50 protein-coding genes and 1 tRNA gene (2 of these 51 running past the window's edge) are annotated in these 57,671 nt (G+C 45.1%); 11 read left to right on the forward strand and 40 right to left on the reverse strand.

What is annotated here, in order from left to right:
* Positions 1–250 carry the 3' end of a MerR family transcriptional regulator gene (locus H171_RS12215; protein WP_100305403.1) on the forward strand. 545 nt of this gene lie to the left of the window's left edge, so only the last 250 of its 795 coding nucleotides appear in the window; its start codon lies off the left edge, out of view; it ends in the stop codon at positions 248–250.
* A 33-nt stretch (positions 251–283) separates the two neighbouring features.
* Here the strand turns inward: H171_RS12215 and H171_RS12220 are convergent, their stop codons facing one another.
* Positions 284–2,194 (reverse strand): APC family permease, encoded by a 1,911-nt coding sequence (locus H171_RS12220; RefSeq protein ID WP_100305404.1) that lies wholly within the window; start codon positions 2,192–2,194, stop codon positions 284–286.
* 265 nt (positions 2,195–2,459) lie between these two features.
* Positions 2,460–6,209 (reverse strand): phosphoribosylformylglycinamidine synthase, encoded by a 3,750-nt coding sequence (locus H171_RS12225; RefSeq protein WP_100305405.1) that lies wholly within the window; start codon positions 6,207–6,209, stop codon positions 2,460–2,462.
* 309 nt (positions 6,210–6,518) lie between these two features.
* Here H171_RS12225 and H171_RS12230 point away from each other — a divergent pair, with 309 nt between their 5' ends.
* A complete protein-coding gene (locus H171_RS12230; RefSeq protein WP_100305406.1) occupies positions 6,519–6,836 on the forward strand; it encodes a hypothetical protein in 318 nt (105 codons plus the stop codon).
* 79 nt (positions 6,837–6,915) lie between these two features.
* On the opposite strand, the gene H171_RS12235 is transcribed toward H171_RS12230, so the two are convergent.
* The gene (locus H171_RS12235; RefSeq protein ID WP_100305407.1) at positions 6,916–7,527 is read right to left on the reverse strand and encodes a histidine phosphatase family protein; all 612 of its coding nucleotides are present in this window, start codon (positions 7,525–7,527) and stop codon (positions 6,916–6,918) included.
* 18 nt (positions 7,528–7,545) lie between these two features.
* Positions 7,546–8,154: a sigma-70 domain-containing protein gene (locus tag H171_RS12240; RefSeq protein ID WP_100305408.1), complete on the reverse strand. Its 609-nt coding sequence runs from the start codon at positions 8,152–8,154 to the stop codon at positions 7,546–7,548.
* A 139-nt stretch (positions 8,155–8,293) separates the two neighbouring features.
* Here H171_RS12240 and H171_RS12245 point away from each other — a divergent pair, with 139 nt between their 5' ends.
* Positions 8,294–9,169, forward strand: a complete 876-nt coding sequence (locus tag H171_RS12245) for a LysR family transcriptional regulator (protein ID WP_100305409.1) — start codon at positions 8,294–8,296, stop codon at positions 9,167–9,169.
* 47 nt (positions 9,170–9,216) lie between these two features.
* On the opposite strand, the gene H171_RS12250 is transcribed toward H171_RS12245, so the two are convergent.
* Positions 9,217–11,583, reverse strand: a complete 2,367-nt coding sequence (locus H171_RS12250; RefSeq protein ID WP_242976947.1) for an ATP-dependent DNA helicase — start codon at positions 11,581–11,583, stop codon at positions 9,217–9,219.
* A gap of 152 nt (positions 11,584–11,735) precedes the next feature.
* Positions 11,736–11,978, reverse strand: a complete 243-nt coding sequence (locus H171_RS12255) for an HPr family phosphocarrier protein (RefSeq protein WP_025232174.1) — start codon at positions 11,976–11,978, stop codon at positions 11,736–11,738.
* A gap of 436 nt (positions 11,979–12,414) precedes the next feature.
* On the opposite strand from H171_RS12255, the gene H171_RS12260 reads away from it, so the two are divergent.
* Together H171_RS12260 and H171_RS12265 are read left to right on the forward strand one after the other, a co-directional pair.
* Positions 12,415–12,485 (forward strand) — tRNA-Trp (locus H171_RS12260).
* Positions 12,486–12,655: 170 nt separating this feature from the next.
* Positions 12,656–12,940 (forward strand): hypothetical protein, encoded by a 285-nt coding sequence (locus H171_RS12265; protein ID WP_100305411.1) that lies wholly within the window; start codon positions 12,656–12,658, stop codon positions 12,938–12,940.
* Between the two features lie 255 nt (positions 12,941–13,195).
* Here the strand turns inward: H171_RS12265 and H171_RS12270 are convergent, their stop codons facing one another.
* Positions 13,196–13,768 carry a vWA domain-containing protein gene (locus H171_RS12270; RefSeq protein ID WP_100305412.1) on the reverse strand — a complete coding sequence of 191 codons (573 nt, stop codon included), beginning with the start codon at positions 13,766–13,768 and terminating at the stop codon, positions 13,196–13,198.
* Positions 13,769–13,898: 130 nt separating this feature from the next.
* A complete protein-coding gene (locus tag H171_RS12275; RefSeq protein WP_100305413.1) occupies positions 13,899–14,204 on the reverse strand; it encodes a hypothetical protein in 306 nt (101 codons plus the stop codon).
* A gap of 360 nt (positions 14,205–14,564) precedes the next feature.
* Between H171_RS12275 and H171_RS12280 the strand changes: the two genes are divergently transcribed.
* Together H171_RS12280 and H171_RS12285 are read left to right on the forward strand one after the other, a co-directional pair.
* Complete coding sequence (locus H171_RS12280; protein WP_100305414.1) at positions 14,565–14,927, forward strand: BlaI/MecI/CopY family transcriptional regulator; 363 nt, start codon at positions 14,565–14,567, stop codon at positions 14,925–14,927.
* A 3-nt stretch (positions 14,928–14,930) separates the two neighbouring features.
* Positions 14,931–17,102 (forward strand): M56 family metallopeptidase, encoded by a 2,172-nt coding sequence (locus H171_RS12285; RefSeq protein ID WP_100305415.1) that lies wholly within the window; start codon positions 14,931–14,933, stop codon positions 17,100–17,102.
* A gap of 161 nt (positions 17,103–17,263) precedes the next feature.
* On the opposite strand, the gene H171_RS12290 is transcribed toward H171_RS12285, so the two are convergent.
* The 19 genes from H171_RS12290 to H171_RS12380 form a co-directional block, all read right to left on the reverse strand.
* Positions 17,264–17,509 (reverse strand): hypothetical protein, encoded by a 246-nt coding sequence (locus tag H171_RS12290; RefSeq protein WP_100305416.1) that lies wholly within the window; start codon positions 17,507–17,509, stop codon positions 17,264–17,266.
* A gap of 92 nt (positions 17,510–17,601) precedes the next feature.
* Positions 17,602–19,275 carry a S8 family peptidase gene (locus H171_RS12295; protein ID WP_100305417.1) on the reverse strand — a complete coding sequence of 558 codons (1,674 nt, stop codon included), beginning with the start codon at positions 19,273–19,275 and terminating at the stop codon, positions 17,602–17,604.
* Positions 19,276–19,336: 61 nt separating this feature from the next.
* A complete protein-coding gene (locus H171_RS12300; RefSeq protein WP_100305418.1) occupies positions 19,337–20,095 on the reverse strand; it encodes a MurR/RpiR family transcriptional regulator in 759 nt (252 codons plus the stop codon).
* 154 nt (positions 20,096–20,249) lie between these two features.
* The gene (locus H171_RS12305) at positions 20,250–21,599 is read right to left on the reverse strand and encodes a 6-phospho-alpha-glucosidase (RefSeq protein WP_100305419.1); all 1,350 of its coding nucleotides are present in this window, start codon (positions 21,597–21,599) and stop codon (positions 20,250–20,252) included.
* Between the two features lie 22 nt (positions 21,600–21,621).
* The gene (locus H171_RS12310) at positions 21,622–23,169 is read right to left on the reverse strand and encodes an alpha-glucoside-specific PTS transporter subunit IIBC (RefSeq protein WP_100305420.1); all 1,548 of its coding nucleotides are present in this window, start codon (positions 23,167–23,169) and stop codon (positions 21,622–21,624) included.
* Positions 23,170–23,383: 214 nt separating this feature from the next.
* The gene (gene radA, locus H171_RS12315; RefSeq protein WP_100305421.1) at positions 23,384–24,781 is read right to left on the reverse strand and encodes a DNA repair protein RadA; all 1,398 of its coding nucleotides are present in this window, start codon (positions 24,779–24,781) and stop codon (positions 23,384–23,386) included.
* 117 nt (positions 24,782–24,898) lie between these two features.
* Positions 24,899–25,312 carry a hypothetical protein gene (locus tag H171_RS12320; protein ID WP_025232136.1) on the reverse strand — a complete coding sequence of 138 codons (414 nt, stop codon included), beginning with the start codon at positions 25,310–25,312 and terminating at the stop codon, positions 24,899–24,901.
* Between the two features lie 102 nt (positions 25,313–25,414).
* On the reverse strand, positions 25,415–27,865 hold the full coding sequence (locus tag H171_RS12325) for an ATP-dependent Clp protease ATP-binding subunit (RefSeq protein WP_100305422.1): 2,451 nt from the start codon (positions 27,863–27,865) through the stop codon (positions 25,415–25,417).
* 16 nt (positions 27,866–27,881) lie between these two features.
* Positions 27,882–28,913: an ATP--guanido phosphotransferase gene (locus H171_RS12330; protein ID WP_100305423.1), complete on the reverse strand. Its 1,032-nt coding sequence runs from the start codon at positions 28,911–28,913 to the stop codon at positions 27,882–27,884.
* Positions 28,906–29,490 (reverse strand): UvrB/UvrC motif-containing protein, encoded by a 585-nt coding sequence (locus H171_RS12335; protein ID WP_100305424.1) that lies wholly within the window; start codon positions 29,488–29,490, stop codon positions 28,906–28,908. The genes H171_RS12330 and H171_RS12335 overlap by 8 nt, the downstream gene beginning before the upstream one ends.
* A 22-nt stretch (positions 29,491–29,512) precedes the next feature.
* Positions 29,513–29,899 (reverse strand): GntR family transcriptional regulator, encoded by a 387-nt coding sequence (locus tag H171_RS12340; RefSeq protein ID WP_100307505.1) that lies wholly within the window; start codon positions 29,897–29,899, stop codon positions 29,513–29,515.
* 217 nt (positions 29,900–30,116) lie between these two features.
* Positions 30,117–31,949 (reverse strand): cadherin-like beta sandwich domain-containing protein, encoded by a 1,833-nt coding sequence (locus tag H171_RS12345; protein ID WP_100305425.1) that lies wholly within the window; start codon positions 31,947–31,949, stop codon positions 30,117–30,119.
* A gap of 24 nt (positions 31,950–31,973) precedes the next feature.
* Positions 31,974–34,295, reverse strand: coding sequence for a dockerin type I domain-containing protein (locus tag H171_RS12350; protein ID WP_100305426.1), 2,322 nt, complete (start codon positions 34,293–34,295; stop codon positions 31,974–31,976).
* A gap of 311 nt (positions 34,296–34,606) precedes the next feature.
* On the reverse strand, positions 34,607–34,963 hold the full coding sequence (locus H171_RS25040; protein ID WP_100305427.1) for a cation diffusion facilitator family transporter: 357 nt from the start codon (positions 34,961–34,963) through the stop codon (positions 34,607–34,609).
* 87 nt (positions 34,964–35,050) lie between these two features.
* Positions 35,051–36,463 carry an oxaloacetate decarboxylase subunit alpha gene (locus H171_RS12360; RefSeq protein ID WP_100305428.1) on the reverse strand — a complete coding sequence of 471 codons (1,413 nt, stop codon included), beginning with the start codon at positions 36,461–36,463 and terminating at the stop codon, positions 35,051–35,053.
* A 67-nt stretch (positions 36,464–36,530) separates the two neighbouring features.
* Entirely contained in the window at positions 36,531–37,679 is a 1,149-nt protein-coding gene (locus H171_RS12365; RefSeq protein WP_100305429.1) for a sodium ion-translocating decarboxylase subunit beta, read from the reverse strand.
* Between the two features lie 56 nt (positions 37,680–37,735).
* Positions 37,736–38,149, reverse strand: a complete 414-nt coding sequence (locus H171_RS12370) for a biotin/lipoyl-containing protein (protein WP_100305430.1) — start codon at positions 38,147–38,149, stop codon at positions 37,736–37,738.
* Positions 38,150–38,170: 21 nt separating this feature from the next.
* A complete protein-coding gene (locus H171_RS12375; RefSeq protein ID WP_100305431.1) occupies positions 38,171–38,941 on the reverse strand; it encodes an OadG family protein in 771 nt (256 codons plus the stop codon).
* A gap of 17 nt (positions 38,942–38,958) precedes the next feature.
* Complete coding sequence (locus H171_RS12380; protein WP_100305432.1) at positions 38,959–40,413, reverse strand: acyl-CoA carboxylase subunit beta; 1,455 nt, start codon at positions 40,411–40,413, stop codon at positions 38,959–38,961.
* A gap of 300 nt (positions 40,414–40,713) precedes the next feature.
* On the opposite strand from H171_RS12380, the gene H171_RS12385 reads away from it, so the two are divergent.
* Positions 40,714–41,256, forward strand: a complete 543-nt coding sequence (locus H171_RS12385) for a beta-class carbonic anhydrase (RefSeq protein WP_100305433.1) — start codon at positions 40,714–40,716, stop codon at positions 41,254–41,256.
* Positions 41,257–41,353: 97 nt separating this feature from the next.
* Here H171_RS12385 and H171_RS12390 read toward each other — a convergent pair whose 3' ends face one another.
* Both H171_RS12390 and H171_RS12395 read right to left on the reverse strand, forming a co-directional pair.
* Positions 41,354–42,691, reverse strand: a complete 1,338-nt coding sequence (locus H171_RS12390; RefSeq protein ID WP_100305434.1) for a CitMHS family transporter — start codon at positions 42,689–42,691, stop codon at positions 41,354–41,356.
* A 128-nt stretch (positions 42,692–42,819) separates the two neighbouring features.
* Positions 42,820–44,997: an ATP-binding protein gene (locus H171_RS12395; protein ID WP_242976948.1), complete on the reverse strand. Its 2,178-nt coding sequence runs from the start codon at positions 44,995–44,997 to the stop codon at positions 42,820–42,822.
* 97 nt (positions 44,998–45,094) lie between these two features.
* On the opposite strand from H171_RS12395, the gene H171_RS12400 reads away from it, so the two are divergent.
* Complete coding sequence (locus H171_RS12400; RefSeq protein WP_025232121.1) at positions 45,095–45,781, forward strand: response regulator transcription factor; 687 nt, start codon at positions 45,095–45,097, stop codon at positions 45,779–45,781.
* On the opposite strand, the gene citC is transcribed toward H171_RS12400, so the two are convergent.
* The 9 genes from citC to H171_RS12445 form a co-directional block, all read right to left on the reverse strand.
* On the reverse strand, positions 45,778–46,800 hold the full coding sequence (citC, locus tag H171_RS12405) for a [citrate (pro-3S)-lyase] ligase (RefSeq protein ID WP_100305435.1): 1,023 nt from the start codon (positions 46,798–46,800) through the stop codon (positions 45,778–45,780). The two genes, H171_RS12400 and citC, sit on opposite strands and share 4 nt — an antisense overlap.
* Positions 46,788–47,699 carry a triphosphoribosyl-dephospho-CoA synthase CitG gene (gene citG, locus H171_RS12410; RefSeq protein ID WP_100305436.1) on the reverse strand — a complete coding sequence of 304 codons (912 nt, stop codon included), beginning with the start codon at positions 47,697–47,699 and terminating at the stop codon, positions 46,788–46,790. Before citG ends, citC begins: the two co-directional genes overlap by 13 nt.
* Before the next feature lie 3 nt (positions 47,700–47,702).
* Positions 47,703–49,265, reverse strand: coding sequence for a citrate lyase subunit alpha (citF, locus tag H171_RS12415; RefSeq protein WP_100305437.1), 1,563 nt, complete (start codon positions 49,263–49,265; stop codon positions 47,703–47,705).
* A gap of 1 nt (position 49,266) precedes the next feature.
* Complete coding sequence (locus tag H171_RS12420; protein WP_100305438.1) at positions 49,267–50,166, reverse strand: aldolase/citrate lyase family protein; 900 nt, start codon at positions 50,164–50,166, stop codon at positions 49,267–49,269.
* Positions 50,163–50,465, reverse strand: a complete 303-nt coding sequence (gene citD / locus H171_RS12425; protein ID WP_100305439.1) for a citrate lyase acyl carrier protein — start codon at positions 50,463–50,465, stop codon at positions 50,163–50,165. The genes H171_RS12420 and citD overlap by 4 nt, the downstream gene beginning before the upstream one ends.
* Before the next feature lie 104 nt (positions 50,466–50,569).
* Entirely contained in the window at positions 50,570–51,103 is a 534-nt protein-coding gene (gene citX, locus H171_RS12430) for a citrate lyase holo-[acyl-carrier protein] synthase (RefSeq protein WP_100305440.1), read from the reverse strand.
* Between the two features lie 39 nt (positions 51,104–51,142).
* The gene (locus H171_RS12435; RefSeq protein ID WP_100305441.1) at positions 51,143–51,718 is read right to left on the reverse strand and encodes a hypothetical protein; all 576 of its coding nucleotides are present in this window, start codon (positions 51,716–51,718) and stop codon (positions 51,143–51,145) included.
* A gap of 134 nt (positions 51,719–51,852) precedes the next feature.
* Positions 51,853–52,698, reverse strand: a complete 846-nt coding sequence (locus tag H171_RS12440; RefSeq protein WP_100305442.1) for a YitT family protein — start codon at positions 52,696–52,698, stop codon at positions 51,853–51,855.
* 221 nt (positions 52,699–52,919) lie between these two features.
* Positions 52,920–54,236, reverse strand: coding sequence for a D-alanyl-D-alanine carboxypeptidase family protein (locus H171_RS12445; protein ID WP_100305443.1), 1,317 nt, complete (start codon positions 54,234–54,236; stop codon positions 52,920–52,922).
* Positions 54,237–54,373: 137 nt separating this feature from the next.
* Between H171_RS12445 and H171_RS12450 the strand changes: the two genes are divergently transcribed.
* Positions 54,374–55,618 (forward strand): DNA polymerase Y family protein, encoded by a 1,245-nt coding sequence (locus H171_RS12450; RefSeq protein WP_100305444.1) that lies wholly within the window; start codon positions 54,374–54,376, stop codon positions 55,616–55,618.
* 8 nt (positions 55,619–55,626) lie between these two features.
* On the opposite strand, the gene H171_RS12455 is transcribed toward H171_RS12450, so the two are convergent.
* Together H171_RS12455 and H171_RS12460 are read right to left on the reverse strand one after the other, a co-directional pair.
* The gene (locus H171_RS12455; RefSeq protein WP_100305445.1) at positions 55,627–56,505 is read right to left on the reverse strand and encodes a YitT family protein; all 879 of its coding nucleotides are present in this window, start codon (positions 56,503–56,505) and stop codon (positions 55,627–55,629) included.
* A gap of 38 nt (positions 56,506–56,543) precedes the next feature.
* A complete protein-coding gene (locus tag H171_RS12460) occupies positions 56,544–56,813 on the reverse strand; it encodes a U-box domain-containing protein 56 (RefSeq protein WP_100305446.1) in 270 nt (89 codons plus the stop codon).
* 89 nt (positions 56,814–56,902) lie between these two features.
* On the opposite strand from H171_RS12460, the gene H171_RS12465 reads away from it, so the two are divergent.
* Positions 56,903–57,671 carry the 5' portion of an RluA family pseudouridine synthase gene (locus H171_RS12465; protein ID WP_100305447.1) on the forward strand. 155 nt of this gene lie beyond the right edge of the window, so the window shows 769 of its 924 coding nt (coding positions 1–769); its start codon is at positions 56,903–56,905; its stop codon lies off the right edge, out of view.

The raw sequence follows: 57,671 nt of genomic DNA on the forward strand, positions 1-57,671 counted from the left end.
CGGCTATCCCTTACTAAAGCAGGAACGCTGTGTATATACCGTAGTTGCATCAGACAGCCCTTTGATAGAATCACAGGCTGTTTTAGACGCAGCTGACTGGGCAGGACAAAAAGGATATTCTCTCCTCGGAGTTGCCTACAGCGGGCACTTATTAAGCTGCGCTTTCAAGGATACCGTAAAAGAAAATCAGGAAAAAAAAGCAGATACACCCATCAATTACATCGAAGTGTATCTGCCGATTCAGGCATAGAGGCTTTACTGCCTGTTTTTTATTCCCTGTTTTTTATGCTCTGACTTTATCCATATTTTCGTCTTTCTGCTTTGGAGCTGGCTTAAATGCCGCACTGTAAATATAGGGAACAAGGACCATAGAAACATTTCTGTGCTTTCTCAGCCTCTGCATTATGAAATAAGTGGTCTGGTTATGAAGAATATTGGCAAACCAGGTCTCTTCCATAAAGCGTGCCATAACGACCGTGATCATTTCTCCCGGAAGCAGATCGTCTTCTTTTTTGCTGATATACTCTTCCACCGGTTCAATAAGCTCCCGGTAAGGTGAGATGATGATCTCAAGAGGAATATCAATTCCTGTTTCCTTCCATTTTTTCTGAAGCTGATGACTTTGTTTCTCATCTGTAGCAATGTGGAGAGCTACCACATTGGAAGTGATTAAATTTGCATAATTTAACGCTTTCAGCACGGACCGGTTAATTCCTCCGGTCAGTACAATGCAAAGATTGGTGTCATGACTGGTGCTTTTGTGATAATGGGACATAAAGTCGTTGACCGCCAACTGACGGCCGACAAACTGATAGTGAGTTTCAATACGGTGCATAATATAAACAAGAACCGGTATGAGGATGGCAAGCGCCCAGGCGCCTTGTGAAAATTTAGTCACAAATACAATGACTGTTCCAGTAGCCGTCATAATTGCACCAAGGCCGTTAATACACATTTTATACCAATAACCGTTTCCTTTTACCCGGATCCATCTGGCCAGCATTCCATACTGGGACAAGGTAAATGACAAGAAAACTCCGATGGCATAAAAGGGGATCAGATAATGGGTTTCTGCCTTAAATACAATCAGCAAAAATGCTACTGCAAAAAAGATGAACATAATTCCATTGGAAAAGCTGAGCCTGGTCCCGCGGTGCATGAACTGACGGGGCACAAATCCATCCTCCGCCAGAATCGCCAGCAGCGTAGGCAGACCGTTATATGCAGTATTTGCAGCCAATAACAAAATAAGGGAGGTTGCAAACTGCAGAATATAAAACATTGGCCCTTGTCCAAACACTGCCATGCCAAGCTGGGAGATCACCGTCTTTCCCTCTAAAGGTATGATATTTAAGGAAGTAACCAGCAGCACCGAACCTCCGAGAATGGTGATAATGATCCCTACCAGAATAAAAAGTACACGTTTGGCGTTCCGCTGTGACGGCTCACGAAAGCTTGGAACCGCATTGCTCACGGCTTCCACTCCAGTAAGGGCCGAACATCCGGAAGAAAAGGCCCTGAGCAGGAGGAACATGGAGATCGTTCCGGCTCCGCCTGCAACAGGCTGAATTGTTTCAGAATAATGGACCGGCGGTAAATTCCCCGTTATAAGCCTTACAAATCCGGTTGTAATAAGTACCAGCATGATAATGATAAATACATAAGTAGGAGCTCCGAAAAGCTTGGAAGACTCCTTCATTCCCCTTAAATTAAGGAGTGTGATGATACATAGAAAAAGCAGGGCAAACAACAGGCGGTAATCAGCTAATTCCGGAAAAGCGGAAATAAGGGCTGCCGTTGCCGCAGAAAGGCTGACTGCCACCGTCATCACGTAATCAATGATCAGGGCAGAGGCAGCTACCATGGAAGAGCCCCTTCCAATATTTTCAGAAGATACGATATAGGCGCCTCCTCCGTTTGGGTAGTTTGCAATAATCTGTGAATAGGAAAAAGCTAAAACTAAAAACAGCAGTATGATCGGCAATGTAATATATCCAAGGTAATGAACTGCCGACAGTCCCAGGACCGGAGCCAGAACAAGAAGCATTTCTTCAATTGCGTACGCCACTGAGGAGACCGCATCACTTGACATAATGGGCACTCCCCAAAGGATCCCCATCTTTTCTCCTTCCAGATCATTGTTTTTCAATGTATTTCCCAACAATATATTTTTTATCTTTCTCTTTGAATGCATATCCTAATTTCCTCTCTGATACGTATTAATTTTAGTATAGTCAATAATCTCAATACTATATGAAAATATACCTGATGAATCATAGGCTTAAATTTATGGATTGTCAAGTGAGAATACACCTTTCGGCCGTTAAAAAGCGTTACGATTTTAATCAGCTTAAAACAAAAGCGTTTCTTCCGTGGATGGCATCCACAGAAGAAACGCTTTTTGCTTTAAATTGTTGTAATTTTCATGAATATTTCTACATACAAGGAACTGCCTGGGCTCACTGGAAATATTTCACACCGGATTCAAAAATCTTCATATCCTGCTCACCGTAAATGTTCATGGCCACCGATTTGCCGCGGCGTTCGGAGTGAGCCATCTTGCCCAGGATACGCCCGTCAGGGCTTGTTATGCCCTCAACCGCCATGAAAGAACCGTTAGGATTCCAGCACTCATCCATGGTAGGGCATCCCTTGTCATCCACATATTGAGTTGCCACCTGTCCATTGTCAAACAGTCGTTTCATCCATTCCTCTCCTGCAACGAACCGTCCTTCTCCATGAGAAGCCGGATTGCAGTAAACGCCTCCTAATTCTGCCCCTGAAAGCCATGGCGACTTATTCGACACCACCTTTGTATAAACCATCTTCGAAACATGGCGGCCAATGGTATTCATCGCAAGCGTGGGGGAATCCTCCCGTTGCTCTGTGATCATTCCTTCCGGCACAAGCCCCAGCTTGATTAAAGCCTGGAAGCCATTGCAGATTCCTAACATCAGGCCATCTCTTTCATTTAACAGCTTTCCGATTTCCTCCTTGATCACCTGATTCCGGAATAGGTTGGCAAAAAACTTGGCAGAGCCATCGGGTTCGTCGCCTGCGGAAAATCCTCCGGGAAACATGACGATCTGGGCTTTGGATATTTCCCTGCGGTAAACTTCCACCGATTCCCTGATGTCCTGGGCCGTTAAATTCCGAAAGACCTTTGGCACCACATTGGCACCTGCTCTATGAAAAGCCCTTTCGCTGTCATACTCACAGTTTGTACCAGGGAACACCGGAATAAATACATTAGGCTTTGCAACCTTATTCCTGCAGATGTATATATCCTTTGTATCATAAAACTGCTCTGTAACAGGAGTCTTTCCTACCCCTGATACCGTTGGGAACACATTTTCAAGTGGTTTTGTCCATGCGTTCAGCGCCTCATCTATGGCAATGGCAGTACCGCCGTATTCAAACACGCCCTTATCAGTGACTTCACCAATGACGGTATAGGAGACAGTCAGTTCCTCAAGCCTTCCTTCCGGAACTTCACATACCACATCTCCCCAGCCGGCCTTAAAGAAATCTTTTGGATCTACGTTGTTACTGATCCTTATGCCCAACCGGTTTCCAAAGGCCATCTTGCTGACCGCCTCACAGATCCCATGGCTCTCTGCGGCATAGGCAGAAAGTATGCGTCCTGCGCAGATATCTTCAAACAATGCTTCATAGCCTTTCATGACCTGGCTGTATACAGGAAGATCATAGGAATCCTTTTCAATCCGGAATACTACAATCTTATTTCCCGCCTTCTTAAATTCCGGCGTTATAACATGCTTCCCTTCTGCAACATCCACAGCAAAGGAAACAAGGGTTGGCGGCACATCAACGTCACGAAAGGTGCCTGACATGCTGTCCTTTCCTCCGATGGAAGGAAGCCCAAATCCAATCTGGGCGCTGTATGCTCCAAGGAGGGCGGAAAAGGGCTGGCTCCACCGCGCCGGATCATCAGTCATCCTGCGGAAATATTCCTGGAAGGTAAAGCGGATTTTTTTGTAATCGCCGCCTGATGCCACGATTTTGGCAACAGAAGACAATACTGCATATACTGCGCCGTGATAAGGGCTCCAGCTTGACAAATAAGGATCAAAGCCGCAGCTCATCATAGTAACGGTATCCGTCGTTCCACGCAGCACCGGAAGCTTTGCCACCATGGTCTGAGTCTCTGTCAGCTGGTACCTGCCTCCATAAGGCATGAACACACTTCCAGCCCCAATGGAACCGTCAAACATTTCCACAAGCCCTTTCTGAGAGCAGACATTTAAGTCAGAAAGCAGCTTCAGCCAGGCTTCCCTGACATCTGCAATATCCTGTCTCATAAATGCGCCTGGTTCTCTGTCCGGGATTTCCACAACAACCGAGGCTTCCTGATGGGCTCCGTTGGTATCCAGGAAAGCCCGGCTGATGTCAACAATGGTTTTTCCTCTCCAATTCATCACAAGCCTAGGCTCTGACCTTACCTCTGCCACTACTACTGCTTCTAAGTTCTCCTCTGCCGCATAGGCCAGGAACCGGTCTGCATCTTTTGGATCAACCACAACAGCCATGCGTTCCTGAGACTCAGAGATGGCAATTTCCGTACCATCCAGTCCTGCGTATTTCTTCGGAACCTTATCTAAGTCGATCAGCAGGCCGTCTGCCAGTTCTCCTATGGCAACCGACACACCTCCTGCACCAAAGTCATTGCATTTCTTAATGAGCCTGCTCACTTCTTCCCTGCGGAACAAACGCTGTATCTTTCGTTCCGTGGGCGCGTTCCCCTTCTGGACCTCTGCTCCGCAAGTTTCAATGGAGGCTTCCGTATGGACCTTGGAGGAGCCGGTGGCCCCGCCGCAGCCGTCCCGTCCGGTACGCCCCCCAAGGAGAATGATTCGGTCTCCCGGATCCGAAGTCTCCCGGATGACATTTTTTCTTGGGGCAGCACCTATGACAGCGCCTATTTCCATTCTCTTTGCCACATAATCCGGATGGTAAATCTCCTTTACATAACCGGTTGCCAGTCCGATCTGGTTTCCGTAGGAGCTGTAGCCGTCTGCTGCTCCTGTCACGATCTTTCTCTGAGGAAGTTTTCCTTTTAATGTTTCGCTCAAAGGCCTTGTAGGGTCTGCTGCTCCTGTTACCCGCATGGCCTGATATACGTAAGTGCGGCCGGAAAGAGGGTCGCGGATCGCTCCTCCAAGGCAGGTGGCCGCACCGCCAAAGGGCTCAATCTCCGTAGGATGATTGTGGGTTTCATTTTTGAAATTCACCAGCCATTCCTCTTCTACACCGTCAATCAGAACCGGGACCACTATGCTGCAGGCGTTGATCTCATCGGATACTTCCAGATCCTCCACTTTTCCCTCCATACGAAGCTTTTTCATCGCCAGGAGAGCCAGATCCATAAGGCACACAAACTTACCGTCTTTTCCCTTTAAGACTACCTCCCGGTCTGCCAGATACTGTCTGTAAGTATCCTCAATGGGTATACGATAATCTCCCGAATGAAATGTCACATCCCTTAATTCCGTCTGGAAGGTAGTGTGGCGGCAGTGATCCGACCAATAGGTATCAAGGACCCTTATCTCTGTCATTGACGGGTCTCTTTGTTCTTCCTCTTTATAGTAATTCCGGATATGAAGAAAATCCTTAAACGTCATTGCCAGATTTAAGGACTCATATAATTCCATTAATGCATCTTCTGAAAGATCAGTAAAACCAGCAAAAATAATCACATCTTCAGGAGTCTCAAACATTGCAGCAAGAGTCTCCGGCTTTCTTTCCTCTGCTTCTCTGGAATCCACAGGGTTGATGCAAAAGGATTTGATGTCGGCAATCTGGGCTTCTGTAAGAACGCCGGAAATCACATAGGTGGTTGCGGACCGGATCACAGGCTCTTCATCTTCTTTTAACAGCCTGACGCACTGCACCGCGGAATCAGCCCGCTGGTCAAACTGGCCCGGCAAGTACTCTACGGTAAAAACCACATCCCCTTCCTCTTTTGGGAAATCCTCTTCATAAACCTCATCAACGGGAGGCTCAGAAAATACAGCAGTAAGAGCCAATCCATAGACTTCGTCGGACAGAGCCTCCACATCATAGCGGATCAGCACCCTCACACCGGTCACCGTATTGATACCAAGATAGCCTGCGATTTCTTCTCTTAATTCCATCGCCTTAACGGCATAGGCCGTTTTTTTCTCAACATATACTCTTCTTACACTCATATTTTCCTCCTTGCTAAAACTCCCCATGGTTTATCAGGACAGGAATTACCTGTTATTCTCTTGTATTAATCATACCACAAGTTATATAGATTAGAGAAATTAATATATCTTATGTTATTAATCAGTACAGTTAATATTATAGATGCCATCGACAGAGGAAAATCATAGCCAGCCATATATTTTATCTGGTCTCCTTCTCCTTCGACGTAATTTGACAAAATTCGACATTTTTTATAAAAATACTTGAAAATTTAAATAATTTGAACTATAGTAATAAAAGATTTTTTTTAATAAAGGAGTGCTAGATTTATGGATCTTCATCAGCAATTAAAGGACTTATCCCAAAAATATTCATTTGAAAACGCCCGCTTAAAGAAAGAGGAACAAAGTCCCTATCTGGAGGTATGCCTGCAGCTTCAAGAAGAACACATTGAAAAGTTCATTGAAAAGGCCGGGCAGCTTAACTCCATTGTGGAATCATGTGCCAACATGGTCAGCATCTTTGACGATTCCGCTCCAATGAAGGTTCTTATGCAGACCTCCCTGCGCTGTGCTGGAAGGGATATGCTTTATATCCGCACCACCCCTTCCATGGTGAAAATCCTCATAGAAACAATATTTGATTAAGTACTTGTCCAAGAGAAGCAAGGATGCCAAAAGGCTTCCTTGCTTCTTTTATACTTCCCCTCTTTAAAAGGGGCTTTTTTTATTCCTCCATATGGGAAGTATCGTTCATCTCCAACAGCATGAAATCTTCCGTCAGCGGACTGTAATTAACCGTTGTAATGCTTGCATTCTCCACAATAATGCTTTCTACCTCCGGATGATTGCGCATCATATAGGAGACAAGATAGGCGATGGTGGCGCCGTGGGATACAATGGCAACATCCTCTCTGCCCCCGGTGATCCTCAATATTTCCCTGACTGCCCATACACAGCGGCTTAAAACCTGGTCCTGGTTTTCCCCGCCTGGAGGGGACGCTTCATCAGGACATAACGCCCACCGTTTGTATTCCTCTGGATACGCTTCCATGATCTCATCCCACGTCATGCCTTCCCATTTGCCAAATTCCACTTCAATTAGCTGGGGCATGGAACAGATTTCCACCTTTTGCCTGCTTCTGACCCTTTCGGCTGTTTCCATAGCACGGGTTAAGGTGCTGGAAAAAATCCTGGAAACCGGGCGGGAATCCATGCCCTTTGCCAGCAGCTCCGCCTGCCTCCTGCCCGTTTCATTAAGGGGAATATCGTGGCTCCCCTGGATTTTTCCCTGGATGTTCCAGTCTGTCTGTCCGTGGCGTATCAGATATATCTTCATCTCATCTCTCCCAGTCTCTTATTCTTCATAATCGTAATCATCAGCCTCTTCATCCCCAGTGATTTCGATGCCCTCCACTCCTGCAAGGTCTTCTAAATCCATGGTTTCAGCATTCATGCTCATGGCATCCATTGCAATCTTCATAATTCCCTTTATTTCTTCCACGGTCATCTTCATCTTGTCAGCCAGTTCTTCTACTGTAGCCTCCCGTCCCAGTTCCTTTGCAAGAAGCTGGGATATCTGCTGAAGCACATTCACCCGGGCAGCCAGCTCTTCTCCTGTCTGTTTTGCAGACTGCTGTTCCTCCACAGCTGCATCAAGGGCTTCCTTGATTCTCAGGTTTTTAAAGCTCTCGAACTCCGGTTTGTCTTCCAACTGGACATACTCCTCCACTGCCATCATGAGAGCCATATTGGCTTCCTGAACCAGATCTGTTACAAGAACGCCCCTGCCGTCATATTCCCTTGCATATTCCAGGGCAGCCCGTAAATTTCCTTCAACAAGTCTTTTTTTCGCTTCTTTCCTGCCCTGTGCTGCTTCCTTTAAAAGGTCTTCCTGCTCCCCCCTGGTACAGGGAGGGATATGTCCCATCTCTTCCAGATACATCTGGTAAAAATCATCATGCATGCTCTTATATCACTCCTTTTTTTTCATATCCTGGCTTCTGTGCCCGTACTATACCGCACCCCAGGAAATTTGTCAAACGCCTTTACAAACCAATCAGATCCATGATAGAATATCCATATGTTTATAAGGAGGACTAATAATGGATATTAATTATGAACTTTATAAAGTCTTTTACCACGTTGCCACCACCTTAAGCTTCTCGGAGGCATCCAAACAGCTTTTTATCTCCCAGTCGGCGGTCAGCCAGTCCATCAAGGTGCTGGAGAAGAAGCTGAACCAGACCCTTTTCGTCCGGAGCACGAAAAAGGTGCAGCTTACTCCGGAAGGAGACATCCTCCTAAAGCACATAGAACCAGCCATAAATCTGATTCAAAAGGGAGAAAACCAGCTGCTGGAGGCCAATACCTTAAACGGCGGCCAGCTGCGGATCGGTGCAAGTGACACTATTTGCCGCTACTACCTTGTTCCATATTTAAATAAATTTCATAAAACCTACCCCAATGTACACATCAAGGTTACCAACCAGACTTCCATAGAATGCGCTCATCTTCTGGAAAGCGGACAGGTGGATTTTATCATCACCAATTTTCCCAACTCAGGGCTCTCAAGTTCCCAGAATACCCGGGTCATTAACGAATTCTCCGATGTATTTGTCGCCAATCAGGAATATTTTCCTTTGAAGGGACAGACCGTAAGCCTTGGGACTCTCCAGACCTATCCCATTCTGATGCTGGAAAGAAAAAGTACGACCAGTGAGTTCCTTCATCATATGTTTCAAAAGGAACAGCTTGATCTGGTCCCTGAAATCGAACTGAGCAGCAACGATCTTCTGATCGACTTAGCCCGCATCGGCCTTGGGATCGCATTTGTTCCGGATTTCTGCATCCCTGAGAATGACAGGGACTTATTCCAGGTCAAGCTTTCGGAAAAGCTTCCTACCCGTCAGATGGTCGTAGCTTATAATGAAAACTTACCCGTTTCCCAGGCTTCCAAACAGTTTATGGACATGCTTTAACCGGTAATGGCTGAATTTTTCTGCCGCCCCCTTTGGGGCGGCAGCTTTTACTTTCGCCCGGCCCAAAAGTTCTGGACCACTTCATCCACATTTTTTAGCTTCACTTCATAGTACCCGTCCCATTCCCTTGGAAACAGGGCCTGATAGTCTGGTTTTAAAAAACGCTCATCAAGCAATGCGATGACTCCCTCATCCCGGACCGTACGGATTACCCTTCCTGCTGCCTGCATGACCTTATTCATCCCCGGATACTGGTAAGCATAATCAAATCCGTTCTGCTCCCTGGAATCGAAATACCCCTTTAAGATCTCCTGTTCCGTACAGACCATGGGAAGTCCGGTACCAACGATGATAGCTCCGATCAGACGTCCTTCCTTTAAATCAATTCCTTCTGAAAATACGCCGCCCATGACGCAAAGAGCCACAAAAGAATCCTTCCGGTCCTCTGAAAATTCCTTTAAAAACTCCTCCCTCTCCTGCTCGCTCATGTGAGATGCCTGGGACATGTAAGTAAATTCCTGCTTCAGTTCTTCTGTTTCCTCAAGAATCCCCTCTACTGCCTTTAAATACTGGTATGACGGCAGAAACACCATATAGTTTCCTTTACGGGCTGAAACGATTCTTCGCATATAATACACTACCTTCTGGTATTCCCGGCGGTTTCTTCTGGTATAGCGGCTGCTGACATCAGAAGCGACAAGGAGAAGACGTTTCTCCTGATCAAAGGGAGACTGGGCATATACTGCATATTCTTCCTGGTCACCGCTTAGAAGCTCCTTATAATACCGCACCGGAAGCAATGTGGCAGAAAAGAACACGGTACTGTTCCCCTTGTCCAAACACTCTTTTAAGTTCTTCGCAGGATTTACGCAAAACAGCCTGAGCATAAAGCGTCCGTCTGACAAAAGCTCTGTATAGATCCGGTAATTCTCATCCAGACGGTCATAGATATTTAAAAGATCCCGCAGATTAAAATAGAAATCCAGAACCAGATCCCGGTCTTTAAATTCCTCACCGGTTTCCATAAACTTTTCCATTTCCCCGAAAAGGGTCATGACACCGGTCATAAAAAACCGGATGTCTTCCAGGATCTGAAACTCCTCACATTCCCGTTTCATTTCCAGAAGCTCTTTGTTGCACCTTTCCAGCATTCGGACAAGCTTTGGGCTCATGGATTTCAAAATCTTTTTAATAAGAAGAAAGTCCTCCTTATAGACAGTTGCGCTGTACATTTCCCTGGCTCTCGGAACAAGGTTATGGGCCTCATCCGTCAAAAACAGGTAATCTCCTGCGATGCCTTCGGAAAAATACCGTTTCAAACGGACATTAGGGTCAAATACGTAATTATAATCACAGATGATAGAATCCACCCAATTGCTGATATCCAGGCAGAATTCAAATGGGCATACCTGGTATTCCTCTGCATAGCGAAGGATCGTTTCTCTGGTGATTCCGGCCTCCTTGTGGATAATATTATAAACCGCATCCCCTACCCGGTCAAAATGGCCTTTGGCATAAGGACAGGCATCCGGGTTGCATTCCGGTTTTTCAAGGAAGCACAGTTTTTCCTTTGCCGTAATGGTCACTGAGTTTAAATAAAGCCCATGCTCCCGCAAAATATCAAAAGCTTCTTCCGCCACGCCTCTGGTTATGGTTTTTGCAGTCAGATAGAACAATTTATCTCCAAGCCCTTCCCCAATGGCCTTTATGGCCGGATAAACGGTGGAAAGAGTCTTTCCAATTCCAGTAGGTGCCTGGATAAAAAGATTCTTCTTTCTGGCAATACTCCGGTATACTGCTACCACAAGCTCCTTCTGCCCCTTCCGGTAGGGATAGGGAAAGGAAAGCTCCTTTATGGACTCATCTCTTCTTATTCCATGGTTATATAAATATCTTGCCCATTTAATGTACTCGTGAATCAGGCCCTGAAACCAGCGTTCCAGTTCCTCAAAGGATTTTTCCACTTTAAAACGACGTATCTCCTCTGTTTCAATGTTGCAGTAGGTCATCTGCATGACAGCCCCATTCAGCTCATGGTCATAACAATAAAAATACCCATAGCACATAGCCTGGGCTAAATGTACTTCAATAGGCTCAGATAAATAGGACAAATCCATATACATGCCTTTGATCTCATCGATGGTCACCCCTTCCGGTTTATCAATGATGCCATCGGCCCGCCCCTCTACCAGAATTTGAAACTGATCCACTTCTATCTCATGCTTTAACACCACTTCCGCCCGGTAGTCCGCTCCCATGCGTCGCTGGATCTTCCTGTGTATCCGGCTCCCTTCCTGCATGGCGGTCTTTTCAGCCCCGCCGGTCCGCCGGTTATCTAGGTCGCCGGAGCGCAGAACAAGCTCAACTAAATTCCTGACAGATATTTTCAGGACTTTTATCTCTGTCTCCTCCACTCCAGCTTCCCCTCCTTCCATTTCTTTCCCATTCTTTTCTTTTTTCAGTTATATGCAAAGAGTGTAAATCTATCTCAGAGCATTTTCCCATGAATTAAAAAAGGGAACTGCAGGCCATACGGCATACAATTCCCTCTTTCCGTTGCATCTGTTTATGCTGCTGAACATTTACCCGGAGCTTTCGCTGCCAGAAATGCCTCAAACTCTGCATCTTCCCCGTTAAATTCAACGGTCAAAACCTGTGTCAAATCTAAACTCAATACTCCTAATATAGACTTTGCGTCAATGGTTACTCTATTGTAATACACGTCTATGTCAAAATCACATTTAGCAGCAGCAGCAACAAAATTCTTCGCCTCGGCAACATTCGGCAACATAATCTTTAACTGTTTCATAATCACAACTCCTTTTTATAGTGAAGAAAAAGTTATAGATTATATATATCATGTTTGACATGATTTGTCAAATTATGTTTCATATACGATTATATAGCCCTTTTTTGTGCATATCCTGTAATTATCTCTGAGGGAAAGCTTTGTAGATAAGCATATTTTTGATGAGACAAGTTTTATTTTGGGAATGATTATCAATGTTACTTTTCATTCTAATTCAATTTCACGGTTTTATCTAATGATTTTCATATAAAACGCCAAACCAAGCCCATGAAATATGACTTTTGTCCATGGACTTCCTTTTCTATAATATTTTACCACAAACAGGGATTCAATAACAGCAGAATTAATTTTTTAATTTTCTAAAAAACTGTTGCAATTTAAAAACTTCTATGCTATACTCTCTAAGTGCTCAGGCAGAGATGTAACGCCAGCCCAAAGGGGAATAGTTCAATGGTAGAGCAACGGTCTCCAAAACCGTAAATGGGGGTTCGAGCCCCTCTTCCCCTGCTTTTGTTAAGCCTTAAATTCCTTTGTATCTATAAGGAGTTTGGGGTTTTTCCTTTTTTATCCGTTGAATACACTTGACTACACCTATATTTTAGAATGACATTTGAATCATATTATCCAGTTTCATTTTCAAGATTTGATAATTCATCATTTCTATATAAGGAGGCACTATGACACACTATATCATTGTAAAGTTTCTAGATACTGTTTCTAATAAAGAAGAATTAATCAACCAAATTAATGATCTTTTTTCACATGCAACTGAGATACCTGGAATCCAACAGGTTCAGACGTTTTCATCTTGTATTGACAGGGCAAACCGACATGATTTAATGATAAAAATGATTTTTGAACCGGACACTCTGAGCGTATGGGATTCATCAGAAATCCACAATAAATGGAAGGATGATTTCGGGAAATATCTTGCAGCCAAGACTATATTTGATTGCAATTAAAAAGTGTTACAATGACGCATTTCATTTCACCTAATTAAAATGAAATGCGTCTTTTCGTCTTTAAACTACAGTCATTATCAACAAATCAAGTGCATCTATTGCTTTGATATTTTCAAAATCTTGTGCTTCCCTAAATTTAGCACCAAAGAGCGGAACAATAGCTTTTCCAAAAGCGCAAAATTCATGCATCGCATTGAGTGCCATTGTATTCGCAGATCACTATGACCAAGCTTAGACATGTATTTCTTTCGATTTCTAAAAGTCATATTTATAATACCTTTTTACAAAGTTGGCCATCGGACTTTCACTATCATCTTGTATATAATCTAAATCATAATCATAGAAATATAAATATGCTATACTCCTTTTTTTATCAGATATGCCGATCATACCAAACGATTTTGGATATTCTGCTTGATAATTGTCATTTCCGTCTACAACTTTAAGATCGTAATTGTTTATTGAAAATTGATGCTCAGGGATATAATATTTATTTTCATCATAATCCGAAACCACTTTATGGTCTAGAAACTTATACTTTACTGTTAATTTTTCTTTTTCTTTTTGATATGTTTCTTCGTCATAGCTAACAACAAGCATAATTGTATCTGTCTCAAATAATATTATTGAAACGTGATTGTATTTGTATGATATATCTTGATATTTGGGTAATTCCTCAATTAGAGGCATAAAGCCTTTCGCATGTATATCAATTTTAGATCCGCTATTAAGATATTCCTTTTTTTCTGTTTTATTTGAATTACTAAAACCAATAAAACTTAATATTAATATAATCACAAGTGTTATGATAAATAAATATTTTTTCATATGTAATCATTACTCCTAACAATAAACCGGCTTATATTCACCAGGATAAATAGCTTCTGCTGTTTTGCGTTTAATTTCATTAAGCACTCTTCTGATACAGATCTAATTTTTTCTTTTCGTTTGTTTTTATCTAATTCTCTTCTATTCTTTTTGCCTCAAAAAACACCCCTTCATAATATACAAGCAAGGTAGTTTCATCTAATACATATAAGCAGGTTCCTATAAATTTACCTTCTGTCAAAGCAGTTACATGTGAAATTTCTTTTTCTTCAATTCCTAGTTTAGATGCCTGGATGCCGAAATCATCAGACATCTGGTCTACAGAGTAGGTTTCCTCCTGATAGTTTGTCTCTATGATATTCCCATTCCACGCATAAGTAGACTCCTGATAGCTTAACTTATTTCCAAGAGTAGCGTCTATTTCTTCCTGAGACATAGCGTAGACTGCGGCAGTTCCTTTGGTAATCTCCGTAAAAACCAGATTCTCCTATGATATCATCCTGATGTTTTGCCAGCCCTGAATTGTCAGTCTTTTTCTCCTTAACCTTCCTATATCCTTCTGGCAACTGATTCATATATGTCATTTTCTTTTAACTCCGCCAACTTAATTATAAAGCACCAGCTTAATAATACAACCAAATTTAATTTTTCTTTTTTATATTCATGCCAGCCAACGTTCATGCCAGATATCCCAAGTCTGGACACATCACTCCAAAATTCCTCTTGACAATCAGGTTTACTTAAAGTAAACTTCTCCTAAGGTTTACTAATAGTAGAGCAATGGGAGGATTGACATATGATTGATTATCGATTAGCGGAATCGGAATCGAGATTCGCCGACTTGATTTGGGAAAATGAGCCGATTAATTCAACAGAGCTTGTCCGGCTGTCAGAGGAAGTTATGAAATGGAAAAAATCTACCACATACACCATCCTGAAGAGGTTGTGCGACAGGGGAATTTTCAAAAACGAGTGTGCAGTCGTTACATCGGCGATAAGCCGGGATGAGTTTTTTGCGGGTCAGAGCCGCCGCTATATCGAGGATACGTTCGGCGGTAGTCTGCCACGTTTTCTCACGTCGTTCATAGGCGGAAAAAGATTATCCAGCAAGCAGGCGGAAGAACTTGTGCACCTAATTAACGAGCACAAGGGGGATTAAGATATGGATAGAATTTTTCTGTCAGTCCTCAATATGAGCATGACGGCAAGTTTTGTAATCGCCGCAATTATCTTAGCACGGATACCACTTAAAAAAGCACCGAAGATAATCTCCTATTCGCTGTGGGCAGTGGCTGGGTTCCGGCTCGTGTTCCCTTTTACTTTGGAGAGCGCGTTCAGTTTGCTGCCATTCAACTCCACACCTATCCCCCAGGACATCGCAATGCAAGCCGTTCCGCGCATTAACAGCGGGATAACCGTAATCGACAAAGCCGTAAGCGCAGCGTTGCCTGCCCCCACGCCCGTCACAAGCATAAACCCATTGCAGATATGGATTTTTATCGGTACTTGCATTTGGCTTTTAGGCATTGCAGTTCTGCTTATTTACAGTTTTATATCAATCGTTGTGTTAAAACGCAGACTTCGCGGCGCAACGCTTATCGAAGGTAATCTTTATGAAGCCGACAACCTCAAAACACCGCTTGTAATCGGGCTCTTCAAACCTAAAATCTACATTCCGGCAGGACTGACCGACGAGGAACATTGCTATATCGTCCTGCATGAACGGACGCACATCAGGCGTCACGACCACGCTGTTAAAATGTTCGCGTACCTAGTGCTTTGCCTGCATTGGTTCAATCCGCTGGCGTGGATGGCGTTTGTGCTGATGGGAGCGGATATGGAAATGTCCTGCGACGAATGCGTGATACGCAAACTTGGCGGGGAGATTAAAAGCGCTTATTCGTTGTCACTCGTCCGCGTGGCGTCAGGGCGTAAAATCTTAAATGGAAGTCCCCTTGCGTTCGGGGAGGGCGGTATGAAAGAGAGGATAAAGAACGTGCTGAATTTCAAAAAGCCATCAAGGGTGATTATTACACTTGCCATTTTGCTTGTGACGGTGATGAGCGCAGGGTTCGCGGTGAATCGCGCTACGGATAGAAGCATTTTAGATCTGATATTACCAATGTCTATGCACAACGTCGCGAAAGAGCCACATTTTAGAGGAACGGTAACCGAAGTGTACGATAATACCATCCTTGTGACCGTCGACGAGGGCGAGGAGGAGCGCAGGAGCAGCGACTTGATGAGTGTTTCTCTCAATGTGAAATTAAAAGATAGCATGACCCATTTTAATGTCGGTGATAAAGTTATTGTCTATTATAACGGTGAAATCGCGGAGTCCTATCCGGCGCAGATAAACACCGTTTACGCGATTGTTTTGACAAGCCCTGATATGAGTATCAATATGGATGGCATCTATGCGCTTTCCACAATGCGGACACCTTATGCAGGCGATAACAGCGCGGTCGGAAAAATTATAGGTGAGATGCCAAGAATTGACAGAGATTATACACAGCAGTTTTTTTCAATTGGTGACGATTACGGAACTGGCCGTGCGCCGAATACACTCACTATTTACTATGAACCTAACGATGCAGAAACGACCGCTATAGGGAATATAACGGTTACGCCTAAGAACTCCGCACTATTATTCCTGCTAATTGATAACCTTGAGGAAGTGAATATTGCTTTTCGTGAAACGCCGAGCGGCGGCAAACTCCACAAGGAGGATTACATTTCACGAGCAACGTACAGCAGGGATGATATATCTGGATATTTTGATACAATCGGACTTGGTTGGGAGGATTTTCAGAACAACTGGAACCGTTCCATTGAAAAGATGTTCTCATCGGTTGATGATGATGCACAACTTCATTCGTTGGTTAAAGAAACCGCACAAACACCTCCTCCTGCTTTTACCGACAGTGATTCTGCGTCTGGAAGCGCCTCAAATTTTACTGAACCAGGTACTAAACCGGGCATGGTAACGGAACCGGATATTGTTGACGGGAGTGTTATCAGAATTGTGGATTTCGAAATCGGAGATAGCTGCTCTTTGTATATCGAAGTTCTTGCTCCCAAAGGTAATTTTGCCGAAAATAGCGGCGAGACAAAATATGAAGTGGTCGGAAACACAAAATTGTTGCTCCCTGCTGACGTTCTGGTGAGCTACATTGATTATGAAAGCAGCACCGGTACAAACGGTAAAAAGCTTATCAGTTATTTGAATCAAGGTGGCAGTTCCTTTAAAGAACCGACAATTGCAAAGTTAATTGTCCATACTGATGAAAGCGGCAATAATATAACAGAACTGACAGAGGTTTATGAACCGTAATACAACTGTAATTTGAAAGCAAATTGATTATGTGGAGAATGCTGTACAAGAAGTTTCCATGGGGAGAGATCATTTTTACGGTCTTTCCCCTTGGTTTGTATTATTATACAGATAAAAAAATATGCCGAAAACCTTCATTATGAAGTTTCCCGGCATAAGATTCAGCTGCCCTGCTCAATTTCTGCTTTTGATATAAGTAATTCCTTTAATTCCCATAAGGACATGTTCTGCTCTTCAAGAATTGCTGAAACTTCTTTAAATTCTTCTAATTTAATTTCATCTTGTATTTGCTTCTCTTTTTCCTGAAGTTTTTTAATTGCAGCTTTATATTGTTCTATCGAATCCTGTGTATCTTTTAGTTCATCTCTAAGTTTTACGAGTGGTGATTTGCGAACTCCACGGGGCATAGTATCCCTCCTTTATATATGGAATAATAATAAATAAATTATACCACATATTACCATATCTAAAAGTGGATAATAATGGTAGTTCTTTCTCCTTAAGTCCTCGTAAGCCGTTCAAACAGAGTATTAATATCAATCTGACCATATCCCCATACAATATTAGGATAGGTGGTTGTACTAGGGCGCCGCGCTCCGCGAATAAGCAGACGGTTCACATCGATTCCCGTAATATTTGTATAATTTCCTCTAGAAACTGCCCATTCAAAGACCATAGCGATAATACCCGCCGCATGGGCTGCGGCTGTTCCGCTTCCTGTGATACTTCCGTACTGGTTTCCCGGAACTGCACAGGTAAGCTGGTATCCCGGAGCCGCGATATCTGGCTTCATAAACCCTGTCCTTGTATAGCCTCTTCCTGACTCCGGCAGTATGCTGTTATTGAATTGATTGTAAGCGGTGACGGTAAGAGGGCTGGTTGCATTTCCTGGAGAAGTTATGGTTGTATTCGGGTCAGAATATAAAAAAAAGGTCTCTTCTGAGATCAGATCTGCCGATGGCAGCCATGCATGAAAAGAAAATGGCCCATTGTCAAGATTTTTTACCCGAATCGTCCAGTTTCCCGGAATGGGATCCTGAAAACGCAACAATATGAGCTGGTCTCCGGTCTCTTCTTCAAAAATATAATTATTGATCCATACGACGCTTGGGATAAATATTCCTGGAAATCTTCTGCATACCCCCAGTGAAGGGTGCACCTCCATTGTACTCTCCCTATTTGGAGCGATTATTTCAATAGACAGCCTTGCCGGAATAAGAGGCCATAGCTCAATGGCAAAAAGCTTGTCATTTCCTCCGACTCTTAATTCAAAATCATTTTGAAATGGTACCGCAGTCGTACTGTTATAATAGTGCCTGTGCTTGTTGGCTTCGTTGCCAGCAGAAATCGTTATCCCGATGTTAGGCTGCTGAACCAGATAATTGGTAATAAAGCTGGTGGCCCCCCGTCCGTCATGGCTTGACTGACTCGTGCCCATTGCAATGCATATGACAATCGGACGGTTCAGCCTCTGGGCTATTGAAGTCACATAAGCAATCCCAATAATTAAATCTGTTTCCTGATAGCATTCAATGTCTTCAGGAACAAAAAAGATCTTCTTCAAACTGTTTTTTGCCTGCTTTAGCTTTACAATCACCAGATCAGATTCCGGAACAACGCCGCTGAATGAGTACTCCGGGCTGGATTTCCCTGCTATAATACTTGCAATTGCGGTCCCATGACCATTGGTATCCACAGAAGGTACTATGGATAAAGGATCATCCGATTTTAATGCAACATTAATATGCTCCCTGGTATATTCCGTACCATATGTAAATCCATCCGGAGGCGAGCCTTCCTGTATGGTTTGATCCCATAGGGAAAGAATCCGGGTCGTCCCGTCATGATACGTAAATGCCTGATGCTGGTAATCTATTCCGGTATCTAAGACTGCCACAATAATTCCCCGCCCAAATAGGGCCATATGGGGATTTCTCTGAACCGTTCCGACACCAGATCTTTCAAGGCTTACCGTAGAACTTAAGGTAGCGATGGAAGGAAATGCATTATAAGGATGAATTCCTAAATCACAAGGATCCTTAGGATTATTGGGAACATGGGCTAAAGAATTTCTTATATTCATATGCGTAATATTATCTCCGGTATCATAGTACGGAATCATGATGTTACTAATTATTAGGTCGTAATAATTATCGTCTAATATTTTATTCATGATCGGTTCTCCTCACTACTGCAATGGCGCATATGATATAATTTATGCAGTGAGAGTTCTGTTAAGAATTGACATTTATCACCTCAATGTAACTTAAAAACACATACTCAATTACAGTTAAAAAATTAACAAAAGAATTGTGATATAGATGTTCCCCAATCTTAACAGGACTGCTGACAGCATACAAGCTATAATCACTCATGCCCGCCAACAAATTACTTTGAAGATTTGTAATAGAAACTATCTTCACTTTCTTCAAATGAAGCAATTGCAAAGTATCCTTTATTTTCTGCACATTCCCGGACAAAGAAATCACAATTACTAAATCATCAGGCCCCAGATTCTTTGACAGCATACAAAGCTCATCACTTGCGCCTGCATGATAGATATATTTATTCATCTGCATAAACAATCGCTGCATTTCCATTGCACAATGGCGCTGGGCCTGTCCCGTTCCATAAACAACAACATTTTGGGACTTATGAATTTCCTTTGCGATGACGGTCAGATTCGCAGAGGATTCTATCTGCTGGCACGTATTTAAGAAATCGCCTCTTATGTCTGATTTGATATCCTTATCAATCCCTTTTACGTGTTCTTTCTTTTCCCATTTCAGATAGCTCTTAAATTCACTGTATCCGGAAAACCCTAATTTCTGGGTTAATCTTAAAATCGTGCTTTTCGATGTATTGCATTCGGTTGCCAGGTCTTCAATACTCATTTCAGAAATTTTATATACAATCGACAGGATAATAGAAAGGCTTTGAATGTCTGATTCATTTAATTTATCATAATTTTTATTAATTGCTTCAATCAGCATGATGCCACCTCAATTTCTTATTTCTTTCATAGTATCATATCCCGGGCAAAAAATATACCATCGATATCCGGCTCTGACATAAGAAAAATGACAGATAAGATTCTGTCATTTTCCAATAAACGATATAAACTAATCCCTCTTTTACAATTTCGACTTACTTCAGTTCCGGCCAATATTCCTTATTTGCTTTATATAAATCATCTAAAATTTGTTTTGCAACCGTAACACTTGGAACCGTTTTGGACAGCGCAATCGCCTGCCATAATTTCTGATAAGAACCTTCCATCCATGCATCTACCACCAGCTTTTCAACTGCTGCCTGCTCTTCCATCAGACCTTTCTGGAAGGTAGGTATGGTACCAACGGACAAAGGCTGAGGTCCTGAAGAGGTCACCAGACATGGAACTTCTACCATTGCTGATTTGTCAAAGTTTTCAATAACTCCATTGTTTTCAACAATCAGAAGCATTCTGGCATAAGTATTGAACTTTAATGCCGTTGCCAGATCCACAATATAGGAAGCATGTTCATCCAAAGATAATTCATCGCCTTCAAACGCATTATTCTTAACAATCTCGCGGCACGCGGTGAAAACCTCTTTTTCCCTTGTATCCATGACCTGGTTTGCTCTAGTATAATTTTTATCTGAATGTTTTACAACAGTATCCGGTAAAAGATAATACTTCAAATACGTATTTGGCAGAGTATCCGGATCAATCGCATAAATATCTTTTGCCATACGGTAGGTTTCATTCCAGCTGGAATCTCCATGCTGCTTTGCCTCATCTGCATCTGAAGGAATAAAATATCCCATTTCTTTCACATGTTTTTTCAACTCCGGCATCAGGTCTTTTCCATCCTTGCTTCTTACGCCATACCACCAGCCAAAATGATTGAGTCCATAGTATTGAGTTATAATATCACTTCGTTTTTCATAGCCTAAAATCTTTAGCATATTATTTTCAATGCTGATGGGCATATCACAAATATTAAGTATCTTTGATTTCGGCCTCAGTCTTCTGGTGGCTTCTGCTACAATAGCAGCCGGATTGGAATAGTTTAGCAGCCATGCATCCGGCGAATACTTTTCCATGTAATCAACCAATTCTAAAACACCCTGAATGGAGCGCATTCCATATGCAATTCCGCCGGGACCGCATGTTTCCTGGCCGACAACCCCGTATTTCAGAGGAATTTTTTCATCAAGCTCCCGCATTTTGTATTTACCAACACGAATGTGTGCCATAACAAAGTCAACATCCGTGAATGCTTCCTCAGGATCACAGGTTGCCAGAAACTCAATTTCCGGATGCTTCTTATGAATCATGATCTCACATGCATCTGCAATTACCTTCTGCCTTTGTGGGTCATTATCATAAAACTTAATCTTTCTTAAGGGAAAGCGGTCTAAATGTTCCAATAACATGAGTATAATTCCCGGGGTGTAGGTACTTCCTCCGCCGGCAATAACAACTGAACTTTTTTCTAAATCTGTATTTAACATATTATCCACCTCTTATATTCATTTATAACAGTTTTTCAAATTCATTTTTTACATTTTCTACATCAAAACCAATGATGACCTGTATTGCTTTCCCTTTACGGACAACGCCTTTTGCATTATATTTCTTAAAATCCTCATCTGCTGCAACAAGGCTTTCCTCTTTTACACTGAGACGCAATCTTGTCATACAATTTGTAACGCTTTCGATATTTTCCTTACCTCCCAAAGCCTGTAAAAAGCCTACAGCTTCGTCATGAAAAACACTGGATGCAGATCCGGTCTGTTTACCTAATTCTACTTCACTGCCCATATCCTTTTCTCTGCCGGGAGTCATAATATTGAATTTCTTTATCGCCCAATAAAATACCACAAAATAGATAACGGAGAAGATCAGGCCGATCACAATATGAGTAATGACTTCTCCCATATGATTCTTCATCATCGGCATCCAGTTATAGGTAATGTAATCCATGAGTCCGCCGCCCTGATAACCAACGACCCCAAACATGTACAAAACAGTCGAGAGCAAAGCTGCAAGAACTGCACCTACTGCAAACAGCATGGGTGATATAAATAAGAATGTAAATTCAATAGGCTCAGTGATCCCACATAATACTGCAGGGATCGTAGCAGAAATCAGCATCGCAGCAACTTTCTTTCTATTTTCCGGACGGGCCGTTTTATACATGGCAAACGCTATGGCAGGCATTCCCCAGACGGCACAGTTTCCATATAATGCAAATCCGCCGGTAGGAAATAATTCCTTTAAGGGGGCTGTAGAAGCTGCGTATTCATTTACATTGGCCATCCAGTGTGTCCAGTTTCCATCTGCAACGACCGCAGGACCTAAATCAAACGGTGTCCATAAGAAATGATGCAAGCCGGTAGGAAGTGTAATACGTTCTAAAAAGGTAAATAGGAATACGCCTAAATTACCAGACTTAGATAAGAATACCTGTAATCCTAAAATAGCGGATTGAACGCCAGGCCATACGACGCACACGGCAAAAGCCATTGGTATCATGATAACAAATCCAATAATGACAATTAAAGCGGATCCTTGAAAAGAGCTTATTAAACTGGGAAGCTTCTTATCATACCAGCGGTTGTGGATCCATACGGCAATTGCAGCAATCATAATGGCTCCAATCACGCTCATATCCATGGTTTTGATTCCAGCAACCATTGTAAGTCCGCTTGTGCCTCCTATTTCCTGGGCGAAATCCACATGGAACATGATATCGCCAAAGAATGTAAGCAGAGATTGAATAAAGTAGTTAAAAATAATATAGATTACAAAAGATTCCATCGCCGCACGCCCTGCTGCCTTTTTAGCCAGGCCAATGGGCAATGAAATTACAAATAATAATGGAAGCTGATTAAAAATTGCATATCCCCCATCGTACATCATAGACCAAAATTTATACCAGAGCGTAGTGTCTGCTGCTAATGCCCCCATAATATCTGCATTCATGAAAATGGTCGAGAATCCGATGATAATACCGGCAAATGGCATAAGCATTACAGGTGCCATCATCGCTCCTCCAAACCTCTGCAGTTTCTCCATCATAATAATATCCTCCTATAGGTAAATGTGATTTTTCGCGAAAATCTTCATCCGTAAATAACATATCATACAGGCATATAAAAAAATAGCCTTGTAAGCACTTTCGGCACAAGGTAAGAACATCTGTTATTTTTCCCACTTTCGCGGGAAATTTCTCAATTGCTTACTAAGAACGTAATATCCCAAAATATAATAAGGGGTGAAGCCTTAAATGGCTTCACCCCATAACCCGAACAATCGCCTCTCTTACATTCCCTACACCAATCAGCCGCATTCCTTCCACCTTCCCCATCTTTCCCAGGGAAATCTCCGGCAGCACGCAGGTGTTAAATCCCAGCTTCTTTGCCTCATTCACTCTCTGCTGTGCCATGGACACTGCACGCACCTCTCCTGCCAGTCCCACTTCTCCAAAAATAATGGTCTTCGGGTCCACGGCCTTGTCCTTCATACTGGACACAATTGCCATCATGATCGCTAAGTCCAGGGCCGGCTCATTCATACGCAGACCGCCCGTAATATTTACATAAGCATCAAAATGGGACAGATCATAATGGCATCGTTTTTCCAAAACAGCCATCAAAAGATTCACCCGGTTATAATCCGTACCAGCCGCAGTACGCCTTGGCATACCGAAAGCCGTTGGGGTAACCAGGGCCTGAACCTCCAATAGCATGGGTCTGGTACCTTCCATGGAACAGGCTACCACAGCACCTGAGGCATCCTCCGGCCTTCCGCTGAGCATATATTCCGAAGGATTTTTCACCTCGGAAAGCCCGCTTTCAACCATTTCAAAAACGCCGATCTCATTGGTTGAGCCAAAACGGTTCTTCACTCCCCGGATGATCCGGTAAGAAGCGCTTCGGTCTCCTTCAAAATACAAAACCGTATCAACCATATGCTCTAAGACTCTGGGACCGGCCACCACGCCTTCTTTTGTCACATGACCAACGATAAATATGGCGATTCCCGCCCCCTTGGCAATCTGCATCAGAATATTGGTGGATTCCCTCACCTGGCTGACACTTCCCGGGGCGGAAGAGATTTCTTCCCGGAACATGGTCTGTATGGAATCAATGATCACCACATCTGGCTTTTCCTCTTCTATTGCTCGTTCAATCAACTCCAGGCTGGTTTCACAAAGGAATAATAAATCTCCCTTTACTTCCCCTATTCTGTTTGCCCTCAGCTTAATCTGTTTTAAGGATTCTTCTCCTGATATGTAAAGCACCTTCCTGCTGTCGGCCGCCAGATTGCGGCATACCTGTAAAAGCAGGGTGGATTTTCCAATGCCTGGATCACCGCCAACCAGAACGAGTGAGCCTTTGACAACACCTCCTCCTAAAACCCGGTCCAGTTCCTCATATCCGGTCTTCATCCGGTCCTGCTCGTCTAACTGGATATCAGACAAACGGGAGGGCTTGGCATTCAGAAAATGATTTCCGGCGGTCCCGTCCCCTTTTCCACTGATTCCCCGCTTAGAAGCCGGCTCCTTTTTCCCGGAAGGCTCCTCCACAAACGTATTCCATTCCTTACAGGCCGGACACTGTCCCAGCCACTTTGCCGATTCAAATCCGCATTCTTTGCAGAAAAATGCGGTTGTCTTTCCCTTTGCCATGGGAATTTCCTCCTATTTGCCAAAGGAATATGCGGCCATATTCATCCGGCTCATTGCTCATGCAAAAAATCTGGGCCCGGCTCTTTGTAAAAGGGCCGAACCCAGCTTCTCATCCTGTTATCTTCGTTTGATCTTCACTGCTACAGGTGTTCCTTCATTCAGTTCCACGCTGATGGACAGCTTTCCGCTCATGTTGGTTCTCATGCCACCCACGGCAGCATCATCCACATAAACCTCGTATTCGGTATCCTCTGCCAGCTGAACAGTCAGCTGGGCATCCTTGTCACCTTCTACTAAAAACCCCACCCCATCATCGGATACGGTGAAATTCATGGCAGCGGTTCCCGGTACGGATTCGTATACGAACATGCCGTTTCTTTCCAGCTTGGTTATCTCGTAAAAAGTCTTTACTTTATATAAATCACCGTCGTGTTCAAAATCCTGTAATTTTGACTTTGTCTTTAATTTGTAATTACCAAAACTGATCGTCCCGTCTTGCTCTGAGCGGATTAAATCTTCAATTACCGGCATTGGTTTGCCCTCCTAGTATTTTGTTTACTTATCCTTTTTTAAGGCGATGAACTAATGATCTCGCTTGTAGCTATTATACACGAATTGATATAAAATGGCTAGTTATTTTACCAGCTCCCTGACAGAAAATTTTAGTCCGTCCTCACCTGCGGTCACAACTACATCATCCCCTGTTTTTACCGTTCCATTTAAGATCTCTTCTGCCAGCTTATCCTCCAGGCAGTTCTGAATGGTACGCCTTAACGGTCTTGCACCGTATTTCTCATCATACCCTTTATTGATCAGGTATTCCTTGGCATCCTCTTCGACCGACAGGGTGATGCTCATCTGTTCTGATGTCCGCTTCATGATATCTTTCATCATGATCGTCACAATATCCTTCATATGAGTTTTATTTAACGTATGGAATACGATGATCTCATCGATCCTGTTAATGAATTCCGGCTTGAACAGACGCTTTACTTCTTCCATGACCCGGTCCTTCATGATCTTATAATCAGCCTTTTCATCCCCAACTGCACCAAAGCCCAGACGTTTTGGAGATATGATGTTTTCCGCACCTGCATTGGAAGTCATGATGATAATGGTATTCTTAAAATCAATCTTCCGGCCCTGGGCATCTGTAATATGTCCGTCGTCCAGTACCTGAAGCAGAATATTGAACACATCGGGGTGTGCCTTTTCGATCTCATCGAACAAGATGACGGAATAGGGATTCCTGCGGACCTTTTCACTGAGCTGTCCGCCTTCATCATAGCCTACGTATCCTGGCGGTGAGCCGATCATCTTGGAAACGCTGTGCTTCTCCATATACTCAGACATATCTACCCGGATCAAAGCATTGTCCGTTCCGAACATGGCTTCGGAGAGGGCCTTTGATATCTCAGTTTTTCCCACGCCCGTAGGTCCTAAAAACAGGAAGGAGCCAATGGGGCGCCTGGGGTCCTTAAGTCCCACTCTCCCCCGGCGTATGGCCTTTGAAACAGCGGTAACTGCTTCCTCCTGGCCGATCACCCTCTCATGGAGGATGGCTTCCAGATTGCGGAGGCGTTCACTCTCTCCCTCTTCCAGCTTTCTGACGGGAATCTTGGTCCAGCTGGATACCACATCAGCGATCTCTCCCTCATCAACTATAAGGTTCTTTGATGTTTTCTCCTTTTGCCAGCGTTCCCGGATCTTCTCTATCTTTTCCCGCTTCTTTTCCTGCTTCTTCTTAATGGCTCCTGCCTTTTCGTAAGCTTCGGCTTTAATGGCGGCTTCCTTCTGGTCCTCCAGCAGCTCGATCTCAGCTTCCAGTTCCTTAATTTCAACCGGCTCTACAAATGTGGTCAGGCGTACCTTGGAAGAAGCTTCGTCAATAACATCGATGGCCTTATCAGGAAGGAAACGGTCATTGATATACCTGGAAGACAGCTTTACGGCGGCCTTTAAGGCATCGTCTGTAATGGTCACCCTATGATGGTCCTCATACCGTCCTTTCAGTCCCCTTAATATGCCGACAGCAGCCTCTTCCGATGGCTCCTCCACCGTAACCGGCTGGAAACGCCGTTCCAGGGCAGAGTCCTTTTCGATATATTTGCGGTACTCTTCAATGGTGGTAGCGCCGATCAGCTGCAATTCTCCTCTTGCCAGAGAGGGCTTTAAGATATTGGAGGCGTCAATGGCTCCCTCCGCACCTCCTGCACCGATAATCGTATGGATCTCATCGATAAAGAGAAGAACATCCCCATCCTCGATCACTTCGGCAATCACCTTTTTAATTCTTTCTTCAAATTCTCCCCTGTATTTGGAACCGGCCACCATGCCGGATAAATCCAGGGTCAGAAGCCTCTTGCCTTCAATGGTTTCAGGCACGTCACCTTCTGCTATCATCTGGGCAAGGCCTTCCACAACTGCGGTTTTCCCCACTCCAGGCTCTCCGATGAGACATGGATTATTCTTGGTTCTGCGGCTCAGTATCTGGATCAGACGCTTGATCTCCGACTCTCTTCCGATGACCGGATCAAGCTTTCCCTGTACTGCAAGCTCCGTTAAATCTCTGCTGTAACTGTCAAGAGTGGGTGTACTGCCTTTTGACTTTGGTGATTTCATAAGCTCTTCCTTATTGGCAGGAGCATCCTCTCCCATCGCTGACAGTACATCAATGTATAGCTTTTGAATGCTGATTCCAATGGTATTTAAAAGCCTGGAAGCGACGCAGTCATTGTCACGGATTATGGAAATGAGCAAATGCTCCGTACCGATTAAGTTTGCCTTAAACCGCACAGCTTCCCGGTAGCTGTTCTCTAAAACCCTTCTGGCCCCCGGAGTATACCCGCTGTCTTCTTTTAACCGGACTGCCTGATCAGGAGCGATCAGCTGGCTGATCAAGTTTAAAACCTTCTCTTCTTTTACACCATTCTCTTCCAGAACTCTGGAAGCTACTCCGCTGCCCTCTTCTAAAAGCCCGATTAATAAGTGTTCCGTTCCCACATAGCTGTGGCCGAGACGTTCCGCTGCCTGAACGGCCAGATTAATGGCTGTCCTGGCCTTTGTTGTAAATCTGTCTATCATAAATGCAATCCTCCTGTCATAGTTCCGGCAATTCTCTCCGGATAAATTCCGCCCTGGCTCCATCCAGTTCTTCCTTGCTTAATGGGCGGTCTGAAAGCTTCTGCAGATTCGCCGGCTGGATTCCAAGCATCAAGCGGTAGACGGAAAAATCTTCCTCCGTATGGATCAGGCCGTCTGCCAGCCCTGCCATGATCTGTGATAGGAATATCATGGCATCCCTGGAAGTCAGCCGTCTGGAGTATTTTAATACCCCGTAGGATTTGTAAACTTCATCCTCTCTCTCATCCCTGTGCCTCTGGAGAGAAAGCTTTCTCACCTGAAACTCCTGATTGGTCAGCTGGATCGCTGCCTTTGTAACTGTATCAATAATTTCCCGCTCCGTCTGGCCCAGGGTTTTCTGGTTTGATATCTCATAAAGAGAACCGAAATTCTCGTCTCTTTCCCCATGGACGCCCCGGACAGAAGCTCCAAAGCGGCCCATATCGCTGATAAGGCCCTGGAATTTTTTCCCCTGGGACAGCATGGGAAGATGGACCACCACCGATGCCCTTAAGCCGGTCCCCATATTCGTAGGAAACGAGGTGAGATAACCGTAACGGTCATCAAATGCATAGGCAAACCGTTCATTGATATAATCATCAATCTTATCTGCCCGTTCCCAAAGCTCCTCTAAGTGAAGGCCCATCTGCAGAAGCTGGATCCGGATGTGATCATCACAGTTAAGCACGATGCCGGTGTCTTCATTCTCTGAGATAAAAATTCCGGCAGGTTTTTTATTTAAAACAGCTGCGGAATTAAGGGCTCTCCGCTCTTTTAGGGCCACCCGGTCCAGCTCTTCCAGGTCCGAAAGTATGGCAAACTCAAAATTCCTGCCTTCTTCCTTACCTAAATCTTTTAAGCCGAACTCCAGCCTGCGGACCATCTCATCGCCTTCTTTTTCACTAAGTGCAGAAGGAAAACGGTAATCCTGCCAGTTTCTTACCAGACGGATCCGGCTGCTTATCACTCCAGGCCGACCAGTGTCCTTCTGTTCAAACCATCTAAGCATCTGTCTCATTTCCTTTCTTCAGCTCTCTTATCTTATCGCGGCAAACGGCTGCCGTTTCATAATCCTCAAATCGCAGGGCTTCCTTTAATTTGGCATCCCACTGAAAAATTTCCTCATAATTGGCAGCGCTTTCCGGGTCTAATGGTACCCCCGCAGTGCGGTCGTTCCCCCGGCCTGCCGGATCCATACTGACCTGCCTCTGGTAAACCGGTGTTTTTCCCGTGTGGACAAGATTTCCATGAAGCTGCTTTAAACTATCCTCCATAAGGGGGCCGAATACACTGTAGCAATCTGCACAGCCAAATCTGCTGTCCCTTACAAATTCATCGTAACCGGTCCCGCAGTTCGGGCACAGGATCTGATGGAGCTTATCTGGCTCCTGATCCTTATCTTCTATTCCCAAAAGGCCGGAAAGCAGCTTTCCTAAAGGAAATTCCCCGTCAAAAATAGCTGCATACACGCCAAAATCCATCTCTTTCGCACACTGGGCACAAAAATGGTGCTCTTTCTTCGTGCCATTTACAACTTCTGTATATTGTATATTTGCTTCGCGAATTTTACATTTCTCACATAACATAAAGAACCTCCAATCCAGTGAATCACTCTTCCCCCTGGCCCCTTAAAAACGACTGAAATATCTCATCAACCAGCTGGTGAACCTCTTCACATGTTACATTCTTACAGACTCCTCTGGCAAGCACAACCCCTAAATCTTTGCGCATTTCATCAAGGACCTGGATTTTATCCACGTCCAGCGATACTACGGCCCCTTTCCGGCGGTCCAGCTTGACAAACCCTTCCTGTTTCAGCACAGAGTACGCCTTATTTACCGTATGCATATTAATCCCTATGTTGTCGGCCATCTGGCGCACGGAAGGCAGGGGGTCACCTTCTCTTATACTTTCAGTGGCGATTCCTATGATTATCTGGTTCCGAAGCTGAATGTAAATTGCTTCATCACTGTTAAAATCAATTTGTAAAAACATATTTTCACCATCTTTCGTTATACCTGTTATACACATAATAGCACAATCCATCGCCTTTTTCAATACAAAATATCATATGGTATCATTCCCCTTTTTCATCGTCTTCCGCACTCTGTCCGAAACAATCCGGAGGTTCCTTCCTTATGATCAAAACCAATAACGAAAGCACCTTCATTCAGGTGCTTTCGTCATTGTCATTTCAATTGTTTAAAGTACTTTAATCATCTAAGTCCAAATACTCAAAGTCGTCTTCGTCCTTGTCATGCTCTTCTGTTTCCGTAATATCATCCGGCTCTTTATGGACAGGCCCTGAACCGCCTTTTTCCCTTGGTTTCCCGGAATTCCCTGCACCGGAAGATTTAAGATCCCGTTCAAAGTCTTCCAGACTGGTTTCTTCAATGAAATCATCCTCTTCCTGGACTTCTTGTACTGCATCTTCTGAATAAAGAGGCTCGTCCAAGGTTTCTTCCAGGTATTCCGGTTCCAGTCCAGTTTGGGAACTTTGTCTGTCAAACTCTTCCCTGCTGTATCGTTTGATCTTGCTTGAGGGGATTTCTTCCTCCGGCTCTGCCCACAACCGGTTATCTTCCAGTTCCTGTTCCTTTCCTTTTCCAGATCTGCCGCTGCCGGGCCGGCTGAGACCGAATCCATTTCCTTTTCTTGCAAGGACAATGACTGCAACGAGCAGGCCAAGAGCCACAACGCTCACTCCAATGAGAAGGTAGAGCTGCCTGTAGTAATCCTTAGTCAGCTGATCATATGTGTTGGCCATCTCCACATACTTACTATTGGAAACTCCGGAAGCATAGTATCTTTGAATGGTCTTTTCAGAAATATCATAACGGTAGAAATGTTTCTCTCCGTTCCAGTTCATTGCATAGAAAAGGCAATACTGAGGCTCTGCCTCTGAGTTCTCCACCCAGCCGGTCACTCGCGCGCCGTCAATATCGGCCTGCCGTTCATGGAAGCCTTCCGGCACAACCGTATCCTTATCAAGAGGAATGATAACAATAGCCTTTGCTACGGTCTCTACCTGTACGAACTGGGCCCAGGAATCTGAACCTTCATTGTAAATGTAGAATCCGCCGTTTCCTCCGGAATCCTTTAAATAAAGCAGAAGCAGGTCTTTTTCCAATCCTTTTCCGGCCATAACTTCTGTTCCTTTATAGGAATAGGTCTCAGACTCAAAGCCTTCCGGAAGCGATGATTCATCAAAGGAGGAAGCAATGCTGTAATCGGTTCCGTTAATGGTCACCACTGCATCGCCGAATTCTGCCTCAGACGTTTCTGTATTTCCGCCTGTTGTTGGGGCGGTTTGCCCCCCCTCTGCTTTATTGACCTGAATGGTATAATTCTTAACGGTCTGCCCATCCTCTGCAGTTACCTTGATCACTACCTGGTTTACACCGGACTTTAAGCCCTTTTCTCCCTGAAGTGCTACATGAGCGCCTGCATTGGCTGCCACCGCATTTACTACCAGATCCGCTGTGTTTGCATCAACCTCTGCCGTATAGCTTTCTACTGAAGCAGAAAACGCCGGAGTCAGAGTTCCTGGGGAAATCTTTAATGATTTAAGCGTTGCATCCTTTGAATATGTGGCAGGAGATGTGACCTTGACCGTTGAACTCCCCTGCTTACTCAAAGAAAGTGTCTGGGAATCCACATCATAGATTTCCTGGGAGGTCACATTGATCTGGGTATTTCCTGCCTGCAAAGCCTTAAACTTTAAGGTAAAGCTAAAAGTTTTCTGATCAGCAGAATCCATGGTTCCCAGGACCTTAATAGCTCCTGCGCCGCCGTTTGCATTGGTTCCGCTGACAAACTCCAAAATATTCGGATCATAAGACAGCATGACTTCCGCCGTACCAAGGGCGCTGTCACTGGTCACTTTCATGTTTACTGTTACTTCGTTTCCCACCATGACCGATGGGTCAGAAAACGCGATCTTAGCATCTGCGGCCCAGGATACCAGCCGTCCGGCAGGACAGGATATGGCAATCACACAGGCCAGAATCAGACCGGCCGTTAGTTTTTTCAGTTTCCTATTCATATTGTCTCCTATTTCTGTTGGACTTTAAAGTCCGAGGATTTTTTTCTGCAAAAGCAGAAGATCCTGTGAATTCACCTTGCCGTCTCCATTTAAATCAGCTGCCGGCTTGCCCTTCTCAGATATGGTCTCCAACCCCAGAAGATAACGCTGAAGCTTCAGTACATCCAGGCTGTTTATTTTTCCATCCCCGTTGATATCTCCTATTCCAAAAGCAGAGGACTGGCCGGCGGCCGGAGCCTGGGTCTGTTGGGGACTGCTTGTGGCGGTTTCCGTCACTTTGATTTCAGTTCCAGGTCCCTGGGCTATGACTCCCGTGGAAGTCTGAACGGAAATGCCTGTGGAACCATCAGGAGCTATGGATACATTGCTTCCTCCTGGTGTTCCAGCCTGATTCGTACCGGAAGGATTTGATACTCCAGGGCCTATGCTGCTGCCAGGGCCGGATGAAGTATTACCGCCGGTGCCTGAGCCGGTGCCTGAGCCTGAGCCGGTACCAGCGCCTGAAGAATAAGTCGGGCCGTTGTTCTGGCGCACCACGTGAAGGACGTATTCCCTGACACTTCCATTTTGAGCCGTAATCGTCACCTTGATATCATTATTGCCGCTTGAAAGCGCGATTGTACCTGTCCCTTTGACAGAAGCCAAAGAACTGAGGGCGGTTGCATTCACATTGATGCTTGATACACCGGGATCCACAATCAAATCGTATGCAAGAGTATCGCGGCTAAAGGTGGGAGTCATGACAAATCCTTCCACGCTCAAACCGGACAGCTTATTGTTTGGATTGCCGTCGCCGGTAGGCTGGCTGCAGGCGTTATCAGGCATATTGTTATAAATTGGTATTTTAAACTCAAGCTCTGTCTGTTTCATATCACTGTTATAGGCTTTTGAATAAACAGCACCCTCTGATGCAGCTCCCTGTACATTGGTCATATACTGGTGTTTATATAAATTAGACCCCTGCACGTTAAACTTCTTCAGATAAAATGTATCCTGCCCAACTTTTACATAGTTATTACCATAATAGAAAGCTCCGCCTAAAATTGATTTTTCAGGAGAATTCCATGGCCTTTCATAATTGCCGGACTGGGACGCCCACCATAAGCCTCTTTGCACCGCAGTCATAGTTCCTGACTGATATGCTTCAATATTAAAAAAATTATAATATCCTTCGTAACCAGATTCTGTTCCTGAAATGCTTTTACCTGTACCGGAAGATCCCTGCTCCTGAATGATCATAGCTGCAAGGACGTAAGGGTTCACCCCTGACTGAGAAGCCGCATTCATGATCATATTCACATAGGCGCTGCTGCCTGAAACCGTTCCGGTCGTATTGGAATTGGATGAGGACGGTCCCGTAAGGCTGGCTCCCGGTCCGTATTCCATGACGATGGGAAGGTTTTTAGGCGTTATGGAAGCTTGCGGCCCTTCCAGACTGACCTTACCTGAATCGGAATCAGACTCCGATCCTGCCCCCGGGTTAATAGCTGCTCCCGGTCCAATGGCCGCACCTGGCCCTATGACCGTGCCGCCGCCGGAAGAATTGTCCGTATTCCCCTGGTTACTGCTTCCGCCGGAAGATTCGCCGGATAGAAACGTACCCTTTACCATGGTCTTTAATCCATCTGCCGTATGCTTATTGCTGTCATAGGTATGGGTCATAAACTGGAAGACATTGGTCTCATCAAGGAAATTTCTTGGGTCCATATAATATCTTACAATGTCTTCAGAAGCGGTCACCCAGGAGCTTCCGTCATAACCGATCCATGTACTGGTATCCCAGTTATAAGCGCCATCTACCGTGGACTTCCAGGATGACAGGCTGTTGGTGTGGACCAGAGTTTTTCCTACCTGGCTTTCTTCCTTAATGGCCGTGTTCCAGTCCAGGTTTGTATGCTGGGCGCGGAATACCCACTTGGGATACTGGGCATGCAGCGCACGAAGCTTTGTCTTATAGCTTTCCGGAAACCCTTCCGCCGTAAGCCGGGACTCAAAATCCGCATCATTGGTATAAGAGGCAGGAAACTTAAGAAAGCTTTTGGAAACATACCCGGTAACTGTCTGGCCGCCGGAACCGGACACACGGATCTGATACCAGAGTGCTCCATCCGATGCGTTCTTCTCATCGATCACCGTAACCGATGCCCCATTTGTTAATTTTGTAACTACTGAATAGGTCGTACCCGGACCGCTTCTCACGTTCAAAGTGGTGGCATTGACCGTTGCTGCCTTTTCCGTATAAGCATAAGCATTTATGTATGGCGAAACCGCTCCCATGTAAGAGTCCATCACCAGGACGCTGGCCAGAATGACGGCCATCTTACGAGCTTTTTTATACTTTTTCATCTGTTTCTCCCAATATGTCCTCTTGTATTTAATAAATTTCCAATTACATGTAAATTATACATTTATTTATTATAATGACAAATGATACCATGTGTCAACTGAATCAGGTAAAGTTCAGACAAATGGAATTATTTGTAAGAAAATCTTTATACTTATAAGAGAATGTCTTCGGCCTACAAGCTCCATTTCTCCTCTGTTAAAGTGTTATTTATTAGGAAAACCAACTGCCATCGATAGGTAATGCGTTGAACCGCGAGGTGATTAATGATAGAAGCGTGACAGCAGTCACAACAGAATCTGCCAGGCTATCTTTAAATGTGGCTTACCTGTGCAAAAAAAAGCCAGGCTGTTAATGTAGGTTGTTCTGGATGCAGAATACGCACAATAGAAGACTTCCCTACCGATATAGCTGTAACAATGATTAACATGGCTACAACAAAACCACTAATATATTCCATCCTTCCATAACCGTGAGGATGTTTTTCATCTGTGGTTTTCCCGCTTAAATGAAAACCAATTGTGGTCACAAGGGAAGATGCGCAATCACCTAGATTATTGAATCCGTCTGCAATAACAGAGACGCTGTTATTTAATAAGCCTAGTGTTAATTTTATGGCAAAGAGAAACGAGTTGACCGTAATTCTGATAACGCCTATCCTCTCTCCGATTCGTTGACGGTTGCTAGGTTAAGGGTACATTCCTTTTCCTATAAAGTAAAAAAGGTCTCCCAAAATAGGGAGACCTTTTTATGAACGTTATACCGGATAAGCCTTATTTTCTTTATCTGCCAGAGACGAATCCACACCGGTTTGCTGAGCAGCCCGGTACTGGAAGAATTCTTTGGCAACCGTTGGGAACAGGGCATAGGAAAGTACGTCTTCATCCTGCTGTTTCCACTGTGCGCAGTCCTTCTCAAACTGAGGAAGCTGGGGAGGAATCAAATCAGCCGGGCGGCAGGTGATCGGCTTTTCATCACCGATGATCTTCTTCTGGACTTCTTCATTAAATGGTTTAACCGTCTGTCCGAACTCGCCCATAAAAATCTTCTTTGTCTCTTTCGTTACCATTTTATAACGTTCACCGCTAATGACATTTAAAACGGCCTGGGTACCGACGATCTGGGAAGATGGGGTAACAAGAGGCGGTTCTCCAAAGTCTTTTCGTACCTTTGGAATCTCCTGCAGCACTTCCATGTACTTGTCTTCCTGACCGGCTTCCTTTAACTGGCTCACCAGGTTGGAAAGCATGCCGCCAGGTACCTGATACTGAAGGGTCTTAATGTCTACGCCCAATACCTTTGGATTTAATCGTCCGCTCTTTAATGCTTCCTCTCTGATCGGCTGGAAGTATGCACAGATTTCTGCCAGCAGGTTCTGATCGTAGCCCGTGTCATAGGCCGTGCCGCGGAAGGTTTCAACCATAACCTCGGTCGCCGGCTGGCTGGTTCCAAGAGCAAGGGGAGACATTGCGGTATCGATGATATCACAGCCTGCTTCAACTGCCTTTAGATAGGTCATGGAAGCAACGCCGGAAGTATAGTGGGTGTGTAAGTCAATCGGAAGCTTTGTGGATTCCTTTAATGCCCGTACCAGCTCATCCGCCTTGTAGGGTGTTAAAAGACCTGCCATATCCTTGATACAGATGGAATCAGCACCCATATCCTCGATCCTCTTTGCTATGTCCTTCCAGTAATCCAGGGTATAGGCTTCCCCAAGGGTATAGCTTAAAGCTACCTGCGCATGGCCTTTTTCTTTATTGCAGGCAGTCACTGCTGTCTGTAAGTTGCGAAGATCGTTGAAGCAGTCAAAAATGCGGATAATATCAATTCCGTTAGCCAGAGATTTCTGGACGAAATACTCTACCACGTCATCGGCATAATGGTTGTATCCCAGGATGTTCTGTCCCCGGAACAGCATCTGCAGCTTTGTATCCTTAAAACCATCCCTTAATTTTCTAAGCCTCATCCAGGGATCTTCCTTTAAGAAACGCAGGCATGCATCAAAGGTTGCACCGCCCCAGCACTCTACCGCATGATAGCCAACCTGATCCATCTTCTCTATGATGGGAAGCATCTGCTCGGTTGTCATTCTTGTAGCAAACAAAGACTGATGAGCGTCACGAAGGACTGTCTCTACAATCTTAACCGGCTTTTTCTCTATTTCTGCCATTGTCTTACCTCCAGGTTTGTTCATTCTTCTGTTTACCGGAAAGGCTTAACGCCTTTCCAGGGAAAAGTTACCTAACTCCGAATATTGCCATAAATGTACCAGCCGCAACCGCAGTACCGATAACACCTGCCACGTTTGGTCCCATGGCATGCATCAGCAGGAAATTGGTAGGATCTGCCTCAGAGCCAACCTTTTGGGACACACGGGCTGACATAGGAACCGCAGATACGCCTGCAGAACCGATGAGGGGATTCACCTTGCCGCCGGAAACCTTGCACATCAGCTTGCCAAACAGCACGCCTGCGGCCGTTCCCACTGAAAATGCCACCAGGCCTAAAACAACGATCTTAATGGTACTCATGTTTAAGAATGCTTCTGCGCTGGTCGTTGCACCTACGGAAGTTCCTAACAGGATGACCACGATATACATCAGGGCATTGCCTGCTGTTTCTGTTAACTGCTTTACTACGCCGGATTCTTTAAATAAGTTTCCTAACATCAGCATGCCCACCAGGGGAGCCGTTGTGGGAAGAATGAGGCATACCACCGTTGTTACGATGATCGGAAATAAGATCCTCTCTAGTCTTGATACGGGACGGAGCTGTTCCATCCGGATCTTTCTCTCTTTTTCTGTGGTCAGCAGTTTCATGATCGGCGGCTGGATAATGGGTACCAGCGCCATATAGGAATAAGCAGCAACCGCAATGGGGCCCATAAGGGAGGTCATTCCCAATTTTCCTGCAAGGAATATGGAAGTCGGTCCGTCGGCTCCACCGATGATTGAGATGGCAGCCGCTGCCTTATCGTTAAAGCCCATGAAAATAGCAAGAAAATAAGCGGTATAAATACCGAACTGGGCGGCCGCTCCTAAAAGAAAGCTCTTTGGATTGGCAATCAAAGGTCCAAAATCCGTCATGGCTCCTACACCCATGAAAATCAGGGGTGGCAGGATGCCCCATTCATCCAGCTTAAAGAAATAATTCAGCAGTCCGCCTCCGGAGCCATCTGGTCCAGCCTCCATCATAATATCCGGGTAGATATTAACTAACAGCATACCAAAGGAAATCGGTACCAGCAGCAGGGGCTCAAAACCTTTTCTGATAGCCAGATATAAAAATATAAAGGCTACAAGAATCATAATCATATTCCCTGCGGTCAGGTTAAAAAATGCGGTCTGCTGAAGAAGATTTGTAAATGTATTACTTATATAATCCATGTTAATCCCTCCATATGGATTCCGCTCTGTTTATCTTTACAGCGGATTCTTCCGTACTAGTTTAATGTAGCTAAGGTTGCTCCTGCTTCTACTGAGTCACCGACCGCTACATTAACGCTGGCAACAGTTCCATCGGAAGGTGCTACGATCTCGTTCTCCATCTTCATAGCCTCAAGAAGAACCAGTACATCTCCTCTTTTAACTGCCTGTCCCGGGTTTACCTTAAGTCCAAGGATCTTGCCTGGCATGGGAGCCGCCACCTTAAGGCCGCCTTCTGAGCCGACGTTTGCCGCTTTCACTGGAGCTGCCGGTGCGGGCGCTGCCTTCGGTGCAGAGGGAGCTGGTGCGGCTGGTGCAGAAGGTGCAGGCACAGATGCCTTGGTAACTGCTGCCGGCGCGCCTGTGGTTAAGCCTTCTTCTACGGTTACTTCATAAACATTCCCATTCACTGTAATTGTATAGTTTTTCATGATGTTATTCCTCCTGATTGATTAAGCTTTTTTCCATTTACCAGATGGCGCCCGTCTGATCGAGCGGACCACCAGGCCGCTTGGCGAGCTCCCTTCAGATGCCGCAATTGCCGCAGTAATCACTGCTACCAGCTCTAAGTCATCCACAAGTTCTTCGTTCTCTTCTGCCGCAGGGACAGAAACTTCGGGAATAGGTGCAGGAACCGGCTCCTGAGCCTTCCCGTTTATCTTATCTTCAAGCTTCCCGATATACTGGAAGCAGCCGATAAGACAGCTGATGAAAATCAGCACAATAAAAACGGTTCCCATTCCCATCAGGGTATTGAACACGGCTTTTTCCATGCGTTCACCTAATGTATATTCCGGCACAAATGCCACGCTGGTGACCTTCGTTAGTTTTGAATCCGTTGTAATGGAAAATTCCATATTTCTCTTTTCAAATACTGCATTAATTGTAGCACTGTACCCATGACCAATGGCCTCTACCTTCACCGTATCGCCGATTGATACCAGGGCACCAAGCTCATGCTTTACATTCTCCCAGGAGTCCACACCCTCAGCCAGGGCTGCATACTCATCCTGGTACTGCATGTTCTTCTTAAATTCAGGAACCTGGCTGTCCTCAAGACCGGTATACAGCTCCAGGAAGGAACCGGGAAGCTGTTCCATCTGTGTCTGGACCCTGGCATCGATTTCTTCGGCTGCGGTATCGGCTTTGCTGCATGCAGATAATGAAAAGAGGCAGGCTGCCATAATAAGTCCCAATGCTACTCGTTTCATATTCAGTTTCATATACCTGTCACCTCATTCTAAATCGTGCCATGTTTTTTTGCCGGACGATCCTCTCTCTTTGTGAACAGCATCTCAAATGCCGCTATGACCCGTGCTCTTGTTTCGCTGGCATCTATGATATCATCAACATATCCTCTCTTTGCCGCAGAAACAGCACTGGACTGAAGCTGCCTGTAGCTTTCTGCCTGATCGCTGATCAGTGCTTTTCCATCCTCAGCCTTTGCAATCTCATCCGCATACATGATCTTAACCGCTTCAGCCGGTTCCATCATGCCGATACAGGCCGACGGCCAGGCATAAACAATATCTGCACCAATGGACTTGCTGTTCATGGTCAGATAGGCAGTTCCAAGGGCCTGCCCCAGAATAACCGTTACTTTGGGAACTGTGGCATTGGCAAACGCATAGGTAAGCCCTGCAGCTGCCCTGGCAATTTTTTTCTCGGAGCATTTGGTTGCTTCATATCCTTTTACATTTACAAGAGTTAGAACCGGAATACTGAATGCATCACAGAAATGAATGAATCTTGCAGCCTTTTCACAGCCATGCCCGCTTAAAAGAGCATCATATACACCTGTCTTAACGCCGCCTTCATTATAGGATTCCGTTCTGTTTGCAACACATCCCACTGTCATGCCATTTAAACGGATAAAACCGGTTACCATGGAAGCTGCATATTCCTTCCTGGTCTCCATAAAGAAATGATTATCGGAAATCTGAGTCAATGCAATCGCTGTATCCCCAATATAATTCTCCAGGTCGGAGCATACACGGTTTAAATCGTCGTTGCACTCATCATAAGACATGTCATCCTCACTGTTAGAAGGAAGAATGGAAATAAGAGTTCTGATATTATTTATAATGTCATCCGCTTCTCCCGTGAAATCCACCATACCGGCTTCTCGGCTTTGATAGTCTGCGGAAGCAGTGTTGCATTTTTCAGTATAATTTCCCTGAATGGAATTGGGAGAATTGACAAACAATCTGCCGCCCTTGGTTTCCATAAAGGTAAAGTCAGACATTGCTGCAGAAACAGCCATGCCGCCGCCGCAAGTCCCAAATATTGCTGTTATCTGAGGAATTACTCCAGATGCCAGAGTCTGGCTCATATAAATCTCGCCAAATCCATTTAGAGAGTCGGTTGCTTCCTGAAGCCTTAATCCAGCACAGTCGACCAGACCAATCACCGGCGCGCCGGTCTTCATAGCCATGGTGTAGAGCTTTGTGATCTTTCTTGCATGCATCTCCCCTACGGAGCCGCCCAGTACCGATGCATCCTGGCTGTACACATAAACAAGGCATCCCTCAATAGTACCATAGCCAGTAATAACACCGTCAGCAGGAGTTTCTTTTGCTGTCATGTTGAAGTCTGTGTTCCTTGCGGTAACATAGCCGCCAACTTCAACAAAACTGTTCTCATCAAGCAAGGCATGAATCCGGTTGCATGCTGATGTTTCTGTTGAATTACTCATATTGCAATCCTCCATTTTGTAATTTTTTACAGTCATTTGTTAAACATTTAACAAAATCCTATGCAATAACACCAATTTCTGCCAATTATAATTGTATAACTAATTTGGGTAAATTTCAAGTACTAGGCCGTGTATTTTTCACATTATATTAAAACTTTCTGCTTTAAACACAGCACAATATAGGCGAGCCCACCTAAAGGTACCTGATAAAACAAACTAAACAATCTTTAAGACAGTATTTTATCCAATATTAAGGTTTCTCCTCTATCATTGGCCTATATGATAATGAGGAGGCAGATTATGATTAAAGAAATTTTAAAGCACAATGATGTATTTGTAAAAAGCGGTTCCTTTAAATCCTTTGCTTCAAACAAATGTCCCAGGAAAAAGCTTGCCATATTAACCTGCATGGATACCCGGCTGATAGAGCTTCTGCCGGCCGCACTAGACATACATAACGGAGATGTAAAGTTAATAAAAAACGCAGGCGGCTTGATCTTAGATCCATTTGACAGCACAATCCGCAGCCTGCTGATCGCTGTTCTGGAATTCGGTGTGGAGGAAGTCATGGTTATCGGTCATACCGACTGCGGAGCAGCCGTTCTGTCACCGGAAACTATCATCGCCCATTTGCTCCAGAGAGGCATTGACATGGAAACCATACACCGGCTGAAAGAGGAAGGATTGGACTTTGAATCCTGGTTTCAGGGTTTTGAAAACTCGGAAACCGCTGTTCAAAAATCCGTTTCCCTGATTAAAGGCCATCCTCTTATGCCATCCGATGTATCGGTTCTGGGATTTGTCATGGATGTTACCTGCGGAAGGCTGGATTCGGTTTCCTGATCCTTACATAGCCTTACATAGGAAAGAAAGATGCCGGAATCAAATTCCGGCGTCTTTCCCATTTGAATTTTATTTTAGGATTTATATTAGGAATCTATTAAAAAGTCAGTACACCAAGCAAAAGGCCGGCCACCAGGCAAACCAGACTCACTCCCCATATCCACAGGAAACAGGTTTTGATATGGTCTTTGATCTCTACTCCCGCAAGGCCGATTCCCAGGAATGTGGCCGGTACAACAGGACTTATGAAGGTTGCGCAGTTTCGGCAGACTACCATGGTGATGGCCGTATGGCTAGGATCTACGCCAAACTTACTTCCTATACCGATCAAAACTGGAAGGAGACCATAGAAATAGGAATCCGTACAGAACAATAAGGTCAGCGGCACGGACAGTACTCCGATGATAAGCGGCAGAAAACGGCCCATGGACTGAGGGATAAACGCAGCCATTGCGTTAGCCATGTAGTTCATGATCTCACTGTCTTCCAATACTCCAAGGAATACACCGGCTGCCAGTATGGTAGATGCCATCATTAGGCCAGGACCGGCGTGGGACTTAATGATCTTATTTTGAAGCTTCGCACCAGGATAATTGACTAAAAGAGCTGCAACACATCCAATCATAAAAATAAAATAAGACGGCATCGGCATGAAAACAAGTGCTATAATAACAACTAATGTCAGGATTACGTTGAAAGCAAACAGCTTTGGTCTTGCCAGTTCTCCCAGATCGGAGGTAGAAGCACTTTCTTCCAAGGCTTCGTAATCATCAATAACAAGAGTGCTATTGACTCCTGCCCCTCTCTTCTTTTCAACAACGCCCCAGAAAAATGCAGTAAACAGAGCAACTACAATACCAACCGCCTGCATCGGCAAAAGCTTCATCCAAAGGACATTGGCTTCTACCTCCAATACGGAAGCAGCACGCATGGTTGGACCGCCCCATGGAAGCAGGTTCATAACCCCCATGGATGTAACGCATATTAAAAGCAGTGTTGTCGGACGCATTTTCAATTTCTTGTAAACCGGCAGCATGGCTGGAATGGTGATTAAGAACGTAGAAGCGCCGCCTCCATCCAAATGGCCGATGATAGCGATGATACTGGTCATAAAAGTCACACCTACTACATTGTTCCCCACTTTTTTCATAAGCGCATCAATGATGCGGTCAAACATTCCTGCATCTGTCATAATTCCGAAAAACAATACGGAAAATATGAACAGCGCAGCGGTCGAGTGTACCCCGGACACCCCCTTGGAAATAAATTTCCCAACTTCACTGACTGTGAAGGTTCCGGTCAAAACCAGGATCAGCGCACTTACACTGGATACACCGATAAATGCCAGCGCCGGAACAGTAACATTCCTCAGCAGTAAAACAATGATCATGATAATGGTTGCAAATCCTAATAATGCAAGCATTGTCTCATTCATGTTTTCTTCCTCCTCTTAACTTTTTATTTATAGGAACAGTATAAAAGCCTAACCTTACACTCTTCCTCCTTCTCTCTTTCATTTCTTTAAGAGAAAAATTAATAGTTGTTAAGATTAGGCTTTTCTTTTTATATTCTTTCCTTACAGTTCTTTACTGCTTTTAAAATAGCGGAGTCGGAAACCGGTTTATCGATGTATTCATCAATGATTTTCCGTTTCTTGGCCTCCAGGATTTCTCTCGTTACACGGTCCGTCATAATGATCCGGATGATATCCGGGTACTGTCCCTGAAGGGACATGAAAAAATCAGTACCGCTTTTCCCTGCAATTTCATGTTCCGTCACAATGGCATCTATTTCCTGCTCCTTTAGCACTCTCCTGGCCTCCTCAAAATCCATGCATGCCGTCAAAGGTACACGGAGCCTGCCGAAGTTCTTTTCCAGAAGCCGTAATACCTTTGGATTATCGTCGATGACCAAAAGCCTTAATTGCTCCTCACTTTCCTCCTCTGTTTCCTGCTGCTCTCCCTGCTCTTTCTGTTCATTCACAGGAAGGAAAATATGAAAGACACTGCCTTCTCCCAGCCTGCTTTCCGCAAAAACATATCCTTTGTGGGAATGAATGATCTGCTCGACCAGAGAAAGTCCAAGGCCCGTTCCGGTTCCATTTTTCTTTGTTGTAAAAAATGGATCAAAAATCTGTTTTAACACCTCTTCACTCATGCCTTCCCCATCGTCTGCAATGTCAATCCGAAGGTAATAGTTCCACTCCTCTGAAACTGAAGTGAGCTTGTATTGTTTTAATTCTTCCGAGTTTACCCTGCTGCCGTTTATGGTTATGGTTCCTTCCCTGTGACCGATCGCATGAATTGCATTTACACAAATGTTTAATATGACCTGATTCATCTGGGTTTCGTTTCCCAAAAAACATTCATCGGATAAATCAATTTCTTTCTTCAGATGCACATGGGCGGGGCATACGGAGCTTACCATTTTTATGGCACGGACCAGTACCTTTGCGGCGTTTATGTTTTTAAACGCGGTCTCCATATTTTTCCGGCTTAAGGATGAAATCTGCTGGATGATTTCTTTTGCCTTTCTGGAAGCCTCATAAATCTCTGATGCACTGTCATAATTTTCCTCCCCCTCTGAAAGTCCATACATCAGCAATTCGGCATATCCCATGATCGGAGTCAGTAAGTTGTTAAACTCATGGGCAATACCGCCGGTCATGGTTCCCATGATCTGAAGCCTCTGCTGATGGGCGATGGTTTCTTCACTCTGATGCATTTCCTCTAAAATTTTATTAAGCTCCCAGAGATAGGCGATCTCCTCCGTGTCCTTTTTCTTCTGGACCCGTAAATCCCCGATATAAAGCACCATTCCAAGAAGTACGGAAACAATTCCTAAAAAGACAAGGCCCAGCTTGAAAAATCCGGCCGCAACCGGGATATAAATATCATTGTAGTCAATCACCGCACTGACTACCAGAAACCCGTTTCCAATAACAGCCGGTGAATAAGCGCTGACCTTTTTTACCTCCGGAACTCCCGGATCCTGCCACCAGTAGGAATAATATTCGGAGACCCCTGCCTCTCCTCTGTTCTGGTTTTCTATCATCTGCTGCAGGCTGGTTAAATCCTTGTCCGGAAACATCTCCTGCCTGCCGGAGATCACATTGATCCCCCATTGGCTTTGCTGAGGGTGAATGAGGATGATCCCTTTCGAGTCCTTGATTACCACATACCCATTGGTTCCCAGGCGAATGTTGGAAACAAGGGAATTGTAATAATTTTTTTCATTTAAAATAATGGAAAGAGATCTGCCGTCAGGAAGAATTTTCTTTAAAATCAAATACATTTCTCCATTATCCAGTTTGCACTGCCGAAAGCTCACATCCTGTCTGATTTCTGTGACGGAATAGGTTTCAGCCACCCCATATCCATTGATACTTTTTAATAAACTTCCGTCCTGATCCTCCAAAATAACATCAAAAACAAACCGGCTGTGTTTTGTCACATAGCTCTGAAGTATGCTCCATTCTTCCCTGCCCGTTTTTTTATAGTTCTCGTTTTCTATGTCGCACAGGGTGTTTAAATCTGCCTGATATCCTTCAATGAAAATCTTTAAATTTTCTCCCATGCTCTGGGTTGTCAAAAGCATCTGTTTCTTTTGATTATTTATAATCGTTTCTTTATATTCATCCCAGATGCTGAATACAAGACAACAGAAAATCAGCAGCACGGAGGCCATGGCACAAAACATGAAAACCGTCCCATATCTCTTATTTCTCTTTATTTTACTCATGAAATCATCCTCTATTTGCCTGTTCCTCATTGACTTGTCTCCGGGTTAATATTATAATAATTTTAGACTTTACATAAATTTTACTTAGGGGGAAGCTATGTCTGATAAAGTATTAATTGTGGATGATGATCCGGCGGTTTGTAAGTTATTGGAGAAAGTCATGCACAGCAACGATCTGGAAACCAGTGTTGCTGACAGCGGACTTACCGCACTGAATCAACTGAAAAACCACACTTACGATATGATCCTCATGGATGTAATGCTGGGTGATATGGAGGGCTTTGAAGTTATCAAACGGCTGCGAAGCCAGGGCATCCAGACTCCGGTTATGATCGTAAGCGGAAGAAACGAGGATTATGATTCCCTATATGGTCTTTCGGTTGGCGCAGATGATTACATAACCAAGCCATTCCGTCCCCTGGTGCTGGGGGCCAAGGTAAAGGCGTTAATCCGCCGCAACAAAAATCAGGTGCTGTACAGCTCAGATGTTCTGGAATGCGGATCTTTCACTTATAATACTTCCACCATGCGGTTTTATAAAAACGGAGAAGAGATTGTTCTTTCTTCCAAGGAAAGCAGTCTGATGCTCCTGTTTTTAAAGCATCCCGGCCAGGTATTTACAAAAGACATGATTTACGATCATGTGTGGGGAAACAGCGTTGCCGTAGACGATAATGCCATCATGGTGTACATCAACCGCCTGCGTGGTAAAATCGAAGAAAACCGGCAGAAGCCGGTCCATATCGTAACGGTCAGAGGTCTTGGATACCGGTTTATCCCTTAGGCCTCTGGCCTTTTTTTTTTCTTTTCAAGGTATTTCAATGTGGTTTCAGGCACCAGGTCCCTCATTCCTACAAAATCTCCCTTTTCATACCATTTCCGGACTTCAGATGCACTGATTGCCTCTCCCCCGGATCGCATCCTCTCAATTTCCATTACAGAAATTCCATGCCTGGGAAGGATCTTTTTCATCTCCTCATTGTATTGGCTGGTTACCGCGCATACCGGTTCTGTCCCAACGAAACGTGTTGTTATCCGAAGAGCCGGGGCGATACGCCTGCCGAAAAGCTCTAAGTCCAGCCGGCAGCCGGCCCTTTCCCCCCGGACCTTTTCCTTTATGAAATAGGTTGGAAAGGTTGCTGCGGATATGACATAATCAGCTGCCTGATGAACGATCGCCCGCGGCAGATCTCTCAGGCCCTCCCGCACCATTAAAAAACGTTCATCCGCCCCAAAACTGCTTCTGTTATCGGCAAGAACCAGTACATGGACATAGTCACAGCAGGTAAGGGCCTGTTCTATCAGATATCGGTGACCGTAAGTAAATGGATTGCAGTTGGCAACGATGGAACCGATGACCATATCTGGTTTCAGAGCCTCCTTAGGAGACTCTGAGATCAGACGGTTCGCAAACTCTTCAAACCCGTTTTTCCTGTTTTCCATAAAAAGGACCTCATCGGTCATAAGAACCGGATAAAATCCAAGGTCTCTAAACATCTCCCTGTTTTCCGGCTTTGTGTATATAAGAATATGGGATCTGCCGTTCTCAAATTCATACTGGGTCAGGTATGAGATGATCGAACCGGATAATCCAAACCCACGTGCGCGTTTATCAACCGCAATGCATTTTAAGACATTCTGTTCTGCCGAGCCGGTGGCCTGGATCCGGTAATTCTCATCAAGCAGGCATACGCTGTATTCGATTCCCTGATCATAATCCAGATCATTCCGTTTTAAAAAATCCTTTAAAAGTTCCAGTTCTTTTCCTTTTAACGGTCTACCCTCCAGCTTTACGAATTCCATAGAATCCTCCCCTTTACCGGTTCTTCTGCCAGATCATTCATGAAAATTGCAACAGCCAGAAGATCTGCACATCCTCCGGCACTTATATTTCCCTTTATAAAATCCGCATCCATTCGTTTTAATGTCACCATGCTTTTGTCTCCATAAGCCCCGCCGGCAAGCAGGAAATTCCCAGCAATGGACTGTACCTTCAAAAGAACGGACGGATTATGTCTTGCAATGATGTTAGAGTCCTCTACCCTGCTCATGAGCATAAATAAAGTTTCCAGTTTGATCCGATTCCAGTCCCGGCCTTCCTTAACCCCTTTTGCTATGACAGGAAGGGCGATCCTGCGAACGGAAGCATAGCCGCTTATGGCCTCTCCCCTTGCACCGGTAAGCCCGTATTGATTCAGATTTTTTTCACCATTGCTGGTAAACGCCTGCATCTCCTTTAATTCCTTTATAAGGGTCTCCCTTGCCATGGCCTGCTCCATTTCCACCAGATACTCTGCGGTCACGGTTCCATGAGCCTCCATACAGGCCCCGGCTGCTGCACTTAAGATTCCCAGGTGAAAGATCAGACCTTTATGAGTATTTACCCCTGCCGTAGCCTGATACATGGCTTCCTCCGCTGACAGACCGATCCGGCGGATGCGCTCAAACAGCAGCCCTGGCATGTGGGGAAGCCTCATGCCTTCTAAAGCCATGGATACAAAATACGGCTCCAGGGCTCTGGCACTCTTCTCAAAGGAGGTAACATCCATGTCTTTATGAGCACCCGGGGAATACAGATCCACCAGGCCGGGCTTGGGGGTCGTATAGACCTCCTCAAGCATGGCCCGGTAAGCCAGGTTCCCAATGTGAAAAGCCGCCTCTGTCATTGTCTCTTTTGGTTTCTCACAAGAACTGCTATTCATTATTTATTCTCCTGTAAACTGAAACTCCCTGATCTTACGAACCACATCCATAACAGTACCATCCCGGCTTTCGATGATACCTACCACCTTATCATCAAACTGTACCTTTTCCGGTTCTCCTGTAATGGAGTATGCGATATCCCGCAGTTCCTCAATGGTCTTAAACGGCAGATCCACATCTTTCATACACTGGATTAATTCCTGCCTTCTTGGATTGATTGCAATTCCATAATCCGTGATCACCACATCAATGGATTCGCCGGGTGTTGTAACCGTTGTTACATCTGTGCAGACTGCCGGAATCCTTCCCTGCAGCAGCGGAGTAATCACGATGGTACATTTTGCTCCTGCCGCAGTGTCCGGATGACCTCCCTGAGCGCCTGTAATCATGCCGTCAGAGCCAACCACTACGTTGCAGTTAAAATTCACATCCACTTCCAGAGCTGCCAGGATCACAAAATCCAGCTTGTTGACAACAGCTCCCTTGTTAAAGGGGTCGGCATATTCTCCTGCACTGATCCGAAAATGCTTTGGATTCATAACGGATTCTACCGCATCCAGATCGAAATCCTGGGTATCTAACAGGGCATCCACCTGACCGTTCTCCAATAAGTCGCACATGGGCTTTGTCAGTCCTCCCACTCCGAAGCGCATGCGCACATTTCTCTCCTTCATGATTTTTGCAAGTGAAATGGTGGAAGCAATGGAAGCTCCGCCTACTCCGGTCTGGTAAGAAAATCCGTCTTTAAAATACGGGGTATTCACGACAAAATTGGTGCAATAATCAGCCATCATAAGCTTTCGCATATCTGTGGTTGGTTTTGCGGCTCCGGTAGCAATCTTCTCCGGATTCCCGATCTCATCAACAACTACCACATAATCTACCTTTGTCATGGAAATATGGGCGGGGAAGTTTGGGAATGGAACCAGGCAGTCCGTGATTGCAACCACTTTATCCGCATAATCTGCATCCACCATGGAATAAGAGAGAACGCCGCAATCAGACTTTCCGCCGATGCCCCGGCAGTTTCCATAGTCATCGCAGGTGGGTGCACCGATAAATGCAATATCGATCCTTACCTCACCGGTTTCAATGGCACGGACTCTACCGCCATGGGAACGCATAATGGCCAGGCCCTTTAGCTTTCCTTCTGATATGGCCCTGCCGATCTTTCCCCTGACGCCGGAGGACTGAATCCCGGTAATGGTCTCATCCTCTATGTAGTCCACCAGTTTATCATGGGCTTTACCAAGGGAGCTTGCACAGATGGTGATATCCTTGATTCCCATGTTGTGGATCTCCTCCATTACCATGTTTACCACATAGTCGCCTTCCCGGAAATGATGATGAAAGCCCAGAGTCATGCCATCCCGGATCCCGCATTTCACCAGACAATCGTGAATGCTGTCCACCAGCTTGCTCCCTTCCGAATTGATCACGCACTTTGTAAATGGACCATCTTTTTTATACACAGATCCATCAAAGTGATGTACTCCCATAAACGGTTCTTTTCCTGTGAGTTTTAAGATTTCTTCCGGAATATCTCTCCCTACTGCATTAATCATCTTACAATCCTCCTTTGTATACGCCAGAGGCCTTGGCAAGCTCTATGGTTCTCTTGGCTCCGTCATAGAACGCAATGTCGATCATTTTTCCGTCTACGATAAATACTCCGATTCCCTTTTCTTTTTTGTCCTCGATTTCCATAACCACCTTTTCTGCAAAGATGATATTCTTCTGTGCCGGCGTAAAGATATCATGGACGACCGGGATCTGGCGGGGATTGATAATGGATTTTCCGTCAAATCCCATCAAATGAATGGTTTCCACATCCCGACGGAAGCCCTCCATATCATTAAGGTCGGTATATACCGTATCAAAGCACTGGACTTTTGCTGCCCTGGCTGCAATGATCAAGTTCTGTCTGGCCCCCATCAGCTCAATTCCTGTTCCTGTAATATAGGTCTGTAAGTCTTTGGTATAGTCCCCGCCGGAAAGTGCGATTCCAAACAGCCTCTCAGAAGCCTCACAGACATCCAGCGCCTTCACCACACCTCTTGCAGATTCTATGGCAGCCATAATGAGCGTTCTTCCTTCAGGAATGCCAAAATCCTCTTCTGCAATCCGGATCTCAGCCTCCACCGCTTTAACATCCTCAGGTCTTTCTGTTTTCGGAATCCGGATCGCATCACAGCCGCCTGCGACTGCACATCGGATGTCTTCCTTCCAATAAGGAGTATCCAGGCCATTGATCCGGACTACCCGCTCGCAGCCCCTGTAATCGATCTCCTGTAGTGCATGATAAAGGGAAAACCTGGCTGCATCCTTTTGATTTTCTGCGACCGCATCTTCTAAATCCAGCATAATGGAATCCGGTTTATAAATATACGGATCCTTAATGAGGCCCGGTTTTTGGGCATTTAAAAACATCATAGTTCTTCTGAGACGTTTCTTATTCGGATTCATGATTTCCTTCTGCCTCCCCAAAGAATATTTTCAAACTGGTCCGTGGAACGGGATACCGCACCTTCCACCCGCGCCTTAATGGTGCAATCCAGTGCTCCCTTATCAACAACTGTGATTCTCACATTGTCGATTCCCAGATTCTTTAGGGTTTCCATAATTACCTTCCGGATCCTGTTGCCATACTGGTTTATTACTGCGCTTTCCAGTACAAAATCGATTTTACCATCACCTGGCTCTACAGTCACCTGACAGTCGCTGGACTCCAATGTACCGGCCATGGCTGGTTTTTTAATTTCCATTTTGCTTAAAGCCTCCCTTTTATGTTCTATACTTTCATTTTAAAGGGAGAATCTTAACCTGGGAAAAAAGGAATCTTAAAATTTATTAAGAAAGGGGCAGATTCTTATCTGCCCCTTTCGGTCAACCAGGAATTTATCATACTCTCAACACGTCCGTAAAGCTCCTCAACCGTATGGCTCCGGCTGCGGCCGCATAGCTTTGCATCCTTTTCACACATCAGGCATCTGCGCACAGGGTATCCCAATTCCGCTCTGCCGATCCCGATTCCAGCCTCACCATATACGTCGATATCAAACAGCCTTCCAAGAGGATGGGTTTCTTCCATGTGAATCGTTATCTTTTTCACAAGAAGTGAGTCCTGACTTTTCACTGCGTAGAGTTTTAAATAGCCGGCCTTCTCTTTTACCACAGTTTCTTCCGTCACAGTCAGCCCATGTTCCAAAAGCAGGCGGTTAAGTTCTTCTCCCCCCGAGGAAAACGCCAGAAAGATACCGGGAGAGGTTTTCCTTGGACCGGGAATGTTCATCCCAAGAGCCACAATCGTGACTTCCTCATGCTTTTTATGAAGTACTTCCTGCATACTCACTTTCTTTTCCCGGAAAGAAAGCATCTCATCTAAAGTCACATACTCTTCCACTTTTGTTTTTTCCTCTTTACTTCCTGTTAAGGGTGTTACTTATTCCCTGATTTCAATGATTCCGAAGCTACCGTCTGACCGTTTCTGAAAGGTGATTTTCGATGTTCCTTCTCCCATGGTCACGCCTTTATCCGTCATGTTCAGTGAAACTGTATCCACATTGGCCACCGCTACCATCAGATCATCTCCAAATACCATATCAGGGTTCTGCTTAAATAAATCTTCCCGGTTATTAAGGGTGATCGTCTCCTCATCTGCTGTTACGAAAACACAGGGATAAAACAGCAGGTCTGCAAATGCTTCCAGATCCCGGTCTCCTACCGCTTCCTGAATCTTTTCGGCAAACGCCTCCACCTTTTTTCCCGCTCCAGTGCTTTCTTCACTCTCCACGGCCTCTATTCCCGGCCCTGACTGGCCCATATCCTCTTCCGGAACCGTTTTCTCATCTCCTTGATTTGTCCCGGATTTCTCCATTCTGACGGCCGCAGTCTCTGAGTTTGCCGCTTCCGAAGGAGCTCCGCCCAAATCTGCAGCTTGCTTCCTGCCGCAGCCAGCTGTCAACAGCACAGCAAAAGCGACGGCAAAACATAATAAACTGATTTTCTTTTTCAGCATTTCCTGGTTCCTCCCTGCGTCCATTTTCTAATCCGGGTACAGTTTAGCACCTGCCAGACTGTTAAGTCAATAGGGTTTCTAAAACCGTAAACCTTAGTCATCTTTCCGTAAGATTCTCGTCTGTTCTTTATCCATTATTTATATTCTTTATGAAGGGTGAATCCCCTTCCCCGCACCTCATTGACCTGGTTAATGATCATGAATGCACTGGGATCGATCCCCATGACCAGTTCGTTCAGCTTTGAAAGCTGCCTCCCGGAAATTACGGTTAGAACCGTAAAGGAAGCCGTTCTTAAATATCCTCCTTCACTGGCAAGCAAGGTGGTTCCTCTGTCCATCCGGGATTGGATCGCCTGGCTGATCTCCTCATACTTTTCACTTATGATTTTTACCTGCATCTGGTTGCGGCCGATTAAGAGTACCTTATCAAGAACTGTGCTGTAGGTAAGCACCAGCAGGATTCCGTAAAGGATCTGCTCCTTATTGGAAAATAACATCTGTGAAAGAAGGATCAGGCAGTCAAAGGCCGACATGGTCATGGATACGGACAGATTCATTTTTTTATTAAGGACCAGAGGGGGAATATCCATTCCTCCGGTGGAAGCACCGGCCCGTATCACCATACCGATGCCCGCTCCGATCAAAAGTCCGGAAAAAACAGTGGCCAGCATCCGGTCATCTGTCATTGCAGCCTGACCGAACAGATTTTCAAATACTCCTAATATAAACGGATAATAAAAAGTACTGATCATGGTTGTGAATGCAAATTGCTTTCCCAAATAGAAGGCTCCCGCCACAAACATGATAATATTAAAGGCTCCGACAAAGGCAGCTACGGGAATGCCAAACTGGTGATGGGCCACCAAAGCAAGTCCGGTGGTTCCGCCTGTGATCAGTCCCCCCGGCAGAATAAACAAGGATACGGCCAGAGCATAAATGGTATTGCCCACAAGCACTGTTGCGATCTTTTTCATATTCATACTTTTGTAATTTCCTTTCCTTGTATAAACAAACACTCCTAATATACCATGTGGCAATGTTTTATACAATTTATTTTCTGCCGTTTCTGTCAGGAATCCCTTTGAAATATCAGTATCTCCTTTAAAACGGAATGTAATTCGGACTGCTGTTAATAAAGAACAAAAATGAGACGTAAGGGAACGCTATTGTTTCCTTACGCCTCACTCTTTTATGTATTCGGTCAGTTAGGGATAAGTCCCATAACTCCAGGCATGGATAAGTATTTATGGAAAATATTTTTTATGCACCAGGCCGTTGTCAGTCGGTCTGCTCCGGCCGTCAGATATACCGGATAGCTTTTTACGACCTCTCCGTTTAAGCGGTAAATAACAGTTCCCACCGTCTGTCCCTTACGTACCGGAGCATTTAATTCCTTGGGGACCTCAGTCTGTACCGTAACCTCTTCCTCATCCGCCAAAAGGAGGTTTAAGCTCTTTTCTTCCTCCCCGCCTATGCTGCAGGATACAAGGACCGGTTCATCCAGGCGTCCGGAGGAAGAAATCCCATCGATTACAGGAATATCCGGAAGGCTGACGTCTTCAAATACGTTCCTGTAATGAAAGCGTTCCATCCCGTATTGGAACAGCTTTCTTGCATCTGACCATTTATAAGCCTTATGAGGCGGCCATCCGCAGCCTAAAAGGGCGATGGTATAAACTCTTCCATCATCCTGGACAGCTCCCACATAAGAATAGCCGGCTCCTCCGGTAAACCCTGTCTTACCTGAAAATGCCCCGTCCATCATGGCCAGGAGGGTATTGTGGTTATTGCAGGAGAAAGAACGTTTTCCTTCCAGATCAGCAAAGGCATAGCTTCTTGTTGCCGTAATATCAAGAAATTCCTCTTTTTTGGGAGACTGGCCGATGCAGTAATTCATGATCCTGGCTAAATCTGCGGCTGTTGTGGAATGGATCTTCACCTGTCCATCCTTTTCTTCTTTGGCATCCAGCCCATTAGGTGTAATAAAATAGGTATCTTCGCAGCCTAAATCCCTGGCCTTCTGGTTCATCAGCCTGGCAAATCCCTCCTGGCTCCCTCCTATGTGCTCTGCGATCATCATGGCAGCATCATTATGGGATTCCAGCATCAGGCTGTAGAGTAAATCCTTTAGCAGAAACGTCTCTCCCTTATAGACCCCTAAATGAACCTTAGGCTGGGAAGCCGCATTCTGGCTGGCTGTTACCGTGTCAGAAAGATTCCCGCTCTCCAGGGCGAGGATGCAAGTCATGATTTTTGTGGTGCTGGCCATGGGCCGGACCAGTTTCTCATTTTTTCCATATAAAACACGGCCGGTTGAGGCGTCCATCAAAACTGCTGATTGGGCATAAAGATTCAGCTCATCCTTTGTCTGAATCGTTGTGTTTTTTTCTTCCTTCTCCTCTGTTACTGTTGCGTTATCATTAACGGCCTCTTTTCCCGTCAGCCAGACCGCGGCGGCCCCTGTCCCTATAAGAAAGACAAACGCTGCTGCCAGCAGGATTCCTATGGCATGCCTCATGAAAGAGCCTCCCCCATGGATTTATTTTATCCTATTCCAATGGTTTTTTAATTATTCCCCTTTACTTTCCGAACGTATTTTCGGTATAATAAGAAAAGAAAGAAATTTAAGTAAATGATGCCTAAGGAGGGTATGTCATGGCACCGGAGCCCTTAATTTTTCACATAGATGTGAACTCCGCATTTTTAAGCTGGGAATCCGTCAGCCGGCTGGAAGCTGACTTTAGCGCCCTTGATTTACGTACTATTCCATCGGCTGTAGGCGGCGACGCCTCTTTAAGGCATGGGATCGTTCTGGCAAAATCCACGCCCGCAAAAGCATTTGGAATCATAACCGGAGAGCCCATCAGCCAGGCTCTGCGCAAGTGCCCAACCCTTACCGTTGTTCCGGCCCGGTTTGACGTATACCTTGATAAATCCCGGAAGCTTATGGAGCTTTTGTCCGATTACACTCCAGACATTGAAAAATTCAGCATCGACGAGGCATTTCTTGACATGACCTCTACCATCCACCTCTTCGGCCCCCCGCTGGAGGTGGCAAATCAGATACGGGAAAGGATCTGGCGGGAGCTGAAGTTTACGGTGAATGTCGGTGTGGCTCCCAATAAGCTCCTGGCTAAAATGGCATCGGATTTTAAAAAGCCCGATCTCTGCCATACCCTGTTTGCCCATGAAATACCTTCCAAAATGTGGCCGCTTCCCATACGGGAACTGTTTTTTGTGGGCCATTCCGCCCAGAAAAAGCTGGAAGGCATCGGCATCCACACCATAGGGGAACTGGCGGCCTGCAGCGTAAGTCACTTAAAACCCCTGCTGGGGGAAAAGTATGCACTGCTGATCCATGATTATGCCATGGGCATTGACACCTCGCCCGTGGAAGAACGGGAGCCCTTAAACAAGGGTTACGGAAACAGTACCACCCTTTCCCATGATATCGACGACTTAGACGTGGCCTGCCAGGTTCTCCTGTCCCTATGCGAAACCGTGGGCGCCCGTCTCCGTTCAGACCATGTCTTATCTGACTGTGTCTGTGTGGAGATCAAAGACTGGAATTTTCATACCAGGTCCCATCAGATGACCTTAAACAATCCTACGGACTCCACGACTGTGATTTATGAAAACGCCTGTAACCTGCTTAAGGAGCTTTGGGACCGCACCCCTCTTCGCTTAATCGGCGTGCGTGCCACCAAGATTTCTGAGGAAGGGTTTTGCCAGCTTAATTTATTTGAGTCAGAGCAGGCCCGCAAGATGAAGGAAATGGAAAAAGCCGTGGATCATATCCGCGGCAAATTCGGAACTGACAGCGTCAAAAGAGCCAGTTTCTTAAAAAAAGATTCGATTGTGGGCCATACATCCGGCCGGGGGAAATCCGGCATAAAATAAAGGAGCGGCTACAGCTGGCCTCCGATGGCTTTAAACCCTTCGCCGTAGACCTCATTGGAATCCGTGATGATGAGGAAAGCCTCTTTGTCTGTTTCGTGAATCGCACGGCGGATGGGCACCACCTGACTGTTATTGCATGCGCACATGATCACCTTCTTTTCATTCAGGGAATAAGAACCCTGTCCCTGAAGAAAGGTGCAGCCACGTCCGGTACTTTCCTCAATTCTCTGTGCCGCCTCTTCCGCATGGGAGGTAACCACAAAAACCAGTTTTCCGGCTCCCAGGCCATACATGATCTTGTCGATCACCATGGTGGTCACAATGGTAGAAAGCATGCCCAGGATGACCGCATCCAGATTGCGGAACACCAGTCCTCCGGCGATGATTACCACGGCATCCACCACAAGGGATATCTGCCCGATGGTCAGGTGAGGAAAAATCTTCCGGATCGCCATGACCAGAAAGTCCGTACCTCCTGTGGAGCAGTTTCTTAAATAAACGATGGTTAACCCCAGACCGGAAAAGATTCCGGTGCAGGCAGAAGCATACAGAGGATTTCCCTGATAAACCGGCAGATAAGGAACTACATAGTCCAGGACAAGGGCAAAGATGATCATGCTCTTCATGGAACGGAGCAAAAACCGCCTTCCCAAAAGCCTGTAACTGACTAACACGATGGGAATGTTTAAGACTATGCTGGTAATGCCCATTGGAAGGCCGAACAGATAGCGCAGAATCAGTGCGATACCCGATACCCCAACAGGAGCGAACTCCGCATTTACTGCAAAATTATAGATTCCAATATTAAATAAAATTGCTCCCGCCAAATCACACAGAAGATCGATCCCCAACTCCTTTGGCGAATATTCCTGTTTGATTGTTATCATGAGTGTGCTGCCTCCATTTCTTCCGCCCTGTTATCTCCTTATAGAAAATAATCATTAATTTCAAATTCCTTTTTTCCGATCCGCACCTGCTTCATGAGGATGTTCACTTCCCCCTCCTCTTCAGAGCAGACTCCGGTCACCTGAATCTGTGTCTTACCATAGGATTCCGTCAAAACCAGTTCTTTATCCATAATTCCCCTGTCTGCAAGCGCTTCCGCCAAATCCAGCAGAACTTCATCCACATCTTCCCTTATATGGTTCCTTTCTAATTCCTTTTCCAATGCTTCATAAATATCCTGATCTAACATATTAAGAACCCCTCTTTCATTTTCTACCAGCTAATTATAACCCATAGATTCTCCTTGTCAATCACCACCCACCATGTTAGAATCGGTTTATGAAAATGACTATGAATTATACCATAACACAAACCTTTGAAGATATGTCTGTAAAACAGTATTTATTAAATCTGGGTTACTCCCAGAGTCTCATAAGACAGCTTCGGAACCGATCAAACGGAATCACTGTGGGAGGAGAGCCTGTCTATACAACCCACGTACTTAAACCTGGCGAGCTTTTAACCATTTTTATCTGCGAAGAAGAAAGTTCTAAGAATATTGTTCCCACTCCCATGCCGATCCATATCCAGTACGAGGATGAACATATCCTGGTCATTAACAAGGAGGCCGGTGTACCCATTCATCCATCCCAGGGGAACTTTGATCATACCCTGGCTAACGGGATCGCCTATTATTTTGAAGAAAAGAACGAGGCCTTCATCTACCGGGCCATCAACCGCCTTGACCGGGATACCACCGGACTTTTGGTGGTGGCAAAAAATCCTTTAAGCGCCTGCATTCTTTCGGATATGGTGAAAAAAAGAGAGATTCACCGCCGTTACCTTGCGATTGTCCAGGGAGAGCTTCCCTTAGAAGGAACCATCGACGCCCGGATTGCCCGGGTAAACGGCTCTACCATTGAACGTTGCGTGGACCCGGTAAATGGAGAAGAGGCGCGAACTCATTATAAACGGCTTTATTATGACCCTGTGACAAGGCATTCTCTTGCAGGTCTTTGCCTGGAGACCGGCCGCACCCACCAGATCCGGGTCCATTTAAACTCCATCGGTCATCCCCTGCCAGGGGATTTCCTTTATCATCCGGATT

The organism is [Clostridium] celerecrescens 18A (assembly GCF_002797975.1).
Taxonomy (GTDB): Bacteria; Bacillota; Clostridia; order Lachnospirales; family Lachnospiraceae; genus Lacrimispora; species Lacrimispora celerecrescens.

Coding starts and splice junctions, on each gene's coding strand:
- H171_RS12220 (WP_100305404.1), bottom strand. CDS start 2,194: ATGCATTCAAAGAGAAAGATAAAAAATATATTGTTGGGAAATACATTG.
- H171_RS12225 (WP_100305405.1), bottom strand. CDS start 6,209: ATGAGTGTAAGAAGAGTATATGTTGAGAAAAAAACGGCCTATGCCGTT.
- H171_RS12230 (WP_100305406.1), top strand. CDS start 6,519: ATGGATCTTCATCAGCAATTAAAGGACTTATCCCAAAAATATTCATTT.
- H171_RS12235 (WP_100305407.1), bottom strand. CDS start 7,527: ATGAAGATATATCTGATACGCCACGGACAGACAGACTGGAACATCCAG.
- H171_RS12240 (WP_100305408.1), bottom strand. CDS start 8,154: ATGCATGATGATTTTTACCAGATGTATCTGGAAGAGATGGGACATATC.
- H171_RS12245 (WP_100305409.1), top strand. CDS start 8,294: ATGGATATTAATTATGAACTTTATAAAGTCTTTTACCACGTTGCCACC.
- H171_RS12255 (WP_025232174.1), bottom strand. CDS start 11,978: ATGAAACAGTTAAAGATTATGTTGCCGAATGTTGCCGAGGCGAAGAAT.
- H171_RS12265 (WP_100305411.1), top strand. CDS start 12,656: ATGACACACTATATCATTGTAAAGTTTCTAGATACTGTTTCTAATAAA.
- H171_RS12270 (WP_100305412.1), bottom strand. CDS start 13,768: ATGAAAAAATATTTATTTATCATAACACTTGTGATTATATTAATATTA.
- H171_RS12275 (WP_100305413.1), bottom strand. CDS start 14,204: ATGTCTCAGGAAGAAATAGACGCTACTCTTGGAAATAAGTTAAGCTAT.
- H171_RS12280 (WP_100305414.1), top strand. CDS start 14,565: ATGATTGATTATCGATTAGCGGAATCGGAATCGAGATTCGCCGACTTG.
- H171_RS12285 (WP_100305415.1), top strand. CDS start 14,931: ATGGATAGAATTTTTCTGTCAGTCCTCAATATGAGCATGACGGCAAGT.
- H171_RS12290 (WP_100305416.1), bottom strand. CDS start 17,509: ATGCCCCGTGGAGTTCGCAAATCACCACTCGTAAAACTTAGAGATGAA.
- H171_RS12295 (WP_100305417.1), bottom strand. CDS start 19,275: ATGAATAAAATATTAGACGATAATTATTACGACCTAATAATTAGTAAC.
- H171_RS12300 (WP_100305418.1), bottom strand. CDS start 20,095: ATGCTGATTGAAGCAATTAATAAAAATTATGATAAATTAAATGAATCA.
- H171_RS12305 (WP_100305419.1), bottom strand. CDS start 21,599: ATGTTAAATACAGATTTAGAAAAAAGTTCAGTTGTTATTGCCGGCGGA.
- H171_RS12310 (WP_100305420.1), bottom strand. CDS start 23,169: ATGATGGAGAAACTGCAGAGGTTTGGAGGAGCGATGATGGCACCTGTA.
- radA (WP_100305421.1), bottom strand. CDS start 24,781: ATGGCAAAGGGAAAGACAACCGCATTTTTCTGCAAAGAATGCGGATTT.
- H171_RS12320 (WP_025232136.1), bottom strand. CDS start 25,312: ATGCCGGTAATTGAAGATTTAATCCGCTCAGAGCAAGACGGGACGATC.
- H171_RS12325 (WP_100305422.1), bottom strand. CDS start 27,865: ATGATAGACAGATTTACAACAAAGGCCAGGACAGCCATTAATCTGGCC.
- H171_RS12330 (WP_100305423.1), bottom strand. CDS start 28,913: ATGCTTAGATGGTTTGAACAGAAGGACACTGGTCGGCCTGGAGTGATA.
- H171_RS12335 (WP_100305424.1), bottom strand. CDS start 29,490: ATGTTATGTGAGAAATGTAAAATTCGCGAAGCAAATATACAATATACA.
- H171_RS12340 (WP_100307505.1), bottom strand. CDS start 29,899: ATGTTTTTACAAATTGATTTTAACAGTGATGAAGCAATTTACATTCAG.
- H171_RS12345 (WP_100305425.1), bottom strand. CDS start 31,949: ATGAATAGGAAACTGAAAAAACTAACGGCCGGTCTGATTCTGGCCTGT.
- H171_RS12350 (WP_100305426.1), bottom strand. CDS start 34,295: ATGAAAAAGTATAAAAAAGCTCGTAAGATGGCCGTCATTCTGGCCAGC.
- H171_RS12360 (WP_100305428.1), bottom strand. CDS start 36,463: ATGGCAGAAATAGAGAAAAAGCCGGTTAAGATTGTAGAGACAGTCCTT.
- H171_RS12365 (WP_100305429.1), bottom strand. CDS start 37,679: ATGGATTATATAAGTAATACATTTACAAATCTTCTTCAGCAGACCGCA.
- H171_RS12370 (WP_100305430.1), bottom strand. CDS start 38,149: ATGAAAAACTATACAATTACAGTGAATGGGAATGTTTATGAAGTAACC.
- H171_RS12375 (WP_100305431.1), bottom strand. CDS start 38,941: ATGAAACTGAATATGAAACGAGTAGCATTGGGACTTATTATGGCAGCC.
- H171_RS12380 (WP_100305432.1), bottom strand. CDS start 40,413: ATGAGTAATTCAACAGAAACATCAGCATGCAACCGGATTCATGCCTTG.
- H171_RS12385 (WP_100305433.1), top strand. CDS start 40,714: ATGATTAAAGAAATTTTAAAGCACAATGATGTATTTGTAAAAAGCGGT.
- H171_RS12390 (WP_100305434.1), bottom strand. CDS start 42,691: ATGAATGAGACAATGCTTGCATTATTAGGATTTGCAACCATTATCATG.
- H171_RS12395 (WP_242976948.1), bottom strand. CDS start 44,997: ATGAGTAAAATAAAGAGAAATAAGAGATATGGGACGGTTTTCATGTTT.
- H171_RS12400 (WP_025232121.1), top strand. CDS start 45,095: ATGTCTGATAAAGTATTAATTGTGGATGATGATCCGGCGGTTTGTAAG.
- citC (WP_100305435.1), bottom strand. CDS start 46,800: ATGGAATTCGTAAAGCTGGAGGGTAGACCGTTAAAAGGAAAAGAACTG.
- citG (WP_100305436.1), bottom strand. CDS start 47,699: ATGAATAGCAGTTCTTGTGAGAAACCAAAAGAGACAATGACAGAGGCG.
- citF (WP_100305437.1), bottom strand. CDS start 49,265: ATGATTAATGCAGTAGGGAGAGATATTCCGGAAGAAATCTTAAAACTC.
- H171_RS12420 (WP_100305438.1), bottom strand. CDS start 50,166: ATGAATCCGAATAAGAAACGTCTCAGAAGAACTATGATGTTTTTAAAT.
- citD (WP_100305439.1), bottom strand. CDS start 50,465: ATGGAAATTAAAAAACCAGCCATGGCCGGTACATTGGAGTCCAGCGAC.
- H171_RS12435 (WP_100305441.1), bottom strand. CDS start 51,718: ATGCTGAAAAAGAAAATCAGTTTATTATGTTTTGCCGTCGCTTTTGCT.
- H171_RS12440 (WP_100305442.1), bottom strand. CDS start 52,698: ATGAATATGAAAAAGATCGCAACAGTGCTTGTGGGCAATACCATTTAT.
- H171_RS12445 (WP_100305443.1), bottom strand. CDS start 54,236: ATGAGGCATGCCATAGGAATCCTGCTGGCAGCAGCGTTTGTCTTTCTT.
- H171_RS12450 (WP_100305444.1), top strand. CDS start 54,374: ATGGCACCGGAGCCCTTAATTTTTCACATAGATGTGAACTCCGCATTT.
- H171_RS12455 (WP_100305445.1), bottom strand. CDS start 56,505: ATGATAACAATCAAACAGGAATATTCGCCAAAGGAGTTGGGGATCGAT.
- H171_RS12460 (WP_100305446.1), bottom strand. CDS start 56,813: ATGTTAGATCAGGATATTTATGAAGCATTGGAAAAGGAATTAGAAAGG.